The following is a 57671-nucleotide window of genomic DNA, read 5'->3' on the forward strand; positions in this document are numbered from 1 at the left end:
TTGCCGTGGATGATCGGCAGGATGTGCTCCTCGGTCGTCGGGCACATGTAGCTGTGCTTCACCACCGAGGTGAAGCTCGGGTTCCACGTGACCTGCGAGCGGCTCAGGAAGCCGAAGAGATTGAAGGCGTGCACATCGCTCTCGAAGCCGGGTTCGGGGTGCAGCTCGGGCTGGCCCTGCGGCACGTCGGCGAAGGCGCGATTCACCGGTGCCCCGCGCTCGTCGCTGCGCAGGTCGAGGTCGCCCTTCAGGCCCACGCAGCGCTTGGCGAGCTCGCGCGCCCTGGTGATCTTGGCGGTGTTGTTGCCGTTCTTGCGGCCGTAGGGCGAGCCGGTTTCCTGCGGCGCGGCGAAGGGGTCGAAGCTCTCGTTGGTCCAGTCGTCGAGCATGGCCTCGAAGGTGGCGCGGATCTGGGCGGTCGGAAAGTTCTCGAGCAGGTCGATGCCGGCGTCCTTCATGGTGCCGTTGAAGCTGCCGGCGTACAGGTCGACCGACTCGTAGTGGTTGACGGTGCCGAACACGTCGTCGAAGTTGACCCAGCCGTAGAAGAAGCCCCAGGCCACGTCGCGCATCAGCGCGCGCAGGTAGCTGCCGGCGTCCATGGTGTGGCTCATGGGTCGGCCGTCGCGGGTCTTCCAGCCGATGTGCACGAAGTATTCGTCGCGGTGGAAGCTGAAGCTGCCAAGCGAGAAGTCCTTGTAGCCGAGGGTGGCGTCGGGCTGCGACGCGATCACCTTGGCGAGTTCTGCGGGTGCGTTCATGGTGTGTAGCTCCTGGGTGTTTGGTGCGATCAGTGGGACTGGCAGATGTCGGCCCACTTCTCTACCGAGAGCTCGCCCTTGCAGCTCTGGAGAACGATCACGCCCGGCTCGCCGGCGGCGCGGAACTGATAGGCGGTGTTCTTCGGCAGCAGGCCCTGGTGGCCACGCGAGAGCTTCATCCAGCCCATCTTCCTGCCCTTGGGCTCGCCCTTCACGAGCACGGCGCCGTTCTTGTCCTTGTCGGCCACCGTCTGGCTCTCGTCGAGCTGCACGAGATGCACCTCGACGTCGCCGTCCATCACGAGCGCGAACTCGTCGTGCGCACAGGTGTACCAGGGCGACGTGCCTTCGGCGCGCAACGTCTCCAGCACGTAGATCTGGTTCTGGCCGAACACGACCTTCTCGTAGGGCTTGCTGATGCTCGCGATCTCGAAGCAGTTGGAAAACGCGTAGTGGCGCACGTCGTCGTCGATGGGCTCGACATGACCCTTCTCGAAGTGCTTGAGGGAACCGAAGCGGGTCTTGTAGGCGGCGGCCGGGGTGGCCGAAGTGGTGGCTGGCATGCTTGTCTCCTTGGATGAGCGAACTCTAGGAGCCAAGCGGTGTCGCCGGTAGGGACCAGTTTGGAAGAGGATTATTCGGAGCTTCCGAATAATCGCTGGGGTTTACCCCTGTTGGACCTGTTCACCAGGAACGGGCCGGGCAGCTCGTTCGCAAGACGCCGCGGAACCGGCTCCGCCGGGCCGCAGGCGCCCCCCCCGGCGAGGGGGTTGGCGAAGCGACACGAAGTGCGCGAAGCCTGGGGGAGTATCCGTTCACCCGCTGGTGCGGCTGAATTCGATGAGCTCCGCGGGGATCAGGCCGCGCTCGATCAGCGTCGCATCCCACGGCGGCACGCGCGTGAAGCGGGTGGCGATGTGCTCGATGAAAAGGCGCAGCTTCAGCGCGTTGCGCGAAGTGCCGGCATACACCGCGCTCAGCGAGAACGACGACAGCTGGTGGTCGGCGAGCACCACGCTGAGCTCGCCTCGCGCGATGGCGTCGCCCGCCACCAGCGTGGGCAGGCAGACGATGCCCGCGTGCTCCAGCGCATATTCGCGCAGCAGGTGCACGCTGTTGGTCAGGAGCGCCGCGGCGAGGTAGATGGTGGTCTGCTCGCCGCCGTGGTGGAAAGTCCAGCGGTCGCGCGTGGGGTAGCCCGAATAGAGGCCCAGCTTGTGCCGGTGCAGTTCGCGCGGCGTGGCCGGCGTGCCGTGCGCCTTCAGATACGCCGGCGTGGCGCAGAGCACCCGCCGCACCGGAAAGAGCGGCCTGGCCACCAGCTCCTGCGAGGCCGCCGGAAAGATCTGCAGCGCGCAATCGACGCCCGCCTTCACCGGATCGGCCACCGCGTCGCTCACGATCAGCTCGAGATGGATGTCGGGGTACGTCGACTGGAACTCGCGCAGCAGCGAGGCGAAGCGGCCCAGCACCATGCCGGTCAGCGCGTGCACGCGCAGGGTGCCCGAGGGCGTGCCTCGCGCCTCGCGCATCTGGTCGACGATGCTGTCGGCGCGCGCTACCAGCTCCGTGCAGTCGCGCAGGAAGGCCTGGCCCATGTCGCTGAGCCGCACCACGCGTGTGCTGCGGTGGAAGAGCGGCGCGCCGAGGAACTCCTCGAGCTGCTTGACCCGCGTGGTGACGACCGAATTGGCCACGCGCAGCTGCCGCGCGGCTTCGGCGAAGCTCTGGGTCTGCGCTACGCGAACGAAAGTTTCAATACTTTGGAGGCGGTCCACGGCGGCACTGTACTGCGGGGCCGCCCGGCACGGGGCTTCGGGCGGCGTTGCGGGCAAGCCTAAAGGCCGCGAAAGGCCTGTCATCCCTGTATCGGGGGGTTACCCGCCCCACTTACAATCCCTGCCGCATCACCCACCCCTACGAGGTCTTGTCCGCAATGCCCAAGAGCCCCAGGCCACGCGCCCGTTTCAGCTTCTCCCCCACCGTGCGCGCCCTGCTCCTGGCCGCGGCCACCTGTGGCGTCGCGCTTCCGGCGCTGGCGGCCATCGAGCATGAGGAAGTCGACAAGCTCATGCAGGCCGGCAAGCTCGACGAGGCCATGGTCAAGGCCGAAGCCTTCCTCAAGGATAAGCCGCGCGATCCGCAGATGCGCTTCCTCAAGGGTGTGATCCAGCTCGACACCGGCAAGCGCAACGAAGCCATCGCCGCCTTCACGCAGCTCACGCTCGACGCGCCCGAGCTGCCCGAGCCGTACAACAACCTCGCCGTGATCTACGCGAGCCAGAACCAGTTCGACAAGGCGCGCGCCGCGCTCGAAAGCGCGATCCGCACCAATCCCAGCTACGCCACCGCCCAGGAAAACCTCGGCGACGTGTACGCGCGGCTCGCGAGCCAGGCCTACAGCAAGGCGCTGCAGCTCGACCAGAACAACACGGCCGTGCAGCCCAAGCTGGCGGTGATCCGCACGCTCTTCACACCGACGCCGCCCGGCGCCAAGCCGACGGCACTGATCGCGGCCGCACCCGCTCCGGCTGCCAAGGCAGCGCCCGCGCCTGCTCCTGCGCCCGCCCCTGTCGCGCCACCGCCGCCCGCCAAGGTCGCCGCCGCTCCCGCACCTGTGGCCGCCGCGCCCAAGGCACCCGAGGCAGCGCCGGCCCCTGCGCCCGCACCGGCTCCCGCGGCCAGCGCCGCCGCCAATGCCGAGATCGAATCGGCCGTGCGCGCATGGGCCTCGGCCTGGGCCAGCCAGGACATGGACCGCTACCTCGCCGCTTACGGCTCCGACTTCGCGCCCGCCGGCGGCCAGAGCCGCAAGAACTGGGAAGAAGACCGCCGCGCGCGCATCGTCGGCAAGTCGAGCATCAGCGTGAACATCGAGAACCTCGCGATCAAGGTCGATGGCCAGAACGCGACGGCCAAGTTCCGCCAGATCTATCGCGCGGACAACCTCAACGTTTCGAGCCGCAAGACGCTGGAGATGCAGCGCTCCGGCAATCAGTGGCACATTCGCAAGGAAAGCGTCGGCGGCTAGTGGCAGACATCGTCCGGCAGGGCCGGCTCCAGAATCCCCCATTCCGTCTGCGCGGCGGGCAGCAACTGCTCGCGGCGCTCGCGGCCGCGTCCGTGCTGATGCTCGCGACGCCCGGCGCCGCACTGGCGTCGAACGGCACCGGCAAGACGGGCAACTCCGCCAAGGCAGGCAACGGCGCCCACAAGGAAAAGGCCGGCAAGGCCGCCTCTGCAGGCAGCAGTCGCAACGGCAATCGCGCCACGGCGCGTGCCGGCGCGAACGGCCGCTCTTCGTCTTCCGTCAAGGAAGCCCGGGAATCGCGCAGCGCCAAGGGCAAGAAGAGCATCGGCGCAACAGAAGCTCGCACGGCCGCCACCACTGCGGCGGCAACGGCCAGGCCCGCGCGCAGGTCGGCACCGGCCGGCACCATCCAGGAGGCCAGCAACGCCGAGGCACGCCTGATCGCGGTCTATGAAATGTTCGGCCGCGGCCAGACCCGCCCCGCGCTGGTCAAGGCGCGCGACCTGGTGCGCGACTATCCGAACTTCCAGCTCGCGCAGCTCGTCTACGGCGACCTGCTCGCGGCGCAGCTGCCGCCATCGAACTCCCTGCCCGACACCGCCAGCATCGCGAAGATGCGCGGCAACCCGGCCATGGCCGAGTTGCACGAGGAATCGAAGCGCCGCCTGCAGGCGCTGCGCGAACGCCCGCCGGCCAACACCGTGCCGTCGCAGTTCCTGGCGCTGTCCACGCGCAGCCGCTACGCGATCGCCGTCGACGCCTCGCGCTCGCGGCTGTACCTGTTCGAGAACTCGGACAAGGGCCTGAAACTCACGGCCGACTACTACATCTCCGTCGGCAAGTCGGGCACCGACAAGGTCACCGAAGGCGATGCGCGCACGCCGCTGGGCGTGTACTACATCACCAGCAGCCTCGATCCGAAGTCGCTGAAAGACTTCTACGGCGCGGGCGCCCTGCCCATCAACTACCCGAATCCGTACGACGTGCGGCGCGGCAAGACCGGCGGCGGCATCTGGCTGCACGGCACCCCGCCGCAGCAATTCGCCCGGGCGCCGCTGGCGAGCGACGGCTGCGTGGTCATGGCAAACCCTGATCTCAAGCAGCTATTGCGAAAAGTGCAAATCGGCGCCACCCCGGTGGTCACCGCGCGCAGCCTGCAATGGATTTCTCAACCGCAGGCAGAAAAAGAAGCACAGTCAATTACAAGTGCTATCACCGGCTGGAAAGATGCCCGCGCCAGCGGAAATGAAGCGCAATTGAAGAAATTCTATTTGCCCGATTTCCAGCGCAGCAGCAAGAAATCCAATGAAGGAATTTCAGTCGTCGACGACGAAGTGAAATACGCACAGGGCAAGCGCGTTCAACTCAAGGACATGTCGTATCTTCACTGGCGGGATGGCGACGACACCATGGTCGTTACCTTCGGCGAAGTGTTCGAAGGCGAGAAGAGCGGACGTTCCCGTCGCCAGTACTGGTTACGCCAGGGTACCGACTGGAAGCTCTTCCACGAAGAAATCCTGGGCTGAAGCCCGGCTCGAAACCCTCCCGTCGAAGGGGCAACCCCCTCAAACTCGTGACTTTTTTCGCACGAGCTGGGCCTTTTTTGACCGTTACATCTGAGGCCTGGGACCCCGTGCTACGTAACACGTAACGCGTTTGTTCCCGTAACACCCCCGTCCCGAGCGTTCCCGGCGCCGTTACGCCACATCCCCCCTTCATGGGAGGCGCCATGTGGCCTACAGAGGGAAAAATTCGTTTCCTAAACGTTAACCAGCTGACCAGGCCGCTCCTGGCTCGGGCTGGCAAGAGGCTGGCCGCCATCCTGCTTTACCTCTTTCGGCTAGCACACTCTGACGAAAGTCTTGCGGGTTTGCCTTGTTGATACACGGAGTTACGCTGTATAACATCCACCTCGCAAGCCTTTGTTAACACTTCCTGAAAGGGGAAATCATGCTTAGCTCTATTGCTCGTTTTCTGCGCGATGAAGAAGGTGCGACCGCAATTGAATATGGAATTATTGCGGGGCTTATTTCCGTTGCCATCGTTGGAGTTTTGGCCGGGAATGACGGGTTGGGCGCCCGACTGGCCAAAGTTTTCACGGACATTACCAGTGAGTTGAAGACCACTGGCAAGTAAAAAACCAAGTGCCAGCATTGACCTGCTTGCTTTGGCTGCTCTGTGTTGCCGTTTATGACTTTCGAAAGCGCCGTGTCCCCAACTGGCTGGTCCTGTCCGGAGCCGTCCTGGCCCTGGCAATCCTCGGCCTCGGGGCGCAGCCTTTCGGCGTCGGCTGGACAGCAGCACTCGCGGGCGCTGCATCAGGTTTCGGTTTCCTGTTGCTCTTCTACGCAATGGGTCTCATGGGAGCAGGCGACGTGAAATTCGCCGGTGCTCTCGGACTTTGGGTCGGCACATCCGCTCTTGTGCCAATCTGGATCATCGCCAGCCTGTTCGCCGGAATGCACGGAGCACTCTGGTTCGTTCTTCAGCGCTGGCCCTTCTTCCCACGGCTTGCCCTGATCCTTTCGGGCCCGCCCTCTCCGACCGCTGGCGGCACTTCGCCAAGCCGGGCTCGCTTCATCCCTTACGCGGCCTACCTCTCGCTGGCCACGGTGGCCTGGATGTTCTGGGGGCGACAGAGCTAGCAGCCATCTGCCTCTGTTCCTGCAGGCCATTCATCTCCCATTTCTCATGATCGCTTGCCCTCATTTCCCAGCCCGCCGCCCATGATCAATCTCTCCAAAATCATTGCAGCCATCCTGGTGCTCCTGGCCATCGCGCTGGGCGTCTATGCGTGGATGCTGAGCCGGCAGGCGCTCGCACCAGTAGCGACGGTCGCCAATCCGGCAAACGCTCCCGCCAAGACCCAACAGGCTCTCACCTATCCGGTCGTGGTGGCGGCCAAGCCGCTGCCTGCAGGCCAGGCGATTCCCGCGGATGCGCTGCGCGTGGAACGGCTGACGATCAATCCGGCCGGCGCCTTCCAGGAAGTGACGGTTGCCACCGGACGCGTGCCAGTGCTCGACCTCGCCGAAGGCACGCCAGTGATGGAAAACCAACTGGTCTCCGGCCTCGCGCTGCGCATCGGCGAAGGCGAGCGCGCCGTGGCGGTCAAGGCCGACGAAGTCATGGGCGTAGGCAACAAGATCCAGCCGGGCGACTTCGTCGACGTCTTCATCATGCTCAAGTCGGACGGCAAGGACGTGGACCGCAGCCAGGCACGCCTGCTGCTCGCGCGCAAGCGCGTGCTGGCTTTCGGCAGCGCCTCCGTCGACGGGCTGCCCTCCAAGTCGGCGGACAAGGCCGCAGCCCAGCAGGCCCAGCGCAACGAGCAGGCCCGCACCGCTGTACTCGCCGTGCCGGTCGACGAAGTGAACCGGCTGACCATCGGCGATGCCAGCGGTCGCCTGATGCTCGCCCTGCGCAATCCGACCGACCTGTCGGAGCCCGACCCGAAGCTCTTCGCCGAGTTGCCCACGGCCCTGCAACCGCCGCCGTCCAAGGCAGGCGAGCCACGTCGCGCTCCGCTCGAAGGGCTCGACCGCGCACAGGCGGGACTGACTGCCGCCGACCTCGTCACCGGAGGCAAGGGTCCCGGCGTCCGTCCTCAAGCCGCCGAAGTCCGCACCGCGGCCACCGGCGCGCCACGTGCCGCCGGCCCTGCGCGCAGCGGGCTTCAAGTCGAAGTCATTCGCGGCGAACGCAGCGAGACCGTGAACTACTGAGCAGGCAGCAAGCCGACACCCGTCATCCAGGAAAACAACACATGCACACCACGCCTCGCGAGCAGTCGACACGTGCCACGCGCAGCCTCATGAACACCTCGTCGCGGCTGCTACGCCCGTCTCTGATCGCCCTGTGCGCGATGACACAAGCCGTCTGGCCGCTGGCATCGATGGCAGCAGACGCACAGCCGGCACGCGCGCAAGCGCAACGCCCCATCGTGCTGGGCGCTGGAACGCAGCAGGAACTGGTGATCGACAAGGGTATCGACCGCATGGCCATCGGCGACGAGGCCGTGGCCGGCGTCACCATCACGCGCAAGACGCCGAACTCGCCTGCGGCACGGCTGATCGTGACCGGCAAGGCCGCAGGGCGTACCTCGCTGATGGTCTGGGAGAAGGGCAACTCGGCGGCCACCAGCTACGTCATCGAGGTGCGCCGACGTACGGCAATGCTGGCCGGATCGATGGACAGCATGACCGCTCACCAGCAGGCGCGCGACACGGCACTGGCCAGCACCGCCGACAAGGCCGACCTGATCGACCGCTCGATCGTGAACGTGCGCAGCAGCACCGTCCAGGTCGAAGTGAAGGTGGTGGAATTCAATCGCAGCGTGCTCAAGCAGGCCGGCCTGAACATCTTCAGTACGCGGCCCAACTCCAGCGGTTTCAGCTTCGGCGTGTTCTCACCGTCCTCGCTCGGTTCCGCAAGCTTCTCGTCCAACGGCCAGATCAGCGGCGAATACAACAATCCGCTGGCACAGGCTTTCAGCCTTCTCTTCAACTTCAGCAAGGCCGGCATCGGCATGAACGTCGGCTTCCTCGAGGGCAACGGCATGGCCCGCGTGCTCGCCGAGCCCACGCTGGTGGCGCTGTCGGGCCAGAGCGCGAGCTTCCTGGCCGGTGGCGAACTGCCGATCCCGGTGCCACAGGGCCTGGGCACCACCAGCATCGAATACAAGCCTTTCGGCATCGGCCTCACGCTGACGCCCACGGTGCTGTCGAACGAGCGCATCGTGCTCAAGGTGGCACCGGAGGCCAGCGACCTCGACTACACCAATTCGCTGAGCCTCAATGGCGTGGCAGTGCCCGCCATCACCACGCGCCGCGCCGACACCACCGTCGAGTTGGGCGATGGCGAGAGCTTCATCATCGGCGGCCTCGTGAGCCGCACCACCACCTCGAACGCGGACAAGGTGCCGCTGCTCGGCGACCTGCCGATCCTGGGCACCTTCTTCAGCAAGAACAACTACCAGATGAAGGAGAAGGAACTGGTGATCCTGGTCACGCCGCACCTGGTCAAGCCCATCGCGCGCGGTACCGACCTCACACCGTATCTGCCCGGCACCGCCGAGCAGCGCGACGGCGCCGTGTGGCGCTCGTACTTCCTCGGCGGAGCGGCCGACACCGCCGTCCCCGGCTTCTCCCGCTGACGACAACCCGATGACCCGGAACATGCATCGCAGGCTGGCACCATGAACGCACCACGCGACAGCATCCCTGAAACAGGCAGCGAGACCTATCTCTTCGCTTCGAGCAACGGCGGCCACATCACTTGGCTAACCGATGCGCTCGGCACCCTCGGCTCCGTGGTGGTCCTGCCGCCGGACACGAAGTCGATCGACGAGCGCATCGCCCTCCTGGGCCCGGTGGCGGTCTTCATCGACTTCTCGCCCGACCAGGGCGCAACCGCCAGCCAGCTCCACCAGCGCCTCAAGCGCGACTGGCCGACGCTGCCGGTGCTGGCCACCGGCGTGTCGGCAGAGCCCGCCGCCATGCTCTCTGCCCTGCGCGCGGGCGTGGACGACTTCATCGACATGGCCGCGCCGCCCACGGACGCAGTGGTCACGCTGCGCACATTGCTCGAGCGCCGCAGCACGCTGCAGGGCGGCACGCGCGGCAGCACGCTGGCCCTGCTGGGCGCGCGCGCCGGCCTCGGCGTGACCACGCTGGCCACCAGCCTTTCGCTGTCGCTGAACGACCAGCTCACGCAGGCGCCGCAGCGCCCGCCGGGCCGCAGCTCGCGACACGGCGTTGCGCTGCTCGACCTGGGCCTGCCCGCGCGCGACGGCCTGCTCTACCTCGACACGCAAAGCGGCTTCAGCTTCGTCGACGGCGTGCGCAACCTGCGCCGGCTCGACCAGACGCTGCTGCACACCGCGCTCGCGCATCACACCAGCGGCGTGGCCATCCTGCCGCTACCCGCGAGCCTCGCGCAGGTGCGCGAGATCTCGCACGCCGACTCGGTCTCGCTGATCAAGCGCCTTGCCGATTTCTTCGACTTCCAGATCGCGGACCTCGGCGGCTTCTCGACCATCGACTTCATGGCCCAGACGGTGCGCGAGGCGCAGCAGGCGTGGGTGGTGTGCGACCAGAGCATCGGCGGCATCGTCTCCACGGCCAACATGCTCAAGGAACTGCGCGCACGCGGCGTCGAGACCGAGCGCCTGTCGCTGGTGGTGAACAAGTTCGACAGCCACGTCGGCCTGTCTGCCAAGGACATCGCCGAGCGGCTGGAGCTGCCGCTGCGCCACGTGCTGCCCGCACGCAGCGCCCAGTTGCTCGCAGCCGCCAGCCGCGGCGAGATGCTGGTGCGCACCGCGCGCAGCGACCCCTATGCGCAGGCGGTGGCGGGACTCGCCCGCAGCCTGCACCAGGAATACATGTCTGCAACGGGCCAGCCACCGGCCAAGGATCCACGCTGGGTTGCGCTCATGTCGCAGGTCACCGGCCTCTGGAAGAGTTCACACGAAGGTTGAGCCCATGTCCACCGATATCGAATTCGCCGACGACGACCAGGCGTTCATCAACTCCCAGCAGTTCCAGGACATCAAGAGCTGGACGCACGATCACCTGCTCAGTCGCATCGAGGAGCTGGGCGCGGAGTTCGGCCGCTGGTCGCGCGCATCGATCCAGCAGTTCGTCGAACTGGAGGTCGACAGCTTCGTGCGGCTGCGCCGCGTGCCGATCAACGACCGCGAGATGCAGCTCATCTCCGACGCGCTCACCAAGGAGCTCGCGGGCTTCGGGCCGCTGGAAGACCTGCTCAACGACCCAGCCGTGGAAGATATCCTGATCAACGGCTACCAGAACGTGTACGTGTCGCGCCACGGCGTGCTGGAGCGCGAGACGGTGCGCTTCGCCGACTCCGAGCACGTGATGCGCATCGTGCGGCGCATCCTCGCACCGCTCGGTCGTCGGCTCGACGAATCGAACCCGATGGTCGACGCGCGCCTGCCCGACGGCGGGCGTATCAACGTGATCATCGAACCGTTGGCCATCGACGGCCTGTCGGTGTCGATCCGCAAGTTCCGCAAGGAGCCGCTCACGCCGGCCGACTTGGTGAAGCTCGGCACCTTCGACGCGGGCATGGCGCAACTGCTGGAGATCGCGGTGCGCGCGCGCTGCAACGTCCTCGTGAGCGGCGGCACCAGCTCGGGCAAGACCTCGCTGCTGAACGCGCTGGCCAGCTTCATCCCGGCGCGCGAGCGCGTGATCACCATCGAGGACACGGCCGAACTCTCGCTCGGCACCAGCCACGTGGTGCGACTCGAAAGCCGCCCCGGCGGCTTCGACGGCCAGGGCGTGGTGTCGATCCGCGACCTGCTGCGCAACAGCCTGCGCATGCGGCCCGACCGCATCATCGTGGGCGAGGTGCGCGGCGCCGAAGTCATCGAGATGATGCAGGCCATGAACACCGGCCACGAGGGCTCGATGGGCACCATCCACGCGAGCTCGCCGCGTGAGTGCCTTTACCGCCTGGAGATGCTCGCGGGCTTCGCGGGCTATCAGGGCAGTGAAGTGAGCCTGCGCCGGCAGATCGCCAACGCCATCGACTTCATCGTGCAGATCGGGCGGCTGTCGAACGGGCAGCGCCGCATCATCTCGCTGAGCGAGGTCACGGGCGTCAATGACAACGTGGTGGCGATGCAGGAGCTGTACCGCTACGAGCCGATCGCCACGCCCGACGGCGAGGAGCGCGACCGCTGGGTATCGCTGGGCATCGCGCCGCACTCGCCGAAGATCACGCGCTTCCGCCAGTCGCTGCAGCGCGCGGCGCAGCACGGAGGAGACGGCCGTGCATGAAGCCCTGCTCGTCGCGCTGTGCATCGCGCTGCTGATGGCGGCCGCGGGGCTGCTGCTGTGGCAGTGGGCGAAGAGCAGGCAGGGGCGAGAGGCGACGGGGCGGCATCTGAGCCAGCAGATCCAGGCGACCGCCGCTGCGGCCGATGCAGCGCCGATACCGATGCCGCTGAGGGACGCACCGAGCGATGGCCTTGCTTCCGGCCTCACCACCGACCCCTGGCTGGATAACGGGGCTGCGCCCCCTGCACCCGAACGCACCAGCCTGCTCGAACGGATGATCCCCGGATGGATGGTGGGCGTGGTCGAGCCGCGCACCATCGCCTTCGCACTGGCAACCATCGCCGGCGTCGTCCTGCTGGTCGGCCTGCTGGTCGGCTGGCTCGCGGCACTGGGTGTGCTGTTCTTGCTGGTGCTTCTGACGAGCTTCGCCTTGTGGCTGCAGCTGCAGAAATTCCGCCGCAAGCTGATTCGCCAGCTTCCCGGCTATATCGACGCCATGGTGCGGCTGATCACCATCGGCAACTCCACGCAGGCGGCATTCCAGCTCGCTATCGCGACCACGCAGGCGCCGTTGCGCGGCCACCTGGAGCGTGCGGCGGCACTGGTGCGCGCGGGGGTGGATCTCGACCGGGCACTGCACCAGACGGCGGACAACGTGCGCATCGAGGAAATGTACCTGCTGGCGTCCATCCTTGGACTGGGCGTACGCTACGGCGGGCGCGCCGACCTGCTGCTGGAGCGCGTGAGCAACTTCATGCGCGACCGCGAGCAGGCAGAGCAGGAACTCATCGCCATATCGTCCGAGACACGGCTTTCGGCCTGGATCCTTGGCCTGCTGCCAGTGGGAGTCGGTGCTTTCCTGATCCTCACCAACCCCAGCTATTTCATGGGGATGTGGAACGACGACACCGGGCGCATCCTGATCTTTTCCGCGGTGGGCCTGCAGTTGACAGGCGCTGCGCTGCTCTATCGCCTGGCGAGGCTGGCATGACGACGCTCACGTCCAGTCAGCTTGCCATCTTCAGCATCGTGCTGCTAGCGCTTGGCCTGCTGGTGGGTGCCGCGGCGCTCATCGCAGCCGAGTTGCGTCGCACGCGCAGCGGGCAGGTCATCGGCCGGGCCATCAGACAGGCGGCCGTCGCCACCGATCCCGGGTCGAAGTCCGCCGTCGAACTCGCCGTGGATCAGGATGCCCCTCCCAAACCCGAACTCGATCTGCCCTTCCACTGGCTGGATTCGAAGCTCGGCCGCGCGCTGGTGGCAGATGAAGACCGCAACCTCATCGACCAGTGCGGCTTTCCGCCGAAGCGGTCACAACTCATCTTCCTGGTTGCGCGGATCTCTCTCGCCTTCCTGCTCCCGCTGTTGGCCTACGTCTTCTGGAGCAGCGGGCATACGCGCAGCACCGTCACCATCGTCCTTGCCACTGCGACCGCCGTCGGCTTCATGGCTCCCAAATGGGTGCTCGGCCGCATCGCCGCCGGGCGGCGTGAACGCGCGGCCCAGGAACTGCCCCTGTTCATCGACCTGCTGCGCCTGTTGCAGGGCGTGGGCCTGAGTCTGGACCAGAGCCTGCAGATCATGGCGACCGACTTTCGACACGTTCTTCGCGTGCTTGGTTTCGAACTGGCCATTGCCAACGCGCAGTACAGCCAGGGCCGCACGCGCGAGCATTCGCTGCATCGCCTCGCAACGCTGCACAAGAACGAAAACATGCGCGGCCTCGTCTCACTGCTGGTGCAGGTCGACAGGCATGGCGGTGCCGTGCAGGAGCCGCTGCGCATCTACAGCGACCGGCTGCGCGAAAGCCGCCGCTCCGAGATGAAGGAGCGCATCGGCAAGATCACCGTGAAGATGACCGGCGTCATGGTGACCACGCTACTGCCGGCGCTGGTCATCGTTACTGCGGGGCCAGGTTTCATCGCGATATTCCGTTCACTGGGAGCCATCGGCAAATGACCCTCCTCGATCTTCCTGTGTGCACGAGCCTTGCCGGCCGGCTTCTGTCCTGTGGCGCCGCGGCAATGGCCGCAATCGCGATCACGGGGTGCGGCGCGCTCAAGGACCAGTACGCCGCCGCTGCCGATGCGCAGCAGCGTGCTTCCGCTGAAGCAGCAGCCGACACCAAGGCAGGTGCCGCGGTCGATACCAGGGCCACGTATCTCAAGCTTGTAGAGCAGATGCAGAAGGAGGGCCTGTGGTTCGCCTCGCTGGCACACATCGATGCACTCGAACAGCGCTGGGGCGTCTCGCCCGAATCGACCCGCATGCGCGCCGACGCCCTTCGCCAGACGGGGCAGGCCGTGGAGAGCGAGCAGGCCTACAAGCGCCTCTTAGGAACGCCGCTGGAAGGCGCCGGCTATCGCGGCCTCGGCCTGCTGGCAGGCGCGCGCGGCAGCTTTGCCGAAGCCGTGCAGTCGCTGAAACAGGCCCAGCGCCTGACACCGACCGACGCAGCCCTGCTCAGCGACCTGGGCTATGCCAGCCTGCGCGCGGGACAGATCGACGAGGCCCGGCTGCCGCTGATGCAGGCGCTGCAGTTGCGTCCTGACAGCGCCCAGGCCCAGTCGAACCTCGCGCTGTATCTCGAAGTCACGGGTCAGAGCGAACAGGCGGAGAGGCTGATGGAAGCCAACCGCATGTCAACCGCGGCTCGTGCGGCGGTGCGAGACGCGGCGCAGCAACTGCGCGCGGGCGGCACGGCGCCTCTCGCGGCAGCCCGCGTCACGCCACCTTCCGTTGCCGTCGTGCGTCCACTCCCCACCGCCACGGAGGCAGCGCGCGAAGACACGGCCGTGCCGCAGCAACAGCCGCTGATGCTCAAGGCCTCCAGATGGTCCGGCAGCGGCGGCATCCGCACGGCCAGCCAACTCAACCCCGTCGCAGCGGATGCCGCGACTTCCATTTCGCCGACTTCGACTTCACGAGGCACCCAATGAGAAGAGAAGAAAAACAAGTACGCACCCTTGCCACGAATGGTCTGGCCATGCTGTCCGCGCTCGGTATCGCAGCCGTGCTGATGGCCATCACGCCCACGGTGAAGGCACAGCAGCAAAACCAGCCCGCACCGGCCAAGGTTCAGGAGCCGAAGGCCGCGCCCGTCGCGGGTGCCGCAACCGCAGCGGCGCCCGCACCGATGCCTGAGCACGCACAAGGCCAGGAAGGGATGGACGAGGAGGACTATGTCATCTACGAACCGCTGCAGGTCGGAGATGCCACGCGTGATCTCTTCGCATGGCAGCGCGGCGGCGAGATTGCGTCCAATACGCCACGCCCCATTGCCGGCAACGTCGCGAACCGCAGTTACGAGCGCTATCTGAAGAGCTTCGATTTCCCGATTCCCGAGCGCATGAGCTCGACCGTGAAGCAGACGGGTGGCGGCTCGGGCTCCAGCGGCTCCGCCTCGAAATAGGCGAACACGCAGCCAGCACAAACGCACCGGGCATGGCCATGGACAGCACCCTGCGACTTCGCAACCGCAATCATGCGCACGCTCAGCGCGGCGCGTACGCGGTCGAGTTCGCCATGGTGTTCCTGATCTCCTTTTCCTTGCTCTACGGGGTCATCACTTACGGCATGCTGTTCGCGTTCCGCATGGGGCTGCAGAACGCAGCGGAAGACGGTGCCCGAGCAGCGTTGCGCTACCAGCCCACCCTTGCGAAGCGTGCCGATCAGGCCAAGGCGACTGCAACGTCCAGCAGCAACTGGATGCCAAGCATCGTGGCTCCAACCGCCGACGCGACGGTATGCGAAGTGGCAAGCAACAACTGCACTGCTCCCACGGACTCCAGCTGCGCCGTCTGGGCAACCCGATGCCAGATGGTCGTGACCGTCAAGGCCTCCAACCTGAAACTCCTGCTGCCGCCATTCCCCAGTTTTGCCATGCCTGACCAGATCGTCGGCCAGGCCAGCATGCTCCTCGACGGGAGGGCACCATGAGCCGCATTCCGATGGCCGGTCACAGAACGGGCACCCGCTTCCTGCAGCGAGGCGTGGCGGCCATCGAGTTCGCGCTTGTCTTCGGCGTGCTCTTCAGCGTGCTCTATGCGATCGCGACCTTCGGCGCCGTGCTCTATACGCAGCAGGCCGTGACACGTGCCGCGGAAGAAGGTGCCCGGACAGCAGGCCTTGTCACGTCGCCCGTCGCAGGCGACGCGCGGGTCAAGGACGCCGTTTACGCCGCCTTGGCCAACTCGCTCATCGTTCCCGTCTCGGCAAATGCCGATGTGACAACCAGGCGGAGCTGGATCGTTTCCAACGTGAGCGTCGACCCTGCCACGAGCGGCACCGGAACAACAGCCAGCTACGTGGTGACAGTGAGCTACCCCTATAGCGCGAACCGCTTGCTGCCATCAATACCGTTGCTGGATATCAGCACATGGATGCCCGATCAACTGCGGAGTCGCTCGACCATCGCACTTCGATCGTCCTGAGGAGTTCCATTGCCATGAACGCAGCACTCCATAGCCTTTCTCGTCGCCAGCGGATTCAGGGATCGGTCCTGGTCAACACGGCCATTGCGATGAGCCTGATTGTCATCACCCTGCTGGGCACCCAGCTCGGATACCTCTTTTTCGTCAAGAGGGAGCTCCAGAAGACCGCTGACCTCGCGGCGCTGTCGGGCGCCCAGTCGCTTCAACCATTTCTCTGCACCGACGCGAAGACGGCAGCCGTCACGAACGCTGCGCAAAACATGCCGCCCTTGCTCCCTGCCCTCACCGGGGCAGATGTGGAATGCGGAAACTGGGATCCGAGCAATCCCAACCGGACGGCACCCCAGTACTTCGGAGCGCCCGGTACCGGCCAGGCTTTCAATGCGGTACGGGTCACCATCACGAGGACTCCCGCATTGCTCCTGCCAGGCATTTCCGGCAGCCAGTCAGCCACCATCAGCGTGCAGGCACTTGCCGCACAACGACAGCCACTCGCTTCGCTGAGCATTCGTAGCACGCTGCTGAGCATCGACTCCAAGCAGTCGGCATTGCTGAACGCCCTTCTTGGCGGTCTGCTGGGTGGCTCGCTCTCGGTCCAGACTGCGGGCTGGCAGGGGCTGCTCAACACCGACATCCAGTTGTTGAGCTTCCTCGATCAACTCAAGATTGCCCTGAACATCAGCGCCGCCAACTATGACCAGGTGCTCGCGACCAATGTAGACGCCGGCGTCCTGCTCCAGGCCATGATCTCCGTCATGGAACGCAGCGGCAACACTGCCGCCGCCACCATCCAGGCATTGCGCGACATTCTCGTCAGCGTTCAGGCTGCGCCGTTCACTCTCAAACTCGCCGACCTTCTTGGCGTCGCGAGTGGAACGGACGCCGCTGGACTGAGCACCAACCTTCAACTCTTTCAACTCGTGCAAGGGATGATCCAGGTAGCGAACGGCAAGAACGGCCTCGCAGCCAATGTGCCGATCACCGTCCCTGGAATTGCCAGCGTCACAGCGAAGGTACAAGTGGTCGAGCCCCCCCAAGTCTCGGCCGTGGGAAATCCGATGCTCGTGAATCCCAGTCTCGGGGTTAGCGATCCGAACAGGATCTACGTGCGCACTGCGCAAGTCCGTTTGCTCTTGTCCGTCAATCTCGACGGAATCACAAACCTTCTTTCGAACTTACTTTCCACTGTGACTGGAGCACTCTCTCCACTTATCAATTTTCTCGATAGCGTCGCGACCTTGAATCTCGGAACAATTGTGTCCGACTTGGTTGCAACGATTGTCTGCAGCGGCAATTGCCCAGTGACAAAGGTTATTTACACGCAAGCTCTTCCCGCACCCATTGAAATTGGCATCAGTGCTGGCAACGGTGCCGGACTAGTTACAGGCCATACATGCAACAGCTCTGATAGCAAATCATTGAATGTCCAAGCCAGCACTAGTGTGGCTCGGTTGAATGTCGGCAAGGTTTCGAACATCTTTTCGTCTTCTGTGCCGGCAACAGCCGCTCCTGTAGGCATCGTCGAGATCGGCTATCGCGAAGCCAAGTTCGACTGGTGTCTTCTGTCGCTGATCTGCAGCCCCAAGAAATGGAAGGCTGCGAACGGTACGTATGTGACTGACATGGGGCTTGCCCAGAAAACTGTCATCTCCGGACTTGGCCTTGTCGTCAACTCGGACGTCGGCGGAAGCGCAAGTGGCACCGCGCTGACTTATGTTGCTCCAGCTCCGGCAAACCTACCAGAGATCGATGCCGCGCCATATGACGGCACAGGCAAGGATCCATCATTCAAGGCCATTAGCTCTACGTCGCTTGTGCAAAGTTTGGGGTCCACGCTAGGTGGAATCCAGATTCAGCCCTACTCAAGCGACAGCAGCGGTGTCCTCGGAGGCCTGCTGAACGGCACCTTCAGCCTGATCAGCAACCTTCTGAACACTCTACAGACGGTGGTCACGAACGCACTCGGCCCCCTGCTTGATCCTGCCGTCAATGCGCTACTGAACCTTCTGGGAATCGACCTAGCGCAAGCAGAGGTCGGGGCCCGCCTCTCCTGCAATCGAGGCGCCCAGCTGGTCTATTGATATGCGCGTATTTCCAAGATGAATTCCCCCGCCGCCAATTTCGACGAACTCGACCTCTTTGTCTGGGAAGGCAAAGCCGACATCCTCGACCGCATCGCGCGGTGCATGGCGAGCTTCGACGTGGAGGTCGTCCGGGCCGACGGCATGCCGCCTCCGCCGCAGGACGCTGGCGTGGCGATGCGGCCAGCGGTGGCGATCATCAGCGTGACTGTCATCGACAGCGGCGGGCTGGCGCATGCCACGGAGCTGCTGCAGGGCATGCCGGTGATCTGGGTGGCGGCCGGCTCGCGCGAGCGCGACTCGCGCACCTATCCGCCCGAGTACCTGCACGTGCTGCCCTACGACTTCACCTGCGCCGAGCTGCGCACGATGGTCGCGAAGCTGGTGCGGCAGCTGCGCGCGCGCGAGGTGGCGCCGCAGGCGCCCGACGTGCTGGTGGCGCACTCCGAGGCGATGAAGGCGCTGCTGGCCGAGGTGAACGCCTTTGCCGACTGCGACCACAGCGTGCTGGTGCGCGGCGAGACGGGCGTGGGCAAGGAGCGCATCGCGCAGCAGCTGCACCTGGGCCACCAGCGCTATGGCAAGGGCGCGTTCGTTGCGGTGAACTGCGGCGCGATTCCCGACGGGCTCTTCGAGTCGCTCTTCTTCGGCCATACCAAGGGTTCGTTCACGGGCGCGGTGCATGCGCATCGCGGCTACTTCGAGCAGGCCACGGGCGGCACGCTGTTCCTCGACGAAATTGGCGACCTGCCGCGCTACCAGCAGGTCAAACTGCTGCGCGTGCTGGAGGACAACGCGGTCACGCGGCTGGGCGCGACGGCGCCGGTGCGGGTGGACTTCCGGCTCGTGGCTGCCACCAACCGCAACCTGCGCGAGATGGTGGCCAGCGGCGAGTTCCGCGCCGACCTGTTCTACCGGCTCGCGGTGATCGAGCTGCACGTGCCCAGCCTCGAGGAGCGCGGCGAGATCGACAAGATCGCGATCTTCAAGGCGCTGCTGAGCAACGTGCTCGGCGAAGAACTCGAAGCCCTGGGCGAGACGCCGCATTGGCTCAGCGACGCGGTGGCCGAGACCTACTTCCCCGGCAACGTGCGCCAGCTGCGCAACCTCGCGGAGCGCGTGGGCGTGATCGCGCGGCAGCTGCACGGCTGGGACCAGAACCTGATCCAGCGCGCCATCGCGCTCACGCGCGGCACGCCCGCGCCGGCGGCATCGGCCGGCAACGGCGGCATGAACGGCAGCGGCGGCGGCATCGGCTCGATCGATGGCAGCGCGGACCGCAAGGGCTGGAACAGCAGCGAGCGCAACCGCATCATCGCGGCGCTGGAGATCAACGACTGGAAGCGCCAGGACACCGCGCAGCACCTGGGCATCAGCCGCAAGGTGCTGTGGGAGAAGATGCGCAAGTACCAGATCCTCGACGGCGAGCCCGGCATTCCCGAAGAGCAGTAGGTTCGCTCCCAGGCTGCGCGGCACTTCGTGTCGCTTCGCCAATCCCCTGCCGGGGGCAACACCTGAGGCCCGGCGAAGCCGGTTCCTCGGTGTTCCCGAATTGGCTTCGCTTCGCTTGCCTCGTGTTTATGGGATGGAGAGGCGCTGGGCTCTGCGCAGGGCCGGCGGCGCTCCTGCTGCCCCGGTCGCGCGTTCGGTCACTATCGGTTCGCTGGCGCAAGCCGTGTTGCTCGAGATGCAGAGCTTCGCGAGCAGGCCGTCTTCGGTGAGCACCTGGCGGCTGGGCGCGCCGAAGAGGCGGTCGATCCAGTTGTTGGGGCCGGCCGGGTCGATGCGCAGTTCGCCGGTGGTGCGCGCCAGGCGCAGCTCGGAGATGCGCAGGTCGAAGACGCCGTCGACGTAGTCGAAGAGCAGCGTGTAGTAGTCGAGCTGCGCGTCGAGCACCTTGGGCAGGGTCTCGCGGCCGAACTCCATCAGGCGGCGGCGGCCGCGGAAGGCCTGGCCGGAAGTGCTGACGGCCTCCATGAGCTGCTTCTCGCGCTCGCGGCCCGAGACGGTGCGCGACCACGAGGCCGCCGTGAGCTCGAACAGGTTGAGCTTCACGCCTTCGAGCTTGGCTTCCTGGTTGGCGACTTCGGCCAGCGCCGACTTCATGCGCAGCTGCCGGTCGAAGCCGTTGCCGAAGTTCCAGTTGAGTTCGAAGGCCGCGCGCGTCGGGTCCTGCGGCGACACGCCGCGCGGGTCCTTGCTCTTCACGAGCACCGCGTCGAGCGTCGGATAGAGGCTCGCGTCCTGCTGGTCGGCCAGCGCCCTCGCCCGCTCGATGCGGCCCTGCGCCTCGGCGATCTCGGTGCTGCGCGCCTCGGCGCGGCGCAGCGCTTCTTCCTGCGTGCCGATGCGCCACTGTTGCGGCGCCGCGAGCACGGGCAGCGACTCGGCATTCGGCGAGAACTTGAAGTAGTTGCGAAACTTGGCGAGCGCCTCGTCGCGCTGCGCCTCGAAGTCGGACTCGCGCGCGGCCACCAGCGCGCGGCGCGAGGCGGCCATGTTGAGGTCGTTGTCGCCGCTCACGCCCAGCGCCACGCGGCGGGCCTCGGCCTTCGACAGCTCGGCCACCACCTCGGAGGCCTTGTGCGCGATCTGCTTCTTGAGGTCGAAGCGTTGCACCTGCAGGTAGGCGGTGAGTGCGTCCAGCACCACCTTCTGCGAGGTGGTGATGACGGCCTCGTCGTCGGCCTGGTTGCCCGCCTCGGCGGCGCGCTGCGCGGCGCTCATGGCACCGCCGTCGAGCAGGCTCACGCGGGCCTCGGCCGTGAGCACGGTGTAGCTCTGCGTCTTGGCGTTGGCCGCGCCGCTGTTGTAGTTGCCCGACGAGGTGCCGACCTTGAACTTCGGGTAGCGCGCCTGCTTGGCCGCATCCACGCCGTAGCTGCTGGTGTTGGCGGCCGCCTGCGCGGTCTGCACCTCAGGGTAGTCCTGCGAGAGCGCGATCAGCGCCTGTTTCACCTGCTGCGCATAGCTGACGGCGCCCAGCGAAGGCGCCGAGAGCCTGCGCGACACGGTCAGCCGCGTGGCGCTTTCGATCTCCTGCTGCTGCACAAGCAGATCCGGAAGCTGCTGCTGTTGTAGTGGTTGCTGCTGTTCCTGCGCAAAGGCAGCGGGCGGCAGCGCGAAGCCCGCGCACAGCGCCGCGCAGACGGCGCCGGTGCCAACGCGACGCAGATCGACCGGTTTGCGGTACTTCATGGTTCGCGGAAAGCTTCGCGGCGAAGCTTGAGCACAGGTCGCAGGATGTACCAGATGAACGGGTCGGTGCCCACGCGCAGGTCCACTTCGGACTCCATGCCGGCGGTGATGCGGTTCTCGGGGCGCCCCACATGCGACTGCGACATGCTGATGAGCAGCCGGTAGTAGGGCGCACCGTTGGAAATCGCCGGGTCGCGGTCGGCATCGGCGGCCACCAGCCTGACCTTGCCGTCGACCGCGCCGTAGCGCAGGTAGTCGTAGGCGGTGATCTTCACGCGCGCCTGCTGGCCCACTTCGATGAAGCCGCGGTCGTTGGGGTTGAGCCGCGCCTCGACCATGATCTCGTCCTCGTCGGGCACCACCTCGAGGATGGACTCGCCGGGCTTCACCACCCAGCCGGGGCTGGAGTTGCGCAGGCCCTTCACGATGCCGTCCGACGGGGCCTTCACCACCGTGCGCGAGCGCTGCGTGCGCGCGCGTGCCAGGTCTTCGCTCAGGCTCGCGAACTGGCGCTCGACGGTGGCCAGTTCGTCCGACGCGCGGCGGCGGAAGCGCCCTTCGGCCTCCGCCATCTTGGCCTGCGCCTCGGTGATGGAGGCGTTGGCCGAGACCACGCCCTGGCGCGCCACCGCGAGTTCGCTGCGCACGCTCTCGGCCTGGCGCCGTTTCTCCAGCACTTCCACCTGGCCGACCAGCTTCTCGCTGAGCAGCTGCTCGGAGATTTCCAGTTCCTTCTGCATCAGCGCCAGCCGGTCGCTCAGGCCCTTGACCTTGGCCTCCTGCTCCAGCTTCTTGCTGCGCGCCTGCTCCAGGCCCGACACGGCACCGGCCATCACGCCGCGCTGCTCGAGCGCGCGGGCCTGGTAGGCGCCGGTCTCGCCCTCGAACACGCCTTCGTCGATGTCGGTGGCGAAGGACTGGCGCGTGAGCGGCTGGCCGCGGCTCTCGGCCATGAGCCGCACGCGCGTGGCCTGCGTGGCGGCGTAGCGGGCAGTCAGTTCTTCCAGGTTGAGGCCGCTGCCGCCCAGGTCGATCTCGACCAGCGACTGGCCCTGCTTGACCTTCTCGCCTTCCTTCACCAGCACGTTGCTAACGATGCCGCCTTCCAGATGCTGGATGGACTTCACGCGGTCCGAGGGAATCACGCGGCCCGGCGCGACCACCACGGTCTCCATCGGAAAACCGAGGCCGACCAGCGCCAGCACCGCGATCGCGCCGCCGATGATCCACTGCCGCCGCCGCCCCTGCGGCGAGGTCTGGGCCGCGCGCTTCTCGTTCTCGTCCTGAAGAATCTGCGGCAGGTCTGATTTCAAGTCGCGTCCCCGATCACTCTTCGTTCGTCACTCATCGTTCGTCGCCCGCCGCTCACGCCATCGAGCGGGAAGCCGGGGAGGCTCCCGCCGCGCCGTCTTCCGCGTCGCCCAGCGCCACCAGCGGCTTCTTCACGCCGAACAGCTTCGGCACCATCACCGCCGCCGTGCCCTGCTCCACGTTGCCCTGGCCGGTGACGTGGTAGACCACGTTGGCGGCCGAGACGATGCGCAGCGAATGCGTGACCACCACCACGGTGCGCACCTTGGCCACCGCCAGCAGCGTGGCGAGCAGGTTGCGCTCGCTCTGGAAATCGAGGTCGTTGCTGGGCTCGTCGAGCACCAGCACCGAGGGCTTGCGCAGGAAGCTCATCGCCAGCGCGAGCTTGCGGCGCTCGCCCACCGACACGCCAGTGCCGCCTTCGCCGACCATGGTGCGGTAGCCGTCGGGCAGCCGCGAGATGAAGTCGTGCGCGCCCGAGAGCTTGCAGGCCGCGACGATCTGCTCGTCGCTCTGGCCGGGCGCAGTGCGGCGCATCACGTCGATCAGCGAGCCGCCGAACCAGTAGACCTCCTGCGAGAGGTAGCTGATCCAGCGCGAGAGTTCTTCGCGGCCGAACTGCGAGAGGTCGTACTCGCCGATGCTGACGATGCCGCGCGTGGGTGTGTACAGGCCCGACAGCAGCTTCACCAGCGTGGACTTGCCCGCGCCGTTGCGCCCGACGATCACGTGCAGGCCGCCCGGGCCGATGTCGAGGTCGACGTTTTCCAGCACAGGCTGCTGCGCGGTCTCGGTGAAGCTGAAGCTCACGTCCTTCAGCGTGATGCGGCCCAGCGGCTGGGGCAGCGTCATGCCGGTGGGCGGCTTTTCGACCGGCTCGCGCAGCACGGTCTCCAGGCGCTTGGCGGCTTCCTTGGCGGTGGCCAGCGAGCGCCAGTTGGACACCAGCCCGGCCACCGGCTGCAGCGCCTTGAGCGCCAGCATGTTCGAGGCGACGAGGCCGCCGACCGTCATCCACTGCTCCATCACCGAAACGGCGCCCACGGTCACGACCACGACGGAGAAGACGGTGAGCAGCACGGTGGTGCCGTCGCGCGCGGTCTCGATCTGGCCGTTCTTGCTGAAGCTCTCGGCGAGCCAGGCGTTATAGGTCTGGCGCCACATCTCGATGGTGGGCGCGTCGTTGGCCTGGGCCTTGAGGGTTTCGCGCGCGTTGCAGATCTCGGCTGTCACGCGCTCCAGGCCGCGCCCGCGCTGCACTTCCTCGACGCGGCCGGAGCGCACCTCGTCGGCCCACCACCACGCGAGGAAAGACATGATCCCGAGGAAGACCGCCACCACCGGCAGCACCGGCAGCGCGACGATGCCGATGACCACCAGCGCGAAGACAGCCATGGGCAGGTCGAAGATGGATTGGGCCAGCCCGCCGGTGATGGTGCCGCGCACCGAGGCCACGTCGCGGAAGTACAGATGCCACACCGAAGCGGGCCGCGCTTCCAGCGCGCGCAGCGGGCGGCCCAGCATCGAGTTGAGCAATGCGCCCGACACGCCATGGTCGACGATCGCGCCCGCGTTGCGCAGCAGGCGCGAGCGGCGCGTGCGCAGCCAGAACTCGATGCACAGGAAGAACAGGATGCCGCTGACCAGCGCGGCCAGCGTCGATGTGCCGCTGCGCGAGAGCACGCGGTCATACACCTGCAGCAGGAAGATGGAAGGCAGCAGCCCGAACAGGCTGATGGGCAGCGAGCGCCACGCCGCGCTCTTCACGAGCGGGTAGGCCGCGCGGAACGCGGCGTTCAGCGCGCCGGCGTAGGGACTGGCGCCGGGCTCGTCCGGAGTCTCGGCAACCAGTTGGCTTGGCAGGAGGAACTTGATCATGGGAAAGAGCCGGTTCGTCGTGCAATGACGCCTGCGTCATTATCAACTGTTACCCGACTGTTACAAGGCAAATATTCACTCACCGTTTGCTTCAAACACACATCAGCACGGCAGTCTTTGCCCTCTCGCCACATCGGCCCTGATCCCGTGAACCGGACCCGGTTGCGCGGCGCTTCCCGTTACCGCGCAACCGGCCGGCCTCCCTGCCCTGGCCTCCCCCGTCTGCCCTGACAAATCCTGCGCGAAAACCAGCGCGATGTTGGCGCACAGCAGCATGCACAACACCCAGGCGCACAGCAGCTGCAGCCAGCCCAGCCACCATCGGCGCGAGGGCTGCTGGCGGCGCATCGGCGCCTCGTGTTCGAAGGCCGAGTGCAGGAGTGCGTTCAATCTCATGGCAGTGCTTTCAAAACCCGGGCAAGCCGCGACAGGCCCACGCCCGCGGAACTCTTCGCCAGCACCCAGTCGCCGGGCTGCAGCAGCCCGCCGAGCGCGGTCGACAGATCGGACACATCGACGAACCAGTGCGAGCGCACCTTGGTGCGGATACGCGCATGCAGCGCGCGCATCAGCGGCCCGCACAGCAGCACGCGGTCGGGCTGCGATGCGAGCAGCTCGGCCTCCAGGTCGAGGTGGTGGCGTTGCGCGGCGGGGCCGAGCTCCTGCATGTCGCCGAGGATCGCCACGCGCCGCGCCGGCTCGCAGGGCGCCTGCGAGAGCAGCTCCAGCGCCGCGCGCATCGAGCTCGGGTTGGCGTCGTAGGTCTCGTCGATCAGCTTGAAGCTGCCGCCGCCGATGTGAATGGTGTGCAACGCACCGCGCCCGCCCGGCGGCTCGAAGTGCGCGAAGGGCTCGACCGCAGCGGCCAGCGGCAGGCGCAACGCCTGCAGGGCGGCGAGCGCGGCGATGGCGCTCGCGCCCATGTGCCGCCCCGGCGCGTTCAGCCGCAGCTGGAAGGGCTCGCCCGCCACCCGCGCCTGCACCTCGCCGTGGTCGAAGGCGAGCAGGCGCACGTCGGCGTCCTTGTGCTCGCCGTAGGTGACGATCTGCAGCTGCTGCGCCATCGCCGCTTCGGCGAAAGTCGCGAACTCGGGCATGTCGCGGTTGAGCACCACCGCATCGCCCGGCGCCATGGCCAGGAAGACGCGGCTGTCGAGCCGCGCCGCGGCCTCGCTCGGGCCGCGGTGTTTCTGCGACGCGGTGGAAAGCCCCGTCACCACCACCAGCGAGGGCCGCACCAGCTGCGCGGACGCCGGCATGTGCGAGGTGCCCATCTCCAGCACCCAGTAGGACGCGTGCCTCGGCATGCAGGTCATGTTCCAGGCGATGCCGGACGGCAGGCTCACGTTGCCCTCGGGCTGGCCGACCTCGCCCCACACGGTCAGCGCGCCGGCGAGCATGGCGGCCACGGTGCTGCTGCCCGCGCCGCTGCCGAGCACGCCGCACACGCGGCCGGTGAATTCGGCGCGCGCATGGTCGCCCAGCTCCAGCACCGCCTGCAGCACGTTCTGCACCTTGAGCACGGGCACGCGCTTGTCCAGGTGCGGCTTGGGGTCGGAGCACAGCACCGCGGCGGCCGGCTGCAGCACGCCCTTGAGCGTGACGGCGGCCAGCGGCGTCTTGGAAGGCCGGGTCTGGTGGTCGAACACCACGCGGCCCTTGCGCATGAAGGAGCGCTGCGCCACGCCGGCGGCGCGCCATCCGTCCTCGGGCTTGACGACCCATTCGCCGCCGGTCACGCGCGCCATTTCGCTGGCGGTCCATACGGCGCCGTCGTCGCGCCCGCCGCCGGAGCCCGTGCCCGCGGCACCGGGCGCGGCGCGGCGCTCCACGAGATAGCGGTGGTAGGCGGCGAAACCCGAGAGGTATTGCTCCACGTCGTCGATGCGCACGCGGAACGAGTGATGGCGGATGAAGAACGAGCCCACCACGGTCGACGGCCGGCGGAAGTACATCGCCATCTCGGGCCAGAAGAAGCCGTTGAGCAGGTAGTGCGCGCGGTAGTCGAGCGCGCGGTAGAACTTCTCGGTGTCGAGTTCGTCCAGAAGGTGCCGCATCGCGGGCATGCCTTCGAGCCGCTGGAGCATCTGCTGCGCGGCCAGCATGAGTTCGAGCAGCGTCGGGAAGGTGGTCTTCCGGTCGAGCACGAAATCGAGATACCCCGCCACGTTCTGCAGGCCGAAGCGGAAATACTTCTCCTGCGGGCTCCAGTGCGTGAGTTCGCACACGCAGCAGCTGAGCCAATGGTCGTGCGCCTGCCAGTGCTGGCTGGCGATGAAATGGTCGAAGGCCTTCTCCACCACCGCCAGCCATTGCGGCTCGCGCGTGAGGCCGTACAGGCGCATGAGGCCGTAGGCGGCCTCGCCGTCGTAGTAGATGATGCGCGAGGCCTGCTTGACCGTGAGGTCGGCCGCGTGCAGCACGTGGTTGAAGCGGCCGGTGGCCGGGTCCTGCATCGAGGCGATGCCCAGCGCGAGCTTCTCGAGCAGCGGCAGCCAACGGCGCGTGTCCATCAGCTCGCAGTACTTCACGAGCGCGAGCACGCAGGCCGCGTTGCCGCCGAGCTTGATCTCGCCGCCGGTGTCGACGAGGAACGCCACCGCGCGGCCGTCGAGCAGTATGTAGTCGCGGATCAGCGAGCTGGTGAGGTGGTCGAGCGCGCGGTCGATGGCCGCGCGCAGCGTCTCGTCGCGCGTGAGCTCCCACGACTCGAGCATGGCGTACACCGCGCTCGCGTGGCGCATCGCGTCGTAGGTGGGAATGCGGCGGTCGAAGCACGGGAAGTAGCCGTACACGAAGAGGCCGTCGCTCTGCACCTGGCGCGCCAGGTACGAGGAGCCGCTGCGCACGAGCTCCAGCACCGACTGCGGGGTGAGCGCCGGCAGCTGCCGCCGTCCCGCGTCGAGCCCCGTGCCCACCAGCTTGTGCACCACGCCGTCGGGCTGGCAGAACACGCCCACGGTCGCGAGCAGGTAGACGGGCTGGTCCGAGGACATGTCCAGCGGCGGCGAGCACTCGAAGCGCGCCTGGCCGTAGACCTCGAAGTTGCGCGCGTTCACCACCGAATGCGCGATGGTCGAGTCGCCGCACAGCATGGCGTTGGCATTGAGCTCCTGCTCGGTGAAGGCGAGCGCGAAGTCCTTGTCGAAGGCCAGGCCGAGGCGGAAGTAGTTGCGCTTGACCGCGGTGAGCTGGGTCTTGAACTGGGCCCAGTCCATCGGGCTCGCGCCCTCCACCCAGTCGATGCGCAGCCAGGGCGAGACGATGCCGCGCTCGCGCACCCAGCGCTCGACATGCCCCGCGCCTTCGCGCCACGCGGTCTCGAAGTCGGCGGCCCGCGCGTGCACGACATGCGCGCGCTGCGAGCCGTCGCTGACGGAGAAGAACAGCGTGAACGCCGGGTAAGGAGCCGGCAGCGCCGCACACACCGACACCAGGCGTTCGTGGCAGGCGTGGAGCTGGTCTTGGAAGGACATCATTCGGCCCCGTTCGGATGCGGGAAACCGGCCACGCCCGTCATCTGCTTTCGCTCTGGTGACGTGTACGCGGTCCGGGAACTGCCACCACCGAGGTCATCGCGGTGATCCGGCGTCAGCGGTAGCTGAATTCGGCGCGGCGATTGAGCTGATAGCCCTCCTCGGTGGTTTCGAGCGATGCGGGTTTCTCCAGGCCCCAGCTGATGGCCTCGATGCGCTCGGCGGGCACGCCGAGCTGCGTGAGCGCGCGCTGCACCGAGTCGGCGCGGCGCTGGCCCAGTGCCAGGTTGTATTCGCGGCCGCCGCGCTGGTCGGTGTGGCCTTCGATCACGACCCGGCTCTGCGGCCGGTTGCGCAGGAAGCTCGCGTGAGCCTCCACGATGTTGCGGTCGCCGGGCCTGATGTTGTATTTGTCGAAGTCGAAGTAGACGATCTTCGGCACGCCCACCGGCCCGTTCTGCACCGGTGGCGGCGGTGCCGGCTCCACCTTCGGCACCGCGGTCGCAGCCTTGTTCGAGTAGTAGTAGGTCGCATCGTCACGACCGGTCTTGGGGGCCGCGCAGCCCACGAGAACTGCGCCGAGCGCGACGATGGCCACTGTCTGGAAATTCTTTTTCATATCGGTCCTTTCGCGGGACAGGCCGGTGGCGGCCTGTCCCTGGTGCTGCGGCAAGCTCCCTCGCCCCTCTTCCTTCTGTGTTCTTTCTTCCGGTGTCCGCCGATCAGCCCAGCAGGCCGTGGAGGATGTTCGTCACCGGCGAAACCGTGTGCTCGACCAGGCTGGTGATCGGCGTCACGACTTCCGTCACCAGCGGGGTGACGGCATGTTCGACGCCGCTCGTCACGTTGCTGACGGCATCCGCCACCGGGGCAACCGCCGTCGTGGCGCCGGCCAGGATGTCGGTCACGGGCGCCGTCACGTCGTGCACGGCGCTGGTCGCGTTCGACACCACCGGGGTCACCGCGTCGGTCACGCTGCTCGCCACGTCGCCCACCGGCTGCAGGATGTTCGCCACCGGGCTGTTGCCGCCGGTCAGGCCGCCGAGCAGGCTGCCCACCAGGCCGTCCTGACCCAGGAGGCTGCCGACGAGGCCGTCGTTGCCGAGCACGCCGTCCAGCAGGCCACCCGTGTTGCCACCGGTCACGTTGCCGAGCAGGCCACCGACCAGGCCGTCGCTGCCGAGCACGCCGTCCAGCAGGCCACCAGCATCGCCGCCGGTCACGGTCCCGAGCAGGCCACCGACCAGGCCGTCGCTGCCGAGCACGCCGTCCAGCAGGCCGCCAGCATCGCCGCCGGTCACGGTGCCGAGCAGGCCACCGACCAGGCCATCGCTGCCGAGCACGCCGTCCAGCAGGCCGCCAGCGTCGCCGCCGGTCACGGTGCCGAGCAGGCCACCGACCAGGCCATCGCTGCCGAGCACGCCGTCCAGCAGGCCGCCGGCGTCGCCACCGGTCACGCTGCCGAGCAGGCCACCGACCAGGCCGTCGCTGCCGAGCACGCCGTCGAGCAGGCCGCCGGCGTCGCCACCGGTCACGCTGCCGAGCAGGCCACCGACCAGGCCGTCGCTGCCGAGCACGCCGTCGAGCAGACCGCCAGCGTCGCCGCCGGTCACGGTGCCGAGCAGGCCACCGACCAGGCCGTCGCTGCCGAGCACGCCATCGAGCAGGCCGCCAGCGTCGCCGCCGGTCACGCTGCCGAGCAGACCGCCGACAAGGCCGTTGTCGCCCAGGACACCACCGAGGAGGCCGCCATCACCGCCCAGCACGCCGCCCAGCAGGCCGTCGTCGCCCAGGACGCCGCCGAGGAGACCGCCGTCACCGCCGAGCACGCCGCCCAGCAGACCGTCGTCGCCCAGGACACCGCCGAGGAGACCGCCGTCACCGCCGAGCACGCCGCCCAGCAGACCGTCGTCACCCAGAACGCCGCCGAGGAGACCGCCGTCACCGCCGAGCACGCCGCCCAGCAGACCGTCGTCGCCCAGGACACCGCCGAGGAGACCGCCGTCACCGCCGAGCACGCCGCCCAGCAGACCGTCATCACCCAGGACGCCGCCGAGGAGGCCACCGTCACCGCCGAGCACGCCGCCCAGCAGGCCGTTGTCACCCAGGACTCCGCCGAGGAGGCCGCCGTCACCGCCGAGCAGGCCACCCAGCAAACCGTCGTCGCCCAGCACACCGCCGAGGAGACCACCGTCGCCACCGAGCACGCCGCCCAGCAGGCCGTTGTCACCCAGGACGCCGCCGAGCAGACCACCGTCACCGCCGAGTACGCCACCCAGCAGGCCGTCATCACCCAGGACACCGCCGAGCAGACCGCCGTCGCCACCGAGCACGCCACCCAGCAAGCCGTCGTCGCCCAGTACACCACCGAGGAGACCACCGTCACCGCCGAGCACGCCGCCCAGCAGGCCGTTGTCGCCCAGCACGCCACCGAGCAGGCCGTCGCCGCCGATCAGGTTCGCCACGCCGTCGGTCAGGTAGTCGACCTGCGTGTCGACCGCATTGAGCAGCGCGTTGGTCGTGCCCGTGCCGAGCAGCTGGTCGGTCAGCGGGCTCAGCAGGCCGCCCACGCCGTCGGTCACCTGGTCGACCACGCCGTCGACCGGGTCGAGCACGTTGGGGTCGTTCGGCGTGAAGCTGGAACCGAGCACCGGAGCCAGCAGGCCGTCGACCGTGTCGGTCAGGCTGTCGGTGAGGCCGGCCACCGGGGCCAGCACGTCGCCCAGGCCGAGGTCGCCCAGCAGGCCGTTGTTCAGGCCGGAGGCCACGCCGCCGACCACGCTGTCGAGCGGGTCGAGCAGGGCCGCGCCGGTGCCGGGGGTGCCGCCACCGCCGATGCCGTCCAGCAGGCCGCCGAGGAGGCCGCCCACGATGCCGTCTTCACCCAGCAGGCCACCGACGATGCCGTCGTCGCCGAGCAGGCCGCCGACCACGCCATCGGGTCCGAGCAGGCCGCCGGCAAGGCCGTCGCCGCCGAGCACGCCGCCCAGGCCGTCGCTGCCCAGCAGGCCGCCCACGAGTCCGTTGTCGCCGAGCAGGCCGCCCACGATGCCGTCGCTGCCGAGCAGGCCACCGACCAGGCCGTCGTCGCCGAGCACGCCGCCCAGCAGGCCATCGTTGCCCAGCACGCCACCCACGATGCCGTCGTCGCCCAGCAGGCCGCCGAGCAGGCCGTCGTTGCCGAGCACACCGCCCAGCAGGCCGTCGTTACCCAGCACGCCGCCGAGGAGGCCGTCGTTGCCGAGCAGGCCACCTACGAGGCCGTCGTCACCCAGCAGGCCGCCGACCAGGCCGTCGTCGCCGAGCAGGCCGCCGAGGGCACCGCCCAGGAGACCGCCTTCGCCGCCGAGCAGGCCGCCCAGCGGGCTGTCGGCGATGATTCCGGAGATCACGCCGTTCTCGCCGAGCAGGCTGTCGACCAGGCCGCCGTGGCCCAGCAGTTCACCGGTGAGGCCGCCGCTGCCGAGCAGGTTGGACAGGGTGCCGTCGCCGCCGAGCAGGCCGCCGACGAGGCCGTCGTCACCCAGGATGCCGCCCAGTGCGCTGCCGTCGCCGAGCAGGCCGCCCAGCAGGCCGTCTTCGCCCAGCAGGCCGCCGGTCAGGCTGCCCACGGCGCCGTCGCCGAGCAGGCCGCCCACGAGGCCGTCGCTGCCCAGCACGTTGCCGAGCAGGCCGCCCAGGGCACCGTCTTCGCCCAGCAGGCCGCCGACCACGCCGTCGGGTCCGAGCAGGCCGCCGACGAGGCCGTCTTCGGCCAGCAGGCCGGACACCAGGCTGCCTTCGCCGAGCACGTTGCCCAGCAGGCCGCCGACGAGGCCGTCGTCGCCCACGAGCTGGTCGGTGACGCCGCCGAGCCCGAGGGCGTCGGTCAGGCCGCTGATGATGCCGTGGTCACCGACGAGGTTGGTCAGGCCGTTGTCCAGCGCGTCGGTCAGGTAGTCGACCTGGCCCAGCACCGTGCCGAGGATGGCGGTGGTGGCGCCGGCGCCCAGCAGGTTGTCGAGCGTGGGGCTCAGGGTGCCGCCCAGCAGGTCGGTGACGCTGCCCACGGTGTTGTCGATCGGGTCGAACTGGTTGGGGTCGTTCGGCGTGAACTCGCTGCCGAGCAGCGGAGCCAGCACGTCGTCGAGCGTGTCGGTCAGGCCGTCGACCGCATTGGTGACCGGCGTGAGCGAGTCGCCCAGGCCGAGCGCGCCGCTGAGGCTGTCGACGACGTGGTTGACGAGGCTGTCGCCCGGGTTGAGGAGGGCGTCGCCGTCTGCGTCTGCGTCTGCGTCTGCGTCTGCATCGGCATCGGCATCGGCATCGGCATCGGCATCGGCATCGGCATCGGCATCGGCGTCAGCGTCTGCATCGGCGTCAGCGTCTGCATCGGCGTCAGCGTCAGCGTCAGCGTCAGCGTCAGCGTCAGCATCGGCGTCAGCGTCTGCATCGGCGTCAGCGTCTGCATCGGCATCAGCGTCTGCATCGGCATCAGCGTCTGCATCGGCATCAGCGTCTGCATCGGCATCGGCATCGGCATCGGCATCGGCGTCAGCGTCTGCGTCTGCATCTGCATCTGCATCTGCGTCTGCGTCGGCGTCGGCGTCGGCGTCGGCGTCGGCGTCTGCATCACCGTCCGCATCCGCATCGGCATCGGCGTCCGCATCAGAGTCGGCATCCGCGTCGGAATCACCGGGGTTGCCCGAACCGACGAGCAGCGGGAACGCGCTGTCGCTGCCGCCGCCACCACCGCTCAGCGCGGCACCCAGCGCCGCGGCGCCCAGGGCGCCCAGCGCGAATTCACCCAGCCCGATGCCGCTGCCGGCTGCGAGCTTCTTGGTGACGGCCAGGGCAGCGGCATCCGCGTCGCTGTCGGGCGGGGTCACCTGCAGGTCGCCCGAGGCGACATCCACATTCACCTGTTCGAGGCCGCCGGGCAGCTTGGTCGAGCCGATGGTGGCATCGGTGCCGCCGGTGAACACACCTGCGAGCGGGGCCTTGTTGGTGGCCGATCCGGGGAAGAGGACATTGGCGTGGCCGTCCTGCGGAACCATCACGCGGTCGCCGGCCATCAGTGTCTGATTGCCATCGACGGGAATGCTGACACCGTCGCGCATCACGGTGACGCCGGGCGTGGCGTTCGATAATGTGCCGATGCTGGCGGGAGCCGCAGCCGCGGCGGGAGCGGCCGGGCTCACGACGCCGGGGGTACCCAGCGGAGTGACGGTGGCCTGGGCGAGAACCACAGGGGCTGCGCCAGCGGCGGCAAGTCCCTCGGTCGAATTGGTCGATGCTTGTTGAGCGGTCATTGGGCAGCCTCTGTGACAAAAGATGCCTACTCAGGGGCAACTAGCGTGCCGCTTTTGCCGCCCTCCATGCCAAAGCGCTTTCATGCGCTGCAACTTGTTGATTCGTATGAGAAATTTTCTTTTTGCAGGGTCGCCGGCGGGCTGTGGAAACAGCTCGTAAGGAGGTCAATCAGCGATTCGTTACGTAACGATGTAACGCCCCGTACCCGGAACGCCCGACACATCCGAGGGGCCGCGAAGCCCGCTGGAAAGCAGCTCTCACGAACGGCTCCCGCTTCTCTTTTTCCTACCTCTATATAGATATGTTCAACCCCTCCCAGGAAGACGTGCGCCGCTTCTTCTGCGACGTCTACGCCAAGCACCGGCAGGGCCTGCCGATGGAAGCGCTCGAGACCATCGCCGCCGGCTGGATCGACCAGCACCCCGAGTACCACGAGGACCTCGCCGACGCCGACGCAGCGGTGGCACGGGTCTACGACGGATCGAACGGGCGCGAGAACCCGTTCCTTCATCTGTCGATGCACCTGTCGATCAGCGAGCAGTGCTCCATCGACCAGCCTCGCGGCATCCGCCAGGCGGTCGAGCTGCTGGCGGCGCGGCGCGGCTCGCTGCTGCATGCGCATCACGAGGCGATGGAATGCCTGGGCCAGATGATGTGGGAGAGCCAGCGTGCGGGCCGGCCGCCGGATGGCGAGGGCTACGTGGCCTGCGTGCAGCGCAGGGCGACGAAGGACTAGCTAGTCCCTGGGCTTCTTCCTGGCCCTTGCCGGAACGGCGCCCTGCTCCTTCGCCGCCTCGCGCAGCAGTGCGGCCATGGCGGCGCGCAGGGCCGAAGGCTCGGCGTCGCTGCGCTGCAGCAAGCCGACCGGTTCCTCGGTGCCGCCGGTCTCGATGCGCAGCCGCACGAGGCGCCCGTCGGCCAGCTCGCCGCGCGCGGCGCCCAGCGGCGTGATCCACACCGCGTCGGACACCGCCACCAGCGCGCGCGCCACCGCCACGTCGAGCGTCTGCAGCGCATTGGCCGGCAGCACGAGTCCGCGCGCCGACAGGAAGCTCTCGGTGTTGTGGCGCGGGATCGTGCCCTCGCCGTACACCACCAGCGGATAGGCCAGCACCGCCTGCACCGACACCGCCTTGTGCGCCAGCGGATGGCCCGCGCGCACGGCGAACACCAGCGCCTCGGTGTGCAGCAGCTCGAAGCTCAGGCCGCCCATCAGGCGCGGATCGCTCATGCGGCCGACCACCAGGTCGAGCTCGCCGGCGCGCAGCTCGTCGAGCAGCGCGGCGTTGGCCGCGCTCTTCACCACGATCTGCACCGAGGGCCGGCTGTCGCGCAGCCGCGCGAGCGCCTGCGGCAGCAGGGCCGGCGCCACGCTGGGCAGCGCGCCGATGCGCAGTCGCTCGACGCGCGCGCCCGTTTCCGGCGCCACGGCCTGCGCGCTGGCGTCCACTGCCTCGAGCACGCGCAACGCATGCGCGAGCAGCTGCTCGCCGGCGGCCGTGAGGCCCTGCACGCCGCGCCGGCCGGCCTTGCTGCGCTCGACCAGCCGCGTGCCGGCAATGGCCTCCAGCTCGGAAAGCGTCTTCGACACCGCCGGCTGGCTCAGCGCCAGCCGCTCGGCGGCGCGCGCGAGATGGCGTTCCTGCGCCACCGTGACGAGGCAGCGCAGGTGCCGCAGTTGCACGTTGCGCACGAAGTCCTGGCGAAGATCGGTGAGCGGGTCTTTCAAGATGGGGCTTTCAATTCCTGACGGTTATTGAAAACGTAGCAATCTTCAATTTACATCATCGAATGCCGCTTCTAAAGTGGCGGCTTCCGGATTCGTCCCACGACAGGAGACAACGTTCATGTTGACCAAGACCAAGGGCCCCTCGCCCATCCTCACGCCGCGCGACTGGGAAGCCCACCCCAGCTACGTCTACCCCGGCTACAAGTCCACCGTGAAGCGCGGTCCGCAGAAGCCGCTCATTCCGCTGAAGGCCTCGCTCGGCGAGCTGCAGCAGCCGGTGTACGGCCACGACAGCATCGGCGAGTTCGACCACGACCTCACGCGCAACGCGCGCCGCAACGGCGAGCCGCTGGGCGAGCGCATGATCCTCACCGGCCGGGTGCTCGACGAGCGCCGCCGCCCGGTGGCCAACACGCTGGTCGAGCTGTGGCAGGCCAACGCCTCGGGCCGCTACGTGCACAAGGTCGACCAGCACGACGCGCCGCTGGACCCCAACTTCCTCGGCGCCGGCCGCTGCCTCACCGACAGCGAAGGCCGCTACCGCTTCCTCACCATCAAGCCCGGCGCCTATCCGTGGGGCAACCACCCGAACGCCTGGCGCCCGCAGCACATCCACCTGTCGCTGTTCGGCCAGAGCTTCGCGAGCCGCCTGGTCACGCAGATGTACTTCCCCGGCGACCCGCTGATGCAGTACGACCCGATGATCACCGGCACCCCCGAGCGCTACCGCAACCGCCTGATCGCCGACTTCAGCCTCGACATCACCGAGGAAGGCTACGCCCTGGGCTACCAGTTCGACATCGTGCTGCGCGGCGCCGACGAAACGCCGTTTGAGAACCGCTGAGCCAAGGAGACACACCATGCTGATGACCGCACAGGAAGCCGACTTCGGCCAGACCCCCTCGCAGACCGTGGGCCCCTACTTCGCCTACGGCCTCACCGCCACGCAGTACGGCTACGACTTCGACCAGCCTTTCGACGCCGTGCTCGCGCTCGATGACGCCAAGGGCCAGCGCATCCGCCTCGAAGGCCGCGTGATCGACGGCGACGGCAATCCGATCAACGACGCGCTGGTCGAGATCAGCCAGCCCGACGGCGAAGGCCGCTATCCGCAGACGCCGGAAGAGGCGCGCGCCATGGGCTTCCGCGCCTTCGGCCGCGTCGGCACCGGCACGCACGAAGGCAACCGCTTCGTGTTCCACACCGTCAAGCCCGGCGCCGAATCGCCCGGCGAGGCACCGCACATCAACGCGATCGTGCTGATGCGCGGCCTGCTGCTGCATGCCTTCACGCGCGTGTACTTCAGCGACGAGGCCGAGGCCAACGCGAAGGACGCGGTGCTGCAGAGCGTGCCGGCCGACCGCCGCCACACGCTGATCGCCGAGCGCGTGGAGCAAGGCGGCGCCGTCACCTATCGCTTCGACATCCGCATGCAGGGTGTGGACGAGACGGCGTTCTTCGACGTCTGATCCGCCGATCTCTCAGGGAAATCCCCGACACAAAAAAGCCCGCAGCAGCGGGCTTTTTTGTTTGTGCGCAACGAAGCGCCTGCACCGAACGCTTATTCGGCGCCGTGGTGGATGCGCGACTCGGGCACCGTCTTCAGTTCGCCCGGCAGCGAGCTGATGTAGCTGGCCAGTGTCTTGAGTTCGGCGTTGGTGAACTTCTTCTCCTCGACCTGCTGGCCCATCACCGCATTCGAGCGGCCCAGGTGCGAGTTGTTCTTCACGCGGTACGACTTGAGCGCGACGAACAGGTAGTCGGCATGCTGGCCGGCCAGCTTGGGCACGGTGCCGTCGTTCGGCGTGTTGAAGTTGGCGCCGTGGCACTTGGTGCAGCTGTTGTCGGCGTTGCGGGTGATGAGCGCCTCGACGTTGGCGGGCGTGGCCTTGGCCAGCGTGGCGGGCGGCGCGCTGCCGTCCTTCGTGCCGAGCTGGCTGTAGTAGGCGGCGACGTCGGCGATGTCCTGGTCGGTGAGGGTGTCCGCGATGGCGCGCATGGTGGGATGCTTGCGGTCGCCGCCCTTGTACGCGGTGAGCGCTGCCGTGATGTAGGTGGCGCTCTGGCCAGCGATCATCGGCACCTTGTGAATCTCCGGGAAGCTGGCCTGGTAGCCGATGATGCCGTGGCAGCCCACGCACATCTGTACCTTCTTTGCTCCGTCCTGGGCCTTGCCAGTGACTTGTTGGGCTTCAGCCGAGACCGTCACGGAAGCGACAGCAAGGGCAAACATCGTGGTCAACAACTTGTTCATTTTGCGCGCACAATCTCGTGGAGAGTACAGTTTTTCGGATCAACATTCGATTATATGCAGGGGTCCCCCGGAACCCTGTGCAGGCCAACCCTGAGGCTGCACAACGCACATCGGGTGTGTTCTTTTCTCCACCCAGCCTCCGTCCCATTTCTCATCACTCATGAAATTCCAGGGCTCAGACAATTACGTCGCCACGCAGGACCTGATGCTCGCGGTCAACGCAGCCATCACACTCAAGCGCCCGCTGCTCGTCAAGGGCGAACCCGGCACGGGCAAGACCATGCTGGCCGAGGAAGTGGCTCAATCGCTCGGACTGCCGCTGCTGCAATGGCACATCAAGTCGACCACCAAGGCGCAGCAGGGCCTCTATGAATACGACGCCGTGAGCCGCCTGCGCGACTCGCAGCTCAAGGACCTGGACGGCGGCGAACGCGTCAGCGACATCAACAACTACATCGTCAAGGGCGTGCTCTGGCAGGCCTTCACGGCCGATCAGCCGGTGGCGCTGCTGATCGACGAGATCGACAAGGCCGACATCGAATTCCCGAACGACCTGCTGCGCGAAATCGACCGCATGGAGTTCTACTGCTACGAGACGCGCGAGCTCATCCGCGCCAAGCACCGGCCGGTGGTGTTCATCACCTCGAACAACGAGAAGGAACTGCCCGACGCCTTCCTGCGCCGCTGCTTCTTCCACTACATCAAGTTCCCCGACGCGGAGACGATGAAGCACATCGTCGGCGTGCACTTCCCCGGCCTCAAGCAGGAGCTGCTCGCGGCCGCGATGAAGACCTTCTACGACGTGCGCAACCTGCCCGGCCTGAAGAAGAAGCCCTCCACCTCGGAGCTGCTCGACTGGCTCAAGCTGCTGGTGGCCGAGGACATCCCTCTCGAGGCCCTGCAGAGCAAGGACGACAAGGTCGCCGTGCCTCCGCTGGTGGGCGCGCTGCTCAAGAACGAACAGGACGTGACGCTCTTCGAGAAGCTCGTCTTCATGCAGCGCAACAACCGCTGATCCATGAGCAACCAGAAACACTCCACCAGGCAACTCATGAAGCTGGGCATTGCCCAGGCCGTGATGTTCATGGTGGGCGCGCTGCTGGGCCGTGGGCTCGGGCTGCTGCTGGGCCTCGACGCCTTCGGCAGCGGCGAATACAACAAGCGCGAGCTCATCGGCATCGCGCTCATCGGCCTGGGCGGCGGCGCCGGCGCGCAGGCCGCGCGCTTCTGGTACGTGGGCAAGTACGGCGACCCGCGCGGCTGAAGAAGCCCGCGAGCCCGGAGGAAAGAAATGGCATTCGTCGAACCCGTCACGCTGAAGGCACGCGGCATCGCGCTGGTGCCGCTCGCGTCGGCCCATGAAGAAGGCCTGCGTGCCGCGGCCGCCGACGGCGAGCTGTGGAAGCTGCGCGTCACCTCCGTGCCCGAGCCCGAGAACACCGGCGCCTACATCGATACCGCGCTCAAGACCGCGGACCGCTTCGCCTTCGCCGTGACCGACGAGGCCACCGGCACCGTGCTCGGCAGCACCAGCTACCACGACATCCTGCCGGCCGTGAAGCGCGTGGAGATCGGCTACACGTGGTACGCCGCGCGCTGCCAGCGCACCCACGTCAACACCACCTGCAAGCTGCTGCTGCTCGCGCATGCCTTCGACACGCTGGGCTGCAACGTGGTGGGCTGGCGCACCGACAACTTCAACTTCGCCTCGCAGCGCGCCATCGAGCGGCTGGGCGCGAAGAAGGACGGCGTGATCCGCGGCAACGTGATGCGCCGCGACGGCACCATCCGCGACACCGTCATGTACAGCCTGCGCGCGGGCGAATGGCCCGAGGTGAAGGCGCAGCTGCTGTACCTGCTCGACAAGCCCCGCGCCTGACAGGCGACGACGGCCACACACAAGGAAGGAGCACCACCATGCTCATCGACTTCTTCTACACCCTGCGCTCGGCCAAGCTGCCGGTGTCGGTCAAGGAATACCTCACGCTGCTCGAAGCCCTGCAGGCCGACGTGGTGGGCCCCAACTCCGACGGCGCCTACGGCATCGACGACTTCTACTACCTCTCGCGCACCGCGCTCGTGAAGGACGAGAAGCACTACGACAAGTTCGATCGCGCCTTCGCCGCCTACTTCAAGGGCGTGGAGATGCTCACCGACTTCACCAAGGAAGTGCCGCTCGACTGGCTCAAGAAGACGCTGGAGCGCGAGTTCACGGCCGAAGAAAAAGCCAAGATCGAGAAGATGGGCTGGGACGAGCTCATGGAAACGCTCAAGAAGCGCTTCGAGGAGCAGAAGGAACGTCACGAGGGCGGCAGCAAGTGGATCGGCACCGGCGGCACCTCGCCCTTCGGCAACGGCGGCTACAACCCGCAGGGCATCCGCATCGGCGGCGCGGGAAAGAACCGCAGCGCCGTGAAGGTTTGGGACCAGCGCGCCTACAAGGACTACGACGACACGCAGGAACTCGGCACGCGCAACATCAAGGTCGCGCTGCGCCGGCTGCGCAAGTTCGCGCGCGAGGGCCACGACGAAGAGCTGGACCTCGACGACACCATCCACTCGACCGCGGCCAACGCCGGCTTCCTCGACATCAAGATGCGGCCCGAGCGCCACAACAACGTCAAGGTGCTGCTGCTGATGGACGTGGGCGGCACGATGGACGAGCACATCCAGCGCGTGGAAGAGCTGTTCTCGGCCGTGAAGACCGAGTTCAAGCACCTGGAGTTCTTCTACTTCCACAACTGCGTGTACGACTTCATGTGGAAGAACAACAAGCGCCGCTTCTCCGAAAAGTTCGCCACCTGGGACATCCTGCGCAAGTACAACAAGGACTACAAGCTCATCTTCGTCGGCGACGCGACCATGAGCCCCTACGAGATTCTGCAGCCCGGCGGCAGCGTCGAATACAACAACGAGGAAGCCGGCGCCGAGTGGATCCAGCGCCTCACGCACACCTTCCCGAAGTTCGCGTGGATCAACCCCGAGCCGCAGGGTGTGTGGCAGTACCGCCAGAGCATCGCGGTGATGCAGCAGCTGATGTCCAACCGCATGTACCCCCTCACGCTGCGGGGCCTCGAGGAAGCGATGCGCATGCTGTCCAAGTAGGACGATGCCGGCGATCCGGCCGGGCCTTCAGGAACCGGCCGGGCTTGCTGTCAGAATCCGCCCATGGTCAGGGCGGTTCCTGTTTCTTCGCCGGCATGGTGGCCGGCTTTCCTTTTATTCGGCGTCCTGCTCTTGCAAGGCTGCAGCCTGCTGCCGAAAAAGGAATCCGCCGAAGAAAACAAACCCGTGGCCGGCCTCGTGCGCAGCGGCGCCGCCGGTGCCGGAACCACAGGGTCCGACAAGGACGACAAGGACAAGGAAGACGGCGACAGGAAGGCCGCCGAGAAGCGCGATGCCTTCACCGTCGATGTGCGCGGCCCCGAGACCGTGCGCGACTACCTCAAGCTGCATCTTGAAATCCAGCGCTACCGCGAGCTCGACGACCTCGGCGCGACCGAGATCTCCCGCCTCATGGTGGCGGCCGAGACCAACGCCCGCGAGCTGCTCGCCACCCTCGGCTACTTCACTCCCACGCTGACGCTGGAGCTCAACGAGACGCCGCAGGGCGAGAAGGCCCCGCGCGAGATCGTCATCAACGTCTCGCCCGGCGAGCTCACCAAGGTGAGCAACGTGCAGATCAGCTATGCCGGCCCCATCGCCGACGACGCCGCCGCCGAGTCGCAGCGCGACACCATCCGCACCGCATGGGCCCTTCGCGCCGGCCAGCCCTTCACCCAGCAGGCCTGGGACGAGGCCAAGACCACGGCGCTGCGCAGCCTCACGGCGAATCGCTTCCCCACCGGCAGCATCGCGATCAGCCGCGCCGAGGTGGATGCCGACCGCAGCGAGGCGCGCCTGAGCGTCACCTACCAGTCGGGCCCGGCCTACAAGTTCGGGCCGCTGGTGTTGCGCGGCATCCAGCGCTACGACCCCGACGGCGCGCGCCGCATCGCGCGCCTGCCCAGCGGCCAGGACTACGACCAGCAGAAGCTGCTCGACGCGCAGCAACGCCTGGCCAGCAGCGGCTATTACGACTCGGTGTTCCTCACGCTCGACACCGAGAGCGGCAACCCGCTGGCCGCGCCCGTCATCGCGCAGCTGCGCGAGGCGCCGCTGCAGAAGGTGGTGCTGGGCGTGGGCTTCACCACCGACAACGGCCCGCGGCTTTCGATCGACCACATCCACAACCAGGTTCCGCTGCTGGGCTGGCGCGCCGTCTCGCGGCTGTCGGTGGACAACGACATCAAGTCGCTCTCGACCGAGTTGAAGGCCATTCCCGACGACCGCGGCTGGCGCTGGTTCTCCGGCGCCGAGCTCAAGAGCGAGCAATCGGGCAGCTACGTGGTCGACAGCGGCCGGCTGCGCGGCGGGCGCAGCAAGTCGGGCGACCACATCGACCGCAGCTACTTCCTGCAGTACGACTACGCGCAGAACCGCGGCACCAACGCACCGCCCTCGGCCTCGGCCGTGACGGCCAACTGGGGCTGGACCGGGCGCTACTTCGACGACAACGCCGCGCCCTCGCGCGGCTTCGGCCTCGCGCTCGAAGTGGCTGCGGGCTACACGCTCACCGGCGAGCAGGTGCCGTTCACGCGCACCTACGCGCGCTGGCTCGGCGTGCTTCCGCTGGGCTCGGCCGAGGACAAGGAACTGCGCGCGCGTCGCAGCCGCCTGCAGCTGCGCGTGGAGGCAGGCGCCGTGTCGGCCAAGGACAGCGCGCAGATCCCCTCCACGCTGATGTTCCTGACCGGCGGCGACACCACCGTGCGCGGCTACAGCTACAAGCAGATCGGCACCGTGCGCGCCGACGGCACGACCGTGGCCGGCCGCTACCTCGGCGTGGCCAGCGTGGAGTGGCAGCGCCCCTTCGTCTACAACAACAAGCTCACCGAATGGGAGAGCGTGGTGTTCGTCGACGCCGGCGCCGTGGCCGACAAGCCCGGCGAACTCAAGCCCAAGGTCGGCGTGGGCGTGGGCGCGCGCTGGCGCAGCCCGGTCGGGCCGGTGCAGGCCGACCTGGCCTACGGCGTGGACTCGAAGAAGTTCCGCCTGCACTTCCGCCTCGGCTTCACCTTCTGACGCAGGCAACGCCAGATGCAGACCGACGACGACAACAAGTCCACGCCGCCCTCGCCTCCCCGCCGCTCGCGCGCGCGGCGTGCGATGCGCGCCCTCGCCTGGACCATCGCCGGCCTGCTGCTCGCGGTGGCGCTGCTGGTCGCCGGCGCATGGTGGTGGCTGGGCTCCGACACATCGCTCGCCTTCGCGCTCGCCCAGGCGGCGCAGCGCCTTCCGGCCGGCCAGACGCTGGAAAGCCGCGACGTGAGCGGCTCGCTGCGCACAGGCGGGCGCATCGGCTGGCTCAAGTACCAGAGCGAGAGCATCGCCGTGGAGGTGAACGACGCCACCATCGGCTGGCAACTCGCGCCGTTGCTCCAGCGCAAGGTGCAGCTCGGCGAGGTGCACGCGAAGCAGGTGCTGATCGAGAAGCGCGGCCCGCCGAGCGACAAGCCCACCGAGCCGCTCGAACAGCTCGCGCTGCCGGTCGAGGTCGAGCTGCCCTTCCGCGTCGACGAACTGCGCTGGGCCGGCCCGCCCGTGCTGCAGGCGCTCAATCTCTCGGGCAACTACAGCTACAAGGCGGCCGAGCATCTGCTCGAGGTGAAGGGCGTGGACATCGCCGACGGCCACTACAGCACCCGCGTGAAGCTGCAGGGCCCCGCGCCGATGGCGATCGACGTCGCGCTGGACGGCCGCGTGAAGGCGCCGCTCGCCGAGGACCACAACATCGACGTGCTGGCCACGGCCACCGTCAAGGGCACGCTCGCCGGCACCGCCGCGCGCCTGCAGGTGGCCGCCGAGCTGAAGCCGGCGGAGGAGAACGCAGACGCGCCGATGGAAGCCAGCCTGCAGGCGCAGATCGCGCCCTGGCTGCCCCAGCCGGTGATCGACGCGAAGGCCGACCTGCGCAACGTCGACGCATCGAGCCTCTGGCCCGGCGCCCCCGAGACAAGGCTCACCGGCACCGTCGAACTCCAGCCCGATGCCGACACCGGTCCTTCCGCATGGAAGGCCTCCGCCGACATCCGCAACGCCGTGCCCGGCCCCTGGGACCAGGAGAAGCTGCCGCTCGAACAGGTGCTGGCCAAGGTCGGCTTCGACGGCACGAACTGGACGATCTCCGAAGCCACCGTGCGCGCAGGCGGCGGTCGCATCGACGCAGCCGGCAAGTGGAGCCCCGCCCCATCGCCGTGGCAGGCGCAAGCCACGGTGCGCGGCGTGCGGCCCGGCGCGCTCTACAGCGAACTATCTGGCGCACCAGTCAGCGGCCAGCTCAAGGCCGAGCAGAAGGAAAGCACCATCGTCTTCGACGCAAACCTGCGCGCCGAGGGCGGCGCAGGCAGCAAGGCCCTGCCCGGCTTCGCGCTCGACCGCGCGCTGGCGCAGGGCCAGTGGAAGGACCAGGTGCTCGACCTGCGCACGCTGCGCATCGAGGCGCAGCGCGCCAGCATCGACGGCCGCCTGCAGGTGCGCGTGGCCGAGCAGGCGGCGAGCGGCAAGCTGGCCCTCGCACTGCCCGGCGGCAGCGCGCAGGTCGAAGGCCGCATCGCGCCGGATTCGGGCAGCGGCGAGATCAGGGCCGCCATCGACGATGCGGACACCGTGCAGCGCTGGGTGCAGGGCCTGCCGGGGCTGTCGAAGGTGTTCGCGGACGCCAGCGCCAAGGGCTCCGCGAAGCTCGACGCCAGCTGGCAGGGCGGATGGCGCACCATCCAGCGCCGGCTGGAGAACCCCAACGCACCCGCGCCACGCGGCAGCACCGAGCCAAACATCAAGGCCGCGCTCGCCGTGCCCCGCCTTGAGCTCGCCCTGCCCTCCGAGCAACCCGGCGGCGCCACCACCTCCGTCCAGGTGCGCAACCTGCAGGCCGACCTTGCCGGCAGCCTCGCGCAGGCCACGCTCGCGCTGAAGGGCGAAGCCGCCACCGGCACGCAGAAGATCGACATCGACACCCGCGCCAGCGGCGGCATCGCCGGCGCCGGCCAGTGGCGCGCGGCGCTGGCCAGCCTGAAGCTGCAGGCGCAGGACAGCGCCCGCCCCGGCGCGCCATGGGTGCTCGAGCTGGGCCGCGAGGTCACGGCCACGATCCGCAGCGGCAACAACAGCGCCGGCACCGCGCCACGCCTCGACGTCGAGGCTTCTGCCGCCTCGGCCACGCTGCGCGGCCCGGTGCCCGGCACGGTGCGCATCGACTGGCAGCCGCTGCGCTTCAGCCAGAGCGGCGCCGCGCCCAACCGCGTGTTCCGCATGCAGTCCAAGGGCCAGATGCAGGGGCTGCCGATGGCCTGGGCGGGCGCGTTCGGCGCCAACACCACGCTCGGCGAATACGGCATCAGCGGCGACCTGATGTTCAACGGCGACTGGGACATCGACGCCGGCGACACGCTGCACGCCAAGGCCCGCCTCGCGCGCCAGAGCGGCGACATCCGCGTGCAGGCCGGCGAGGCCGCGCTCGTCACGCGCATCACCAGCACCGGCACGGGCACCGCCAGCGAGCGCACGATGAATTCCGCTTCCGCCAGTGGCGATGCGCCCAGCACGCCCGCCGGCCTGCGCCAGGCCGAGCTGCGCCTCGACGCCGACGGCGACGCCGTGCGCGCGGTGCTCGCATGGGACAGCGAGCGCGCCGGCAAGATCGACGCCGACATCAACACCCGCGTGCAGCAGCGCGCCGGCGGCTGGCAGTGGGCGCCCGACGCGCCGCTGGGCGGCAACATCAAGGCCACGCTGCCGAACCTCGGCGTGTGGTCGATGCTCGCGCCGCCGGGCTGGCGCATTGCCGGCACGCTCGACGCCAGCGCCACCCTCTCGGGCAACCGCGCCGTGCCGCGCTGGAACGGCACGCTGGGCGCCGACAAGCTGGCACTTCGCGCGCCGGTGGAAGGGCTGGACCTGCGCGACGGCCGGCTGCGCGCCACGCTCACCGGCGAGCGCGTGGAGATCACCGAGTTCACGCTCAAGGGCGGCGCCGGCAGTTCGGCACGCATCGGCGGCCAGAGCGGCAACCGCAGCACCGCGGCCAGCGAGGCCCGCACCGACGGCGGCACGCTCTCCGCCACCGGCGACCTCAGCTGGGGCCCGGCCACCGGCAGCGCAACGGGCATCCGCATGGCGCTGCAGGGCCAGTTGCGCGCGCTGCGCGTGCTGGTACGCACCGACCGGCAGGTCACGCTCTCGGGCGACCTGCAGGCAAAGCTCGACAACGGCCAGTTCACCGTGCGCGGCAAGCTGAAGACCGACCGCGCCGTCATCATCCTGCCCGACGAGACCGCGCCCAGCCTGGGCAGCGACGTCGTCGTGCGCTCCGCCGCCAAGGACCGCGAGGCCGCCGAGGCGGCCCGGCGCGAATCCGCCCGCGCCGACGCGCAGGCCGCGAAGCCGCAGACGGCCAAGCCACCGGACGTCGCCGTCGAGTTCGACCTCGGCGACGACTTCGCGGTGCAGGGCCGCGGCATCACCACGCGGCTCGAGGGCAACCTGGAGATCCGCAGCACCAGCCTGAACGCGCCGCCGCGCATCACCGGCGAGGTGAAGACGGTGAAGGGCCAGTACCGCGCCTACGGCCAGCAGCTCGACGTGGAGACCGGCATCGCGCGCTTCAACGGCCCCTTCGACAACCCGGCGCTCGACATCCTCGCGATCCGGCCGAACCTCTCGCAGCGCGCGGGCGTGCAGATCACCGGCACCGCCCAGTCGCCGCGCGTGAAGCTGTATTCGGAGCCGGCGCTGTCCGATGCCGAGACGCTCTCGTGGGTCATCCTCGGCCGCGCCTCGGCCACCAGCGGCGGCGAGTCGGCGCTGCTGCAGCAGGCCGCGCTGTCGCTGCTCGGCAAGATCGGCGGCGCCACCACCGGCGGCAGCCTGGCCAGCCGCTTCGGGCTGGACGAGCTCGGCTTCAAGGGACCGGGCGACGGCGGCGACCTGCGCGAATCGGCCGTGACGCTGGGCAAGCGCCTGTCGAAGGACTTCTACATCACCTACGAGCGCAGCATCGGCGGCACCTTCGGCACCCTCTTCATCTTCTACGACCTGACGACGCGCCTCACGCTGCGCGGCCAGGCCGGACAGACCAGCGGCCTCGACCTGATCTACACCGTCAAGTACGACTGAGCGCGCGCCACGCTCAGCGGCCGGACTTCGGCCTTGACCCGCGTCTCCCGCGCGTGATAAGAACCGTCCCTCGCCTTCAACGAGGAGCGACGACGATGAAAAAAGATGGAGACAAAGGCGGGAGCCTTCAGAATTTTCCAGAAGGCTCTCGGACGTCCGCCCCACCGGGGCTCTCGCGCATCGCGTTCATGCGCGGCGCGCTGCGCGGCACGATCGCGCTGATCGCGGGCATCGCGGCGGCTGCTTCCATTCCGTACTGGGGCGGCGAGCACTTCCCGGTCACGAGCCTCGTGATCTACGTGGCGGGCATGGTGTTCGTCGCCATGCCGCTGTGCCTCTACTACGAGTCGCTGCTGCAGGCGCAGGAAGGTCCTGCACGCGAGCAACCGCCTCCCATCGCGCCCGCGCAGGCCTGACGCGGACGGGCTCAGCTCCCGGTCGCGGGCAGCAGCGTCGCCCGATGGCTGCGCAGCGCCGATGCCACGATGGGCATGAGCAGCGGCGTCTTGCCCGCATCGAAGTCGCGCAGCAGCTGGATGCGCATGCTCGGTGCCCAGAACGACTTCAGGTGTGCGGCAATGGCCTGCGTGGCGGCACCCGCGTCGCTGGGCGACTGCGCCTGGAAGAAGCTGCCGATCTGGTTGGCCATCTTCACGAGTTGCGCCGATTGATCGTGCTCCATTTGGCTTCCGGAAAGTTGTAGCGTTGAAGAAAGGAAGGCTCAGCGCAGACGCTGAGGATGGCTGTACACGCCAAGGTCCTGCTGGCGCACGAAGCCCACCAGCGTGAGGCCCGCGCGCTGCGCAGTGGTCACCGCGAAGGAGGTCGGCGCCGACACCGCCGCGAGCAGCGGCGCGCCGGCCATCGCGGCCTTCTGCACCATCTCGAAGCTCGCGCGACTGGTGACTGCTATGAAGCCGGCGGTGGCATCGACGTCGTTGGCCGCGAGCGCGCCGACCAGCTTGTCGAGCGCGTTGTGGCGGCCCACGTCCTCGCGCAGCCACATCACCTCGCCGTCGGCCGAGCACCATGCCGCCGCGTGCACCGCGCCGGTAGCCTCCTGCAGCGTCTGCTGCGACGGCAGCTGCGACATCGCGCGGCCGATCGCCTCGCGCCCGAAGCGCACGGCGGCATCGTCCTGCAGCACCGGAAGCTCGCGCGAGACCTGCGTCAGGCTCTCGGTGCCGCACAGGCCGCAGCCGGTGCGCCCGGCCATCGAGCGGCGGCGCTGCTTCAGGCGCGTGAAGGCCGCGCCCGACACCTGCATGTGCACCGTGAAGCCCAGCGCCGACTGCTCGGCCTCCACCGAATAGAGCTCGTGCGCCGCGCCGAGGATGCCCTCGCTCAGCGAGAAGCCGAGCGCGAAGTCTTCGAGGTCGAGCGGGGTCGCGAGCATCACGGCGTGGGAGATGCCGTTGTATTCGAGCGCCACCGGCACCTCCTCGGCCACCCAGTCCTGCACGTCGAAAGGCCGGCCGCCGCGCATGCCGTGCACGGGCAGCAGCTGCGCACCTTCGCAGAAGCGGACGGTGTCGGTGGCCGGCATGTTCATGCGAGGCGCATCCTCACTTGGCCGGCACCGTCTCGTTGCTCTGCTGCGAGGCGGCGGCGGCGAGCAGGTCCTGCTGGGTCTGGTTGAAGCGGCTGTACTCCTGCTGCCAGGCCGAGGGCTGCATCACCGGCGTCACCTGCACCGCCGTGACCTTGTACTCTGGGCAGTTGGTGGCCCAGTCGGAGTTGTCGGTGGTGATCACGTTCGCGCCCGACTCGGGGAAGTGGAAGGTGGTGTAGACCACGCCCGGCTGCATGCGCTCGGACACCGTGGCGCGCAGCACCGTCTCGCCCGCGCGGCTCTGGATGCCGACCCAGTCGCCGTCCTTCACGCCGCGCTCCTCGGCGTCGTGCGGATGGATCTCCAGCCGGTCCTCGCTGTGCCACTGGTTGTTGTCGGTGCGCCGCGTCTGCGCGCCCACGTTGTACTGCGAGAGGATGCGCCCGGTGGTCAGCAGCAGCGGGAACCTGCGCGTGACCTTCTCGTCGGTCGCCACGTACTGCGTGACGATGAACTTGCCCTTGCCCCGCACGAAGCGGTCGATGTGCATGGTGGGCGTGCCGTCGGGCGCGCTCTCGTTGCAGGGCCACTGGATGCTGCCGAGCTCGTCGAGGCGCTTGTAGCTCACGCCGTGGAAGGTGGGCGTGAGCGCGGCGATCTCGTCCATGATCTCTTCGGGGCTCTTGTAGTCCATCGGATAGCCGAGGGCCTGCGCGAGCTTCACCGTCACCTCCCAGTCGGCGAGGCCGGCCTTGGGCGGCATCACCTTGCGCACGCGGGAGATGCGGCGCTCGGCGTTCGTGAAGGTGCCGTCCTTCTCAAGGAAGGAGGAGCCCGGCAGGAACACGTGCGCGTACTTGGCGGTCTCGTTGAGGAAGATGTCCTGCACCACCACGCATTCCATGGCCATCATCGCGGCGGCCACGTGCTGCGTGTTCGGGTCGGACTGGACGATGTCCTCGCCCTCGCAGTAGAGGCCCTTGAAGCTGCCGCCGATCGCGGCATCGAACATGTTGGGAATGCGCAGGCCCGGCTCGGGGTTGATCTCCACGCCCCATGCGGTCTCGAACGAGGAGCGCGTGGTGCTGTCCGACACATGGCGGTAGCCCGGCAGCTCGTGCGGGAAGGAACCCATGTCGCAGGAACCCTGCACGTTGTTCTGGCCGCGCAGCGGGTTCACGCCCACGCCCTCGCGCCCCACGTTGCCGGTGACCATCGCGAGGTTGGCGATGCCCATCACCGTGGTCGAGCCCTGGCTGTGCTCGGTCACGCCCAGGCCGTAGTAGATGGCGGCATTGCCGCCCGTGGCGAAGAGCCGCGCCGCGGCGCGCATCTCGGCGGCCGGCACGCCGGTGGCCTCCTCGGTGGCCTCGGGCGACTGCTCGGGGCGCTCGACGTACGACTTCCATTCCTTGAACGAAGCCGTGTCGCAGCGCTCGGCCACGAAGTCGTCGGCCATCAGGCCTTCGGTCACGATGACGTGCGCCAGCGCCGTGACCACGGCCACGTTGGTGCCGGGGCGCAGCTGCAGGTGATGCGCGGCCTTGATGTGCGGCGACTTCACGATGTCGATGCGGCGCGGATCGACCACGATCAGCTTCGCACCCTGGCGCAGCCGCTTTTTCATGCGCGATGCGAACACCGGGTGCCCGTCCGTCGGGTTGGCACCGATCACCATGATCACGTCGGCCTTGTCGACCGAGGCGAAGGTCTGCGTGCCCGCCGATTCGCCCAGCGTCTGCTTCAGGCCGTAGCCCGTGGGCGAATGGCACACGCGCGCGCAGGTGTCGACGTTGTTGTTGCCGAAGGCGGCGCGCACCAGCTTCTGCACGAGGTAGGTCTCCTCGTTGGTGCAGCGCGAGGAGGTGATGCCGCCGATCGAATCGCGGCCGTACTTGGCCTGCAGGCGCTTGAACTCGCTCGCGGCGTAGTTGAGCGCGGTCTCCCAGCTCACTTCCTGCCACGGGTCGGAGATGTTCTTGCGGATCATCGGCTTGAGCATGCGGTCCTGGTGCGTGGCGTAGCCCCAGGCGAAGCGGCCCTTCACGCAGGAGTGGCCCTCGTTGGCCTTGCCGTCCTTCCACGGCACCATGCGCACGACCTCGTTGCCCTTCATCTCGGCCTTGAAGGCGCAGCCCACGCCGCAGTAGGCGCAGGTGGTGATCACGCTGTGCTCGGGCTGGCCGAGCCAGATCACCGACTTCTCCTGCAGCGTGGCGGTGGGGCATGCCTCGACGCACGCGCCGCAGCTCACGCACTCCGAATCCATGAAGGCCTCGTCCTGGCCCGGCGACACGCGCGACTCGAAGCCGCGGCCGCTGATCGTCAGCGCGAAGGTGCCCTGCGTCTCCTCGCAGGCGCGCACGCAGCGGTTGCACACGATGCACTTCGAGGGGTCGTAGCTGAAGTACGGGTTCGACTCGTCCTTCTCGCTCTTCAGGTGATTGGCACCGTCGAAGCCGTAGCGCACGTTGCGCAGGCCTGTCACGCCCGCCATGTCCTGCAGCTCGCAGTTGCCATTGGCCGAGCAGGTGAGGCAGTCGAGCGGGTGATCGGAGATGTAGAGCTCCATCACGCCCTTGCGCAGATCCTGCAGCTTCGGCGTCTGGGTGCGCACCTTCATGCCTGCTTCGGCCGGCGTGGTGCACGAGGCCGGGAAGCCCCGGCGTCCCTCGATCTCGACCAGGCACAGCCGGCACGAACCGAAGGGCTCCAGGCTGTCGGTGGCGCAGAGCTTGGGCACCTGGATGCCCGCATCCACCGCCGCGCGCATCAGCGAAGTGCCCGCGGGCACCGTGACTTCGTTGCCGTCGATCTCCAGCGTCACCTCGCGCCCGGATTCGCGCTTGGGAGTGCCGTAGTCGATGTCCTTGAGATGGTCCAACATGTCTTTAGCTTTCTCTCTGATCTGGCAATTCACCACGGCTGTGCGAAGCGCAAACCGACTCCTTCACACCTGCGGCGTCCGCACCTGGGTCGCGGAACACCGTGGAACCGGCTTTGCCGGGCCACCAGTGTTGCCCCCTTGAGGGGGGAGGCGGCTACACGAAGTGAGCAAGCAACGGGGATGGGCATATCACGCAGCCTTGCGGTCAGGCGCTTCGATGCCGAAGTCCTGCGGGAAATGGTCCAGCGCCGAGAGCACCGGGAACGGCGTCATGCCGCCCATGGCGCACAGCGACCCGTGGACCATCGTGTCGCACAGGTCGCGCAGCAGCATCACCTGCTGCGGTCGGTTCTGGTTGCCGCGGATCTTGTCGATCACTTCCACGCCGCGCGTCGAGCCGATGCGGCACGGCGTGCACTTGCCGCACGACTCCAGCGCGCAGAACTCCATGGCGTAGCGCGCGAGCTTCGACAGGTCGGCCGTGTCGTCGTGCACTACGATGCCGCCGTGGCCCACCGTGCCGCCGACGGCCGCGTAGGCCTCGTAATCGAGCGGCAGGTCCCACTTCGATTCGGGCAGGTAGGCACCCAGCGGCCCGCCGACCTGCACCGCCTTGATCGGCCGGCCGGAGGCCGAGCCGCCGCCGTAGTCGTAGAGCAGTTCGCGCAGCGTGACGCCGAAGGCCTTCTCGACCAGGCCGCCGTACTTGATGTTGCCGGCCAGCTGCATCGGCAGCGTGCCGCGCGAGCGGCCCACGCCGTAGTCGCGGTAGAACGCCGCGCCGCGTGCCAGGATCAGCGGTACGCTGGCCAGCGTGATGACGTTGTTGATCAGCGTGGGCTGGCCGAACAGGCCCTCGATGGCCGGCAGCGGCGGCTTGGCGCGCACGATGCCGCGCTTGCCCTCCAGGCTTTCGAGCAGCGCCGTCTCCTCGCCGCACACGTAGGAGCCCGCGCCCTTGCGCACGACCAGCGAGAAGCGCTTGCCCGAACGCAGGATGTTGTCGCCGAGGAAGCCCGCGGCCTCCGCGACGCGGATAGCCTCGTTCAGCGTCGCGATCGCATGCGGATACTCCGAGCGCACGTAGATGTAGCCTTGCGTCGCGCCGGTGGCGAGGCCCGCGATGGTCATGCCCTCGATCAGCATGAAGGGGTCGCCCTCCATGGTCATGCGGTCGGAGAAGGTGCCCGAGTCGCCCTCGTCGGCGTTGCAGACGATGTACTTCTGCGCAGCCGCCGTACCCAGCACCGTCTTCCACTTGATGCCCGCCGGGAAGGCCGCGCCGCCGCGCCCGCGCAGGCCCGAGTCGAGCACCTGCTGCACGATCTCCTCGGGCGCGAGCGCCAATGCGCGGCGCAGGCCGGCGAAGCCTTCGTAGGCCTGGTAGTCGGTGAGCGACACCGGGTCGGTGATGCCCATGCGCGAGAAGGTCAGGCGCTCCTGCTTCTTCAGGTACGGAATGTCTTCGGTCGGGCCGAGCGCGAGCGGATGCTTGCCGCCCGTGAGGAAGCCCGCATCGAACAGGCCGGCCACGTCGTCGGGCGTCACCGGGCCGTAGGCCATGCGGCCGGCCGGCGTGCTCACCTCGACCAGCGGCTCGAGCCAGAACATGCCGCGCGAACCGTTGCGCACCAGCTCGAGCATCAGGCCGCGCGCCGCGGCCTCCTTGGCGATGCATCGGGCCACGCGGTCGGCGCCGGCAGCGAGCGCGGCCGAATCGCGTGGAACGTAGACGGTGATGGTGCTCATGCGCGGCCTCCGTCGGCCTGCGCGACCAGCGCATCGAATCCCTTGGCCGTCATGCGCGCATACGGCTGCTCGTCCAGCGTCATCGCGGGCGACGAGGCGCACAGGCCGAGGCAGAACGCCGGCTCCAGCGTGAAGGCGCCGTCCTTCTTCGTGCCGTGCGCGCTGCAACCCAGGCGCAGCTCGGCATGCGCGAGCAATGCGTCCGCGCCCATCGACTGGCAGGCCTCGGCGCGGCAGATCTGGATCACGTGGCGGCCCGCGGGCTCGCTACGGAAGTGGTGGTAGTAGGTGACGACGCCGTGCACCTCGGCGCGCGAGAGGTTCTGCGCCTCGGCGATCACCGCCACCGTGTGGGCCGGGATGTAGCCGAGTGTGTCCTGCACGTCGTGCAGTATCGGCAGCAGCGCGCCGGGCTCGTCGGCATGCAACTGCAGGATGCGCTGCACGGTCGCGAGTTCGTCCGCGTCGTGCCCTTGCCCTTGCCGTGCCTGCTGAACCTGTTCTGGTTTCATGGTCCGTCCGATCTGCTCCGTTGCCTTGCGTCAGCTTGCAAGCGGAGCTGTTTTCATCGTGGTTCTGTCACGGGTTCGACGTCGTTGGATTCGACGCGAATCCCGTGGCCATCCGCTTGGGGATCAATGTCGATGAATCGGGCGTCGGGGGCCTTGACACAAGTCAATTTCCGCCGAAACAAGCACGGTGCCAATGCGCACAAACCCTGCGGCAACGCAGGGCTTCAATGCGCACCGCCCTGCGGCAACGCGGGGTTTCAATGCGCACCACCCTGCGGCCGCGCAGGGTTTCGGAAGGACCGGAAAGACCCTATCGGGTGGAGGCTTCGCGCGCCCTCTGCAGCTGCGCTTCGGCCTGCGCGTCGTCGACCTCGCCGACGACCTTCGCGGGGCGGCCCGCGATGCGCGAGCGGTCAGGAAAGACCTTGCCCTCGGTGAGCAGCGAACCCGACTCGACGATGCACCCGCGGCCCACCACCGAGCCGTTGAGCGCGATGGTGTGCTCGCCGATCACCGCACCGTCGCCCACGGTGCAGCCGTGCAGCATCACGTGGGGCTCCACCGTCACGTCGGCGCCGATGGTCAGCGGATAGCCCGGATCCGCATGCAGCATCACGCCCGCCTGCACGTGGCTGCCGCGGCCGACCTTGATGGGCTCGTTGTCGCCGCGCAGCACCGAGTGCGCGCCGATGCGGCTGCCGGGCGCGAGCACGACCTGGCCGATCACGCTGGCGCTCTCGGCCACGCGGGCGCTGGCGTCGATGTCAGGTTCATGCGCGTCAAGTCGGTAGATCGTCACTGCGGGGGCTCCTGTTCATCGGCAAAAAGCCCCGCCATCTTCATGGCGGGGCTGTGTGGGGAAGGAATGTCCGGATGGTACCGGCGATGGCGGCCTGGAGTTGTTCTATTCGGTACGGCTCGCCTCGATGTGCTTGCGGCGCATCGGCCGCAGCACGAACCAGGCCATGAGCGCGGCGAGCGCATTCACCGCGCTGGCCGCGATGAAGACGGCCTGCCAGCTGCCCGTGGAGGCAGCCAGCACGCTCGACAGCGGCACCAGCAGGGAGGCCGTGCCCTTGGCGGTGTAGAGCATGCCGGCGTTCGATGCCGCAAACTTGGAGCCGAAAGTGTCGGCGCACGTCGAGGGGAACAGGCTGTAGATCTCGCCCCAGGCGAAGAACACGATGCCCGTGAGGATCACGAAGAGGATCGGGTTCTGGCCGTAGTGGTAGAGCATCAGGATGCCGACCGACTCGATCGCGAAGGCGATGAACATGGTCTGCTCGCGGCCGATCTTGTCCGACACCCAGCCGAAGAAGGGCCGCGTGAGGCCGTTGAGCACGCGGTCGATGGCCAGCGCGAAGGTCAGCGCGGGCAGCACCAGGCCCATGATGTTCACCGGCACGTCGATGATCTTGAAGTCCTTCGCGATGGGCGCGAGCTGCGCGGTGGCCATCAGGCCGCCGGCCGCCACCATCACGAACATCGCGTACATCACCCAGAACACGGGCGAGCGCAGCACCTCGGAGGGCGCGTAGTCGCGGCGCGACTGCTGCACGTTGCGGCTTCCCGAGGCCTTTGCATGATCGGGAGCGCGGGTCAGCATCCATGCGAGCAGGAACACGATCAGTCCCTGCCCGATCCCAAAATAAAGGAAGGCTGCTTCGTAGCCGCTGGACTTGATCATCGCGGAGATCGGGATGATCGTGAGCGCCGAGCCCGCGCCGAAGCCCGCCGCGGTCATGCCCGCCGCGAGGCCGCGCCGGTCGGGGAACCACTTGAGCGCATTGCCCACGCAGGTGCCGTAGACGGCGCCCGCGCCGATGCCCCCGACGGCCGCCGCGATGTACAGCAACGCCAGCGAGTCGGCCACCGAGTTGAGCACCCAGCCGACGCCGCACAGCACGCCGCCCACCAGCACCACGGGGCGTGGCCCGAAGCGGTCGACGAGGTAGCCCTCGATGGGCACGAGCCAGGTCTCGGTGAGGACGAAGATGGTGAACGCGACCTGGATCGCCGCGCGACTCCAGCCATGCTTGTCTGCGATCGGATTGACGAAAAGCGTCCAGCCGTACTGCAGGTTGGCGATCATCGCCATGCAGACGATGCCTATGAGCAATTGACCCCATCGGTACGCCTCGGATCGGGTCGCACTGGCGCCATAGGTTTCGGACGGGGGGTACATCGCGGGGTTGGAACCTGCGATCGTGGAGGTGGGCCGAGTCATGGAGTTGTCCTTGGTGTTTTCGTTGAAATCCGACGGGCTGCAAAAGCAGGGCAATCAGTCGAGCGATCAGTGCGCATCGACGGGCGACGAGGCCTCGTTGACATCGATACACGGCATTGGAATCACCAGTTGTCTGCGCGTGGATGACTGTCGGACCGAGCGACTCAAAAACTCTTGACCTCAGTCAAGTTCACACGAATCGCGCTCTCGCGGAACCCCCGAGGTATCCCTATGAAATCGCGCTGTGTTCGAGGCGTGAAGAGAGGGCTCTGCAAGACGCATCCGGCGATGCGTTCGCGGTGCATGAACGATGAGAAATCGATGGTGTGACTTCGATGATTTCCGCGTGATGCTTGCGCGATGCATGCGGCGATCCGCGCGACGTTTCGATGGCTTCGCAATGGGCGTTGCGCGTGCATCCGCCGTTCGTTGGAACAGCTCTGGCAGAGGCTTCGACAGCGGGACCTGCGGCGCATCCGGGGCCCTGTCCGACACCGAAAAAATTGACCTGGGTCAAGAAACGCGAAAATCGCGTTTGCCCTCGTCTAGGGTAAACCCTAAAATTCAGGGTAATCCCTTCGGTCTTTCCGATTCAGTTTCAGATTCTTTTTTTGGAGCACTCAATGAGCCACACCACCATCGATTCCAACGCACTGCGCGCCCCCGCTTCCTCGTCGACCGCCGGCAACATCATGCGCGAGCTGTTCGCCGTGATGCCCATCGTGATCTTCTACAAGGCCGCACGCACCGCGCTGATGCAACGCCGCTCGGCGCCCGTGCAGCGTTGAGCCGCAACGCCGGTTTCCTCTCCCCGCAAGGAGCGCGCGCGAGTCACTCGCCGCGCTCTTTTTCTTTGAGGCCTTCGAAGGGAACGATCTGCGAGATCAGCGAAGGCCCGTCGCTCAGCAGGAAGTCCTTGAAGGCCTGCGCCACCGGCGGCAGGCGCTTGCTGCGACGATGCACCACGTACCAGTTGAGCATCAGCGGAAAGCCTTGCACGTCGAGCACGCGGAGGCTGCCCGCACGCAACTCCTGGCTCACGGTGTGCGCCGACACGAAGCTCACGCCCATGCCAGCGATCACCGCCTGCTTGATGGTCTCGGTGCTGCGGATCTCCATCGCGACGTTGATGCCGCTGAGGTCGCCGCCGAAGCCGTCTTCCATCGAATGCCAGGTGTCCGATGCCTTCTCGCGCACCACGAAGGGCTCGCGCATCAACCGCTGCTTCGGAATATTCTTCTCGCCCACCAGCGGATGCCCCGGCGCCGCGACGATCACGTAGGGGTGCGGCGCGAACGGCTGGTTGATGGTGTCGAGGTCGGTGGGCGGCCGCACCATGATCGCGAGGTCGGTGCGGTTCTCGGCGATGTGGCTCAGCAGCTCCGCGCGGTTGTGCACGGTGAAGTTCAGCGTCACGCCCTGGTGGCGGCTTGCGAACTCGACCAGCAGGCGCGGAAAGAAGTAGTCGCCCGCGCTGATCACGCCCACGTTGAGCCTGCCGCCCGAGACGCCCTTGAACTGCATCATCGCGTTCTCTGCAGCCTCGAACTGCTGGATGATCGCGCGGCTGATCTGCAGCAGCTCGCTGCCGGCGGCCGTGAGATACACCTTCTTGCCGAACTGCTCGAAGAGCGCGTTGCCCGCATGCTCCTCGAGCTTGCGCACCTGCGTGGAAACGGCGGGCTGCGTGAGGTGCAGCTCCTCGGCCGCGCGCGAGAAGCTCAGCAGGCGCGCGACCGCCTCGAAGACTTTCAGCTGCCGCAGGGTCGCGTGTTTCATCTGGCGGCCTGCACAGGCGTTCAGCGCGGTATGCGGGCCACGTGCAGCAGGTTGGTGGTGCCCGACTGCCCGAAGGGCAGGCCCGCGACCACCACCACGTCGTCGCCTTCCTTCGCGAAGCCTTCGGTGCGCGCCACGCGGCAGGCGCAGTCGATCATCTCGGCCACGTCGTGCACGTCGTCGACCAGCACCGCATGCACGCCCCAGACCATCGCCATGCGGCGCGCCGCGGCGACGTCGGGCGTGAGGCTCAGGATGGGCACGGCCGGGCGTTCGCGCGCGGCGCGCAGGCTCGTGAATCCGGACGACGTATAGGTCACCGTGGCGGCCGGCGCGAGCAGCGAGGCCACCTGGCGCATCGAGGCGCACACCGCATCGGCCGTGGTCGACAGCGCCGCATCGTGCGTGGCATCGATGCCCGCGCGGTACGACGGATCGGCCTCCACGCGCGCGATGATGCGGTCCATCATCGCGACCGCCTCGAACGGGTACTTGCC

At 67.8% G+C, this 57671-nt stretch carries 47 protein-coding genes (2 of these 47 cut by a window edge); 27 read left to right on the top strand and 20 right to left on the bottom strand.

Annotated elements, in window-relative coordinates; translation table 11 throughout:
* From SFB74_RS28170 to SFB74_RS28180, 3 genes are all read right to left on the bottom strand, one after another.
* Positions 1-761, bottom strand: partial view of a hydroxyquinol 1,2-dioxygenase gene (locus SFB74_RS28170; RefSeq protein WP_432727726.1) — the 5' portion only. It extends 247 nt beyond the left edge of the window; 761 of the gene's 1008 nt are visible here — the first part of the coding sequence; it begins with the start codon at positions 759-761; the stop codon falls past the left edge of the window.
* A gap of 29 nt (positions 762-790) precedes the next feature.
* Entirely contained in the window at positions 791-1324 is a 534-nt protein-coding gene (locus tag SFB74_RS28175; RefSeq protein ID WP_432727727.1) for a hydroxyquinol 1,2-dioxygenase, read from the bottom strand.
* Between the two features lie 252 nt (positions 1325-1576).
* Positions 1577-2539: a LysR family transcriptional regulator gene (locus SFB74_RS28180; protein WP_432727728.1), complete on the bottom strand. Its 963-nt coding sequence runs from the start codon at positions 2537-2539 to the stop codon at positions 1577-1579.
* A gap of 158 nt (positions 2540-2697) precedes the next feature.
* On the opposite strand from SFB74_RS28180, the gene SFB74_RS28185 reads away from it, so the two are divergent.
* From SFB74_RS28185 to SFB74_RS28260, 16 genes are all read left to right on the top strand, one after another.
* Positions 2698-3792, top strand: a complete 1095-nt coding sequence (locus SFB74_RS28185; RefSeq protein WP_432727729.1) for a L,D-transpeptidase Cds6 family protein — start codon at positions 2698-2700, stop codon at positions 3790-3792.
* The gene (locus SFB74_RS28190; protein ID WP_432727730.1) at positions 3792-5318 is read left to right on the top strand and encodes a L,D-transpeptidase family protein; all 1527 of its coding nucleotides are present in this window, start codon (positions 3792-3794) and stop codon (positions 5316-5318) included. Before SFB74_RS28185 ends, SFB74_RS28190 begins: the two co-directional genes overlap by 1 nt.
* A 424-nt stretch (positions 5319-5742) precedes the next feature.
* The gene (locus tag SFB74_RS28195) at positions 5743-5928 is read left to right on the top strand and encodes a Flp family type IVb pilin (RefSeq protein ID WP_432727731.1); all 186 of its coding nucleotides are present in this window, start codon (positions 5743-5745) and stop codon (positions 5926-5928) included.
* Positions 5929-5954: 26 nt separating this feature from the next.
* Positions 5955-6437 (top strand): A24 family peptidase, encoded by a 483-nt coding sequence (locus SFB74_RS28200; protein ID WP_432727732.1) that lies wholly within the window; start codon positions 5955-5957, stop codon positions 6435-6437.
* A gap of 81 nt (positions 6438-6518) precedes the next feature.
* Positions 6519-7517: a Flp pilus assembly protein CpaB gene (gene cpaB, locus SFB74_RS28205; protein ID WP_432727733.1), complete on the top strand. Its 999-nt coding sequence runs from the start codon at positions 6519-6521 to the stop codon at positions 7515-7517.
* 41 nt (positions 7518-7558) lie between these two features.
* A complete protein-coding gene (locus SFB74_RS28210) occupies positions 7559-8947 on the top strand; it encodes a type II and III secretion system protein family protein (RefSeq protein ID WP_432727734.1) in 1389 nt (462 codons plus the stop codon).
* 42 nt (positions 8948-8989) lie between these two features.
* On the top strand, positions 8990-10273 hold the full coding sequence (locus SFB74_RS28215; protein ID WP_432727735.1) for an AAA family ATPase: 1284 nt from the start codon (positions 8990-8992) through the stop codon (positions 10271-10273).
* A gap of 4 nt (positions 10274-10277) precedes the next feature.
* Positions 10278-11600: a CpaF family protein gene (locus SFB74_RS28220; RefSeq protein ID WP_432727736.1), complete on the top strand. Its 1323-nt coding sequence runs from the start codon at positions 10278-10280 to the stop codon at positions 11598-11600.
* Positions 11593-12591 (top strand): type II secretion system F family protein, encoded by a 999-nt coding sequence (locus SFB74_RS28225; protein ID WP_432727737.1) that lies wholly within the window; start codon positions 11593-11595, stop codon positions 12589-12591. Before SFB74_RS28220 ends, SFB74_RS28225 begins: the two co-directional genes overlap by 8 nt.
* Positions 12588-13559, top strand: a complete 972-nt coding sequence (locus SFB74_RS28230) for a type II secretion system F family protein (protein ID WP_432727738.1) — start codon at positions 12588-12590, stop codon at positions 13557-13559. Before SFB74_RS28225 ends, SFB74_RS28230 begins: the two co-directional genes overlap by 4 nt.
* Positions 13560-13624: 65 nt before the next feature.
* On the top strand, positions 13625-14539 hold the full coding sequence (locus SFB74_RS28235; protein ID WP_432727739.1) for a hypothetical protein: 915 nt from the start codon (positions 13625-13627) through the stop codon (positions 14537-14539).
* Positions 14536-15012, top strand: coding sequence for a DUF3613 domain-containing protein (locus SFB74_RS28240; protein ID WP_432727740.1), 477 nt, complete (start codon positions 14536-14538; stop codon positions 15010-15012). The genes SFB74_RS28235 and SFB74_RS28240 overlap by 4 nt, the downstream gene beginning before the upstream one ends.
* A gap of 38 nt (positions 15013-15050) precedes the next feature.
* Positions 15051-15539: a TadE/TadG family type IV pilus assembly protein gene (locus tag SFB74_RS28245; protein ID WP_432727741.1), complete on the top strand. Its 489-nt coding sequence runs from the start codon at positions 15051-15053 to the stop codon at positions 15537-15539.
* Positions 15536-16033 carry a TadE/TadG family type IV pilus assembly protein gene (locus SFB74_RS28250; RefSeq protein ID WP_432727742.1) on the top strand — a complete coding sequence of 166 codons (498 nt, stop codon included), beginning with the start codon at positions 15536-15538 and terminating at the stop codon, positions 16031-16033. Before SFB74_RS28245 ends, SFB74_RS28250 begins: the two co-directional genes overlap by 4 nt.
* A gap of 14 nt (positions 16034-16047) precedes the next feature.
* Positions 16048-18114, top strand: coding sequence for a TadG family pilus assembly protein (locus tag SFB74_RS28255; protein ID WP_432727743.1), 2067 nt, complete (start codon positions 16048-16050; stop codon positions 18112-18114).
* Between the two features lie 18 nt (positions 18115-18132).
* The gene (locus SFB74_RS28260) at positions 18133-19566 is read left to right on the top strand and encodes a sigma 54-interacting transcriptional regulator (protein ID WP_432727744.1); all 1434 of its coding nucleotides are present in this window, start codon (positions 18133-18135) and stop codon (positions 19564-19566) included.
* 126 nt (positions 19567-19692) lie between these two features.
* Here the strand turns inward: SFB74_RS28260 and SFB74_RS28265 are convergent, their stop codons facing one another.
* The 6 genes from SFB74_RS28265 to SFB74_RS28290 form a co-directional block, all read right to left on the bottom strand.
* Complete coding sequence (locus SFB74_RS28265) at positions 19693-21312, bottom strand: TolC family protein (RefSeq protein ID WP_432727745.1); 1620 nt, start codon at positions 21310-21312, stop codon at positions 19693-19695.
* The gene (locus SFB74_RS28270; RefSeq protein WP_432727746.1) at positions 21309-22625 is read right to left on the bottom strand and encodes an HlyD family type I secretion periplasmic adaptor subunit; all 1317 of its coding nucleotides are present in this window, start codon (positions 22623-22625) and stop codon (positions 21309-21311) included. Before SFB74_RS28270 ends, SFB74_RS28265 begins: the two co-directional genes overlap by 4 nt.
* Positions 22626-22677: 52 nt before the next feature.
* Positions 22678-24501, bottom strand: coding sequence for a peptidase domain-containing ABC transporter (locus tag SFB74_RS28275; RefSeq protein ID WP_432727747.1), 1824 nt, complete (start codon positions 24499-24501; stop codon positions 22678-22680).
* Between the two features lie 392 nt (positions 24502-24893).
* Complete coding sequence (locus SFB74_RS28280; protein WP_432727748.1) at positions 24894-27980, bottom strand: glutamate ligase domain-containing protein; 3087 nt, start codon at positions 27978-27980, stop codon at positions 24894-24896.
* 112 nt (positions 27981-28092) lie between these two features.
* Positions 28093-28596, bottom strand: a complete 504-nt coding sequence (pal, locus tag SFB74_RS28285) for a peptidoglycan-associated lipoprotein Pal (protein ID WP_432727749.1) — start codon at positions 28594-28596, stop codon at positions 28093-28095.
* A gap of 103 nt (positions 28597-28699) precedes the next feature.
* Positions 28700-33268, bottom strand: a complete 4569-nt coding sequence (locus tag SFB74_RS28290; protein ID WP_432727751.1) for a hypothetical protein — start codon at positions 33266-33268, stop codon at positions 28700-28702.
* Between the two features lie 302 nt (positions 33269-33570).
* On the opposite strand from SFB74_RS28290, the gene SFB74_RS28295 reads away from it, so the two are divergent.
* The gene (locus tag SFB74_RS28295; RefSeq protein WP_019656213.1) at positions 33571-34005 is read left to right on the top strand and encodes a DUF1841 family protein; all 435 of its coding nucleotides are present in this window, start codon (positions 33571-33573) and stop codon (positions 34003-34005) included.
* Here SFB74_RS28295 and SFB74_RS28300 read toward each other — a convergent pair whose 3' ends face one another.
* Positions 34006-34998, bottom strand: coding sequence for a LysR substrate-binding domain-containing protein (locus SFB74_RS28300; protein WP_432727752.1), 993 nt, complete (start codon positions 34996-34998; stop codon positions 34006-34008). It lies immediately after the preceding gene.
* A gap of 118 nt (positions 34999-35116) precedes the next feature.
* Between SFB74_RS28300 and pcaH the strand changes: the two genes are divergently transcribed.
* Both pcaH and pcaG read left to right on the top strand, forming a co-directional pair.
* Positions 35117-35842 carry a protocatechuate 3,4-dioxygenase subunit beta gene (pcaH, locus tag SFB74_RS28305; protein WP_432727753.1) on the top strand — a complete coding sequence of 242 codons (726 nt, stop codon included), beginning with the start codon at positions 35117-35119 and terminating at the stop codon, positions 35840-35842.
* 16 nt (positions 35843-35858) lie between these two features.
* Positions 35859-36467 carry a protocatechuate 3,4-dioxygenase subunit alpha gene (gene pcaG / locus SFB74_RS28310; protein WP_432727754.1) on the top strand — a complete coding sequence of 203 codons (609 nt, stop codon included), beginning with the start codon at positions 35859-35861 and terminating at the stop codon, positions 36465-36467.
* A 92-nt stretch (positions 36468-36559) separates the two neighbouring features.
* Here the strand turns inward: pcaG and SFB74_RS28315 are convergent, their stop codons facing one another.
* Positions 36560-37252, bottom strand: a complete 693-nt coding sequence (locus SFB74_RS28315) for a c-type cytochrome (protein ID WP_432727755.1) — start codon at positions 37250-37252, stop codon at positions 36560-36562.
* A 160-nt stretch (positions 37253-37412) separates the two neighbouring features.
* Here SFB74_RS28315 and SFB74_RS28320 point away from each other — a divergent pair, with 160 nt between their 5' ends.
* From SFB74_RS28320 to SFB74_RS28350, 7 genes are all read left to right on the top strand, one after another.
* Positions 37413-38267 (top strand): AAA family ATPase, encoded by an 855-nt coding sequence (locus SFB74_RS28320; RefSeq protein WP_019656218.1) that lies wholly within the window; start codon positions 37413-37415, stop codon positions 38265-38267.
* Between the two features lie 3 nt (positions 38268-38270).
* Complete coding sequence (locus SFB74_RS28325) at positions 38271-38516, top strand: hypothetical protein (RefSeq protein ID WP_126471278.1); 246 nt, start codon at positions 38271-38273, stop codon at positions 38514-38516.
* 27 nt (positions 38517-38543) lie between these two features.
* Positions 38544-39131: a GNAT family N-acetyltransferase gene (locus tag SFB74_RS28330; RefSeq protein WP_432727756.1), complete on the top strand. Its 588-nt coding sequence runs from the start codon at positions 38544-38546 to the stop codon at positions 39129-39131.
* 38 nt (positions 39132-39169) lie between these two features.
* Entirely contained in the window at positions 39170-40357 is a 1188-nt protein-coding gene (locus SFB74_RS28335) for a vWA domain-containing protein (RefSeq protein ID WP_339092446.1), read from the top strand.
* Positions 40358-40420: 63 nt separating this feature from the next.
* Positions 40421-42376, top strand: coding sequence for an autotransporter assembly complex protein TamA (locus SFB74_RS28340; protein WP_432727757.1), 1956 nt, complete (start codon positions 40421-40423; stop codon positions 42374-42376).
* Between the two features lie 15 nt (positions 42377-42391).
* The gene (locus SFB74_RS28345) at positions 42392-46468 is read left to right on the top strand and encodes a translocation/assembly module TamB domain-containing protein (protein ID WP_432727758.1); all 4077 of its coding nucleotides are present in this window, start codon (positions 42392-42394) and stop codon (positions 46466-46468) included.
* 188 nt (positions 46469-46656) lie between these two features.
* The gene (locus SFB74_RS28350; protein ID WP_432727759.1) at positions 46657-46884 is read left to right on the top strand and encodes a hypothetical protein; all 228 of its coding nucleotides are present in this window, start codon (positions 46657-46659) and stop codon (positions 46882-46884) included.
* A gap of 11 nt (positions 46885-46895) precedes the next feature.
* Here SFB74_RS28350 and SFB74_RS28355 read toward each other — a convergent pair whose 3' ends face one another.
* The 7 genes from SFB74_RS28355 to oxlT all read right to left on the bottom strand — a co-directional run bounded on the left by SFB74_RS28355 (position 46896) and on the right by oxlT (position 55353).
* Positions 46896-47150: a formate dehydrogenase subunit delta gene (locus SFB74_RS28355; RefSeq protein ID WP_432727760.1), complete on the bottom strand. Its 255-nt coding sequence runs from the start codon at positions 47148-47150 to the stop codon at positions 46896-46898.
* A gap of 39 nt (positions 47151-47189) precedes the next feature.
* Positions 47190-48020 (bottom strand): formate dehydrogenase accessory sulfurtransferase FdhD, encoded by an 831-nt coding sequence (gene fdhD, locus SFB74_RS28360; RefSeq protein ID WP_432727761.1) that lies wholly within the window; start codon positions 48018-48020, stop codon positions 47190-47192.
* A 13-nt stretch (positions 48021-48033) separates the two neighbouring features.
* Positions 48034-50907, bottom strand: a complete 2874-nt coding sequence (fdhF, locus tag SFB74_RS28365) for a formate dehydrogenase subunit alpha (protein WP_432727762.1) — start codon at positions 50905-50907, stop codon at positions 48034-48036.
* A gap of 189 nt (positions 50908-51096) precedes the next feature.
* A complete protein-coding gene (locus tag SFB74_RS28370; RefSeq protein WP_432727763.1) occupies positions 51097-52656 on the bottom strand; it encodes a formate dehydrogenase beta subunit in 1560 nt (519 codons plus the stop codon).
* Positions 52653-53168: a formate dehydrogenase subunit gamma gene (locus SFB74_RS28375; protein WP_432727764.1), complete on the bottom strand. Its 516-nt coding sequence runs from the start codon at positions 53166-53168 to the stop codon at positions 52653-52655. The genes SFB74_RS28370 and SFB74_RS28375 overlap by 4 nt, the downstream gene beginning before the upstream one ends.
* A gap of 310 nt (positions 53169-53478) precedes the next feature.
* Entirely contained in the window at positions 53479-53967 is a 489-nt protein-coding gene (locus tag SFB74_RS28380; RefSeq protein ID WP_432727765.1) for a gamma carbonic anhydrase family protein, read from the bottom strand.
* Between the two features lie 105 nt (positions 53968-54072).
* Positions 54073-55353, bottom strand: coding sequence for an oxalate/formate MFS antiporter (gene oxlT, locus SFB74_RS28385; RefSeq protein WP_371287213.1), 1281 nt, complete (start codon positions 55351-55353; stop codon positions 54073-54075).
* Positions 55354-56018: 665 nt separating this feature from the next.
* Between oxlT and SFB74_RS28390 the strand changes: the two genes are divergently transcribed.
* Positions 56019-56183 (top strand): hypothetical protein, encoded by a 165-nt coding sequence (locus SFB74_RS28390; RefSeq protein WP_170217133.1) that lies wholly within the window; start codon positions 56019-56021, stop codon positions 56181-56183.
* A 43-nt stretch (positions 56184-56226) separates the two neighbouring features.
* Here SFB74_RS28390 and SFB74_RS28395 read toward each other — a convergent pair whose 3' ends face one another.
* Entirely contained in the window at positions 56227-57174 is a 948-nt protein-coding gene (locus tag SFB74_RS28395; RefSeq protein ID WP_432727766.1) for a LysR family transcriptional regulator, read from the bottom strand.
* Positions 57175-57194: 20 nt separating this feature from the next.
* Positions 57195-57671, bottom strand: partial view of a pyruvate kinase gene (pyk, locus tag SFB74_RS28400; protein ID WP_432727767.1) — the 3' portion only. 942 nt of this gene lie beyond the right edge of the window; only the last 477 of its 1419 coding nucleotides appear in the window; its start codon lies off the right edge, out of view; the stop codon is at positions 57195-57197.

Origin of the sequence: Variovorax xiamenensis (genome assembly GCF_050916385.1) — a bacterium.
Lineage (GTDB): Bacteria > Pseudomonadota > Gammaproteobacteria > Burkholderiales > Burkholderiaceae_C > Variovorax.

Excerpts from the sequence above, each read along its gene's own strand:
- SFB74_RS28175 (WP_432727727.1), bottom strand. The coding sequence starts at position 1,324 with ATGCCAGCCACCACTTCGGCCACCCCGGCCGCCGCCTACAAGACCCGC.
- SFB74_RS28185 (WP_432727729.1), top strand. The coding sequence starts at position 2,698 with ATGCCCAAGAGCCCCAGGCCACGCGCCCGTTTCAGCTTCTCCCCCACC.
- SFB74_RS28195 (WP_432727731.1), top strand. The coding sequence starts at position 5,743 with ATGCTTAGCTCTATTGCTCGTTTTCTGCGCGATGAAGAAGGTGCGACC.
- cpaB (WP_432727733.1), top strand. The coding sequence starts at position 6,519 with ATGATCAATCTCTCCAAAATCATTGCAGCCATCCTGGTGCTCCTGGCC.
- SFB74_RS28210 (WP_432727734.1), top strand. The coding sequence starts at position 7,559 with ATGCACACCACGCCTCGCGAGCAGTCGACACGTGCCACGCGCAGCCTC.
- SFB74_RS28215 (WP_432727735.1), top strand. The coding sequence starts at position 8,990 with ATGAACGCACCACGCGACAGCATCCCTGAAACAGGCAGCGAGACCTAT.
- SFB74_RS28220 (WP_432727736.1), top strand. The coding sequence starts at position 10,278 with ATGTCCACCGATATCGAATTCGCCGACGACGACCAGGCGTTCATCAAC.
- SFB74_RS28230 (WP_432727738.1), top strand. The coding sequence starts at position 12,588 with ATGACGACGCTCACGTCCAGTCAGCTTGCCATCTTCAGCATCGTGCTG.
- SFB74_RS28235 (WP_432727739.1), top strand. The coding sequence starts at position 13,625 with ATGGCCGCAATCGCGATCACGGGGTGCGGCGCGCTCAAGGACCAGTAC.
- SFB74_RS28240 (WP_432727740.1), top strand. The coding sequence starts at position 14,536 with ATGAGAAGAGAAGAAAAACAAGTACGCACCCTTGCCACGAATGGTCTG.
- SFB74_RS28245 (WP_432727741.1), top strand. The coding sequence starts at position 15,051 with ATGGACAGCACCCTGCGACTTCGCAACCGCAATCATGCGCACGCTCAG.
- SFB74_RS28250 (WP_432727742.1), top strand. The coding sequence starts at position 15,536 with ATGAGCCGCATTCCGATGGCCGGTCACAGAACGGGCACCCGCTTCCTG.
- SFB74_RS28255 (WP_432727743.1), top strand. The coding sequence starts at position 16,048 with ATGAACGCAGCACTCCATAGCCTTTCTCGTCGCCAGCGGATTCAGGGA.
- SFB74_RS28260 (WP_432727744.1), top strand. The coding sequence starts at position 18,133 with ATGAATTCCCCCGCCGCCAATTTCGACGAACTCGACCTCTTTGTCTGG.
- SFB74_RS28265 (WP_432727745.1), bottom strand. The coding sequence starts at position 21,312 with ATGAAGTACCGCAAACCGGTCGATCTGCGTCGCGTTGGCACCGGCGCC.
- SFB74_RS28275 (WP_432727747.1), bottom strand. The coding sequence starts at position 24,501 with ATGATCAAGTTCCTCCTGCCAAGCCAACTGGTTGCCGAGACTCCGGAC.
- SFB74_RS28280 (WP_432727748.1), bottom strand. The coding sequence starts at position 27,980 with ATGATGTCCTTCCAAGACCAGCTCCACGCCTGCCACGAACGCCTGGTG.
- pal (WP_432727749.1), bottom strand. The coding sequence starts at position 28,596 with ATGAAAAAGAATTTCCAGACAGTGGCCATCGTCGCGCTCGGCGCAGTT.
- SFB74_RS28290 (WP_432727751.1), bottom strand. The coding sequence starts at position 33,268 with ATGACCGCTCAACAAGCATCGACCAATTCGACCGAGGGACTTGCCGCC.
- SFB74_RS28295 (WP_019656213.1), top strand. The coding sequence starts at position 33,571 with ATGTTCAACCCCTCCCAGGAAGACGTGCGCCGCTTCTTCTGCGACGTC.
- pcaH (WP_432727753.1), top strand. The coding sequence starts at position 35,117 with ATGTTGACCAAGACCAAGGGCCCCTCGCCCATCCTCACGCCGCGCGAC.
- pcaG (WP_432727754.1), top strand. The coding sequence starts at position 35,859 with ATGCTGATGACCGCACAGGAAGCCGACTTCGGCCAGACCCCCTCGCAG.
- SFB74_RS28315 (WP_432727755.1), bottom strand. The coding sequence starts at position 37,252 with ATGAACAAGTTGTTGACCACGATGTTTGCCCTTGCTGTCGCTTCCGTG.
- SFB74_RS28320 (WP_019656218.1), top strand. The coding sequence starts at position 37,413 with ATGAAATTCCAGGGCTCAGACAATTACGTCGCCACGCAGGACCTGATG.
- SFB74_RS28325 (WP_126471278.1), top strand. The coding sequence starts at position 38,271 with ATGAGCAACCAGAAACACTCCACCAGGCAACTCATGAAGCTGGGCATT.
- SFB74_RS28330 (WP_432727756.1), top strand. The coding sequence starts at position 38,544 with ATGGCATTCGTCGAACCCGTCACGCTGAAGGCACGCGGCATCGCGCTG.
- SFB74_RS28335 (WP_339092446.1), top strand. The coding sequence starts at position 39,170 with ATGCTCATCGACTTCTTCTACACCCTGCGCTCGGCCAAGCTGCCGGTG.
- SFB74_RS28340 (WP_432727757.1), top strand. The coding sequence starts at position 40,421 with ATGGTCAGGGCGGTTCCTGTTTCTTCGCCGGCATGGTGGCCGGCTTTC.
- SFB74_RS28345 (WP_432727758.1), top strand. The coding sequence starts at position 42,392 with ATGCAGACCGACGACGACAACAAGTCCACGCCGCCCTCGCCTCCCCGC.
- SFB74_RS28350 (WP_432727759.1), top strand. The coding sequence starts at position 46,657 with ATGCGCGGCGCGCTGCGCGGCACGATCGCGCTGATCGCGGGCATCGCG.
- SFB74_RS28355 (WP_432727760.1), bottom strand. The coding sequence starts at position 47,150 with ATGGAGCACGATCAATCGGCGCAACTCGTGAAGATGGCCAACCAGATC.
- fdhD (WP_432727761.1), bottom strand. The coding sequence starts at position 48,020 with ATGAACATGCCGGCCACCGACACCGTCCGCTTCTGCGAAGGTGCGCAG.
- fdhF (WP_432727762.1), bottom strand. The coding sequence starts at position 50,907 with ATGTTGGACCATCTCAAGGACATCGACTACGGCACTCCCAAGCGCGAA.
- SFB74_RS28370 (WP_432727763.1), bottom strand. The coding sequence starts at position 52,656 with ATGAGCACCATCACCGTCTACGTTCCACGCGATTCGGCCGCGCTCGCT.
- SFB74_RS28375 (WP_432727764.1), bottom strand. The coding sequence starts at position 53,168 with ATGAAACCAGAACAGGTTCAGCAGGCACGGCAAGGGCAAGGGCACGAC.
- oxlT (WP_371287213.1), bottom strand. The coding sequence starts at position 55,353 with ATGTACCCCCCGTCCGAAACCTATGGCGCCAGTGCGACCCGATCCGAG.
- SFB74_RS28390 (WP_170217133.1), top strand. The coding sequence starts at position 56,019 with ATGAGCCACACCACCATCGATTCCAACGCACTGCGCGCCCCCGCTTCC.
- SFB74_RS28395 (WP_432727766.1), bottom strand. The coding sequence starts at position 57,174 with ATGAAACACGCGACCCTGCGGCAGCTGAAAGTCTTCGAGGCGGTCGCG.